This is a genomic window from Sinorhizobium chiapasense (genome assembly GCF_045277575.1).
In the GTDB taxonomy this organism is placed as follows: Bacteria; Pseudomonadota; Alphaproteobacteria; order Rhizobiales; family Rhizobiaceae; genus Ensifer; species Ensifer chiapasense_A.
In genome coordinates this window covers 3803955-3857846 of the sequence record NZ_CP144205.1, presented here as the reverse complement: position 1 = coordinate 3857846, position 53892 = coordinate 3803955, and the positions used below count along the sequence as shown (strand labels likewise).

The following is a 53892-nucleotide window of genomic DNA, read 5'->3' as shown; positions in this document are numbered from 1 at the left end:
CCCGAGGGGCGGGAGCGACCTTGTCGAGCGCTCGGCGCGACGCTCCTTGGCGTCTTGTTAACACCCTGATGCCTATGATGGCGCCGATCCAACAGGAACCAAGCCGCCCGGATGTTCGAACGTTTCAACATCGCCGTTCTCTTGCCGTGCTACAACGAAGCCTCGACCATCGGGCAAGTCGTTCAGGGCTTCCAGACGGCGCTGCCGACGGCCCGCATCTACGTCTACGACAACAACTCGACGGACGGCACGGCGCTGAAGGCCATGGTTGCCGGCGCGACCGTCGTGCGCGAACGCCGGCAGGGCAAGGGGCATGTGGTGCGCCGGATGCTCGCCGATATCGACGCCGACATCTATGTCATGGCCGACGGCGACAGCACCTACTGCCCGACGGATGCGGAAGATCTCGTACGCACCCTGATCACCGAGCGCGCCGACATGGTCGTCGGGACGCGACGCGGCGTCCATGACGACGCCGGCAGACAGGGGCACGCCCTTGGGAACCGCATCTTCAACCTTCTCTACCGATCGATGTTCGGCACGGACTTCAATGACATTTTCTCCGGCTATCGCGTCTTCTCGCGGCGGTTCGCCAAGAGCTTCCCGGCCGTTTCCAACGGCTTCGAGATCGAGACAGAGATGTCGGTCCATGCCTCGCGACTTAAACTGCCGGTCGCTGAACTCGAACTCGATTACGGCCGGCGGCCCGAAGGCTCCCATTCCAAGCTCTCGACCTTCAAGGACGGCGCCAAGATCCTCTGGACCTTCGTGATGCTGATGAAGGAAACGCGGCCGTTCACCTTCTTCGGCCTCATCAGCCTCGCTTTCCTGGCGGCCAGTTCAATTTTCATGACGCCGGTCCTAATCGAATATTTCGCGACAGGACTCGTGCCCCGCATGCCCACCTGGGTCTTTTCGCTGGCCCTGCTCCTGGTCTCGATCATGATGTTCACGGCCGGTCTGATCCTCGATTCCGTCTCGCGCGCCCGCACCGAGCAGCTTCGGCTGCACTATATTGCGACACCCGCACGGGCTGCGCCGGCCGAGAGCTTGAATGCGGGCATCGCTCCCTCCCCGTTCGACGGCCAGGAAACCGGCCCACAGCCAACGCCACGGATTGTTCGGGAACGCCACCGATGAACCGGGAAACTACCAACCGCATACGCTTCATCATCGAAGACGTCATCCCGCCGATCCTCCGGGATTCGCGGCTTTTCAAGGGCATGGCCAGCCTCGCCTGGGGCAAGCATATCGCGCATCTTGCCGAGTTTCGCGCGCGTGCGCCGTTCCTGTCGGCGCGCGAATACGAAGATCTCTACCGCCTGCATCCAAGGGTCCACGAGGGAACGGACAATTCCGAAGCCTGTGTCCGCAAGATCGCGGCAGGCATCGTCGGCGACAGCGTCTGCGACGTTGGCTGCGGGACCGGCGTTCTGTTGAAGCGTATCCGAGAGGCCAATCCAGGCCTTCAGCGACTCACGGGCGTCGACTTTGCCATCGACGATGCAGCCCGGATCGAGGGTGTGGAGTACCATGCGGCGATGATCGAGGAGCTGCCATTTGCCGATGGCGCGTTCGATACCGTCGTCTGCACGCACGTCATCGAGCATATCCTCGACTACCGCAAGGCGATCTCCGAGCTTCGCCGGATCACCCGCCGGCGCCTGATCATTGTCGTGCCGCGGGAGCGCGAGTATCGCTACACATTCAACCCGCACTTCAATTTCTTTCCCTACACCCACTCCTTCCTTCGCGCGATGCATCCGGTTCCAGCCGAACACGAGTGCATCGATATCGGCCGCGACATCTTCTATCGCGAAGACAAAGCTCTGGCAGTGTGAGGCGTGGCGATGAATCTCAATCTGGCGCCCACCGTCTGGTTCGGACTGTTTTTCACACCGGTGCTGATTTCGGCCGGGCAGATCCTCTTCAAGCTGACAAGCGCCAAGACCGGCGACGCCAATGCTCACGGGCTGCTGGCGCTGGCCCTCAGCCCAACATTGCTCACGGCCTTGGCCGTCTATGGCATCGGCACGATCATCTGGATCTTCACGATCAAGTCCGTGCCGCTGACGATCGCCTATTCGTTCATGGCATTGACGTTCTGCCTCGTACCGCTGCTTGCCGCCGTCTTCCTCGGCGAGGCCGTGACGCTTCGCTACGCGCTTGGTGCCGCGCTGATCATCAGCGGCATGATCATCATCAATTCGTAAGGGCGCCCGGGACCATGATCGTCACCGCTTCCTTCCTCCTCGGCATCATCACATGCGGCCTGTGCTCTCCGCGTCTCTGCATTCTGGTTGGTGCGGTCCTGCTGGGTTTGGCTGGCGTCAGCGGCAACTGGATCGAAGCGGCAGCAGCGATCGGCGCCTACAATATGGGTCTCGCCCTTATGCTGTGCGGCGCCATCGCCATCGACCTGCAGCGCGGCCAGCAGTAGCGCTCATCCCTTTCGTTCAAAAAACGCCTTGGTCTCCTCGTCCGCGGGGAAGAAGGATTCGATCAGCACGCCTTCCACCAGGGCATCCTGGGTCGAGCCGAAGGTCTGCAGCGTGGTGATGAAGCTCAAGCGCAGGCCGCCGACATCGAGCTCGATCGGCAGCACGGGCAGCCGGTCGGTGTGGGGGTGGTCTTCGATCGCCCGCTCGACCCCCGGGCTCGACGCGGCCTTCGCCAGGCGTTTGCCGAGGCGGCTGCGTGGCCCCTGCAGCCAGGCCTCGGTGCGCACGCGCTGTACGAGATCAGCCGCCGCGGCCTCCCAGTTGACCACCAGCTTGCGAACGTTTTCGTTGCGGAGGAACGCGTCGAGGAAGTTTTCTCCAGGCTGGAACGGAATGTCGGCAGCCGCGGCCAGGCTCGCCAGCGCCGGATTGACGACGAGCAGCGTGTATTCATGGTCGAGCACCAGGCCGGGATAGGGATCGTGGCGGGCAAGGATCAACCTGATGGCATTGGCGACGGCCGGCGGCATGGCATCCAGCCCTGCGGCCGGGTGCGTCGCCATGCGCGGCCGATAGCCGGCTGCCGAAAACAGCGTTCCCTGGTCGCGGGCCGGAATATCCAGCACCGAGGCCAACCGCAGGATCATGCCCTCCGACGGTCTTGAGCGACCGGTTTCGAGGAACGACAGGTGCCGCGCCGAGATGCCGGCAGCGCCCGCGAGGTCGAGCTGGCTCATGCGGCGATGGCCACGCCATTCCTTCAGATGTTCGCCAAATTGCATATGTCCTGTTTCTCCATTTGCCCGGCAGAGTGACGCGTGTGCCAAGTAAAATCCATTACCTCTGAGGTAATTGGTTCGATGACGTCATCAAAGCAATATCCGGCCATCAACAAACGAATGGAGCCGAAAATGAACCTCTCGAACCGCAGCCTGCTCAACAAGACCTTCCTCGCCGACGGCGCTTTCTCGCTGGTCACCGGCGCCGTCCTGATCCTCGACGCGGCATCCTTGGCCGCGTTGACCAGCCCCGCCGCAACACCCGTCATGATGAAGGTGGTCGGCGTTGGACTGCTGATCTGGGGGATCTTTCACCTCTCGGCGGCGCGCAATGGCGGCCCGGTAACGGCAGCGGCGCGCATCAGCATTGCCGGCGACGTGCTCCGGCAGGTGGCGAGCCTGGCGCTGCTGCTCACGACCTATGGCTATCTTTCGTCGGCGGGCATCGCCCTCGTCTTGATCGGCATGATCGGTGTCGCCGACTTCCTGTTCTTCAAGCTGCGGGGACTGGGGCGGGAGCGCGCCGCCGTCGCCTGATGGGCACAAGAGATCGGGAAGGAGGTCCGCCGGCCATGCCGGCGGGCCTCCTCGCATTCTCCAACCAGCTCAGATGGTCTCCCAGCCGTCCTTGGCGCTGGCGCGGTAGATCGCGTCGATGAATCTCTGGTTGAGGCGCGAATTCTCGAGCGTCACCACTTCCTCGGGCTCGCCCTTGGCGGCGCGCGAGAAGGCTTCCGCCTGGAGCTTGTACTGGCGCGCATCCTGAAAGCGGAAGAGCTGGGACTGGGCGTGGTTCTGATTGGTGAGTTCCACCTCTTCACGGCCGTAGCGGTCGGCGTTGAAGGGCGATTTCACCTCGATGAAGCCCTTGTCGCCGTGGAAGACCATGATCTGGCGGGCGGCGAGCTGGGTGGAGATATAGAAGCTCAGCTCGAAATCGCCGAAGTCTGCCCGCACGCTCGAATAGATGTCCGTGCCGAATTCCGGATCGCGATCGGTGTTTGCCTGAACCCGCACCGGCTCCTGGCCGGTGACGAAGCGGGTGGTGATCGTCGGATAGACGCCGATATCTGGCAGGCCGCCGCCGCCGAGCGCGGGAATGTTGCGCATGTTGTTGGGGTCGCGGTTGAAATAGGTGAATGCACCCTGGACGTGGCGCAGCCGGCCGATCGCACCTTCGGCCAGCAGCGCGCGCACCTTGCGCCAGACGGGGCTGTAGGTGACCATGAAGGCTTCGGCGATCAGCACCCCATTGCGATCACGCGCGGCAATCAAGGCGTCGATCTCGGACGCGCGCAGTGCGATCGGCTTTTCGCAAAGCACGTGCTTGCCGGCATTGGCGGCCTTCACCGACCATTCGACGTGCTGCGCCGTCGGCAGCGGGATATAGACCGCATCGATGACGTCGGAGGTCAGCATGTCCTCATAGGAGCCGAAGGCATGCGGTGCCGAGAAGCGATCGGCCATGGCCCGGGCTTTTGCGAAGTCGCGGCTGGCAATGGCCGAGACGACGCAGTTTTCCGCATCCTGAATGGCGGGCACGACGAGATCGCGGCCGATCTTGGCCGTGGACAGAATTCCGAAACGTAACATGGCGGCGCTCCCTGATTTTGTGACCGAGACTACTGCATGTTTCCTTAAATTTCCTGCAACTTAAGGATAAAAACATGCAGCAACTCAAAGTGCTACAGCGAACTTAGCGCGTCTAAAGACGCGCGGCGCTGTAGCGCCGAGGTACGTACCTATCGAGCGGTTGATGTCGTTCCGACCGAGATTCCCGTTTCGCAGAAAAAAGCCGGCAACCGGGTGACAATGTCAGCTTTTCCGCCCTATCTTTCCTTCGCAATCCTCCCGATCGCGATATGCTTCCATCCCTTCCAATGGAGCGAACCCATGGAAAAACTGAGACTTGGCCGCACTGACCTGGAAATCGCGCCACTCGTCTTCGGCGGCAATGTCTTTGGTTGGACCGCCGACGAAAAGACGTCTTTCGCCCTGCTCGATGCCTTCTTCGACGCCGGCTTCAACGCCATCGATACCGCAGACGTCTATTCCTCCTGGGCGCCCGGCAACCAGGGCGGAGAATCCGAAACGATCATCGGCAAATGGCTGAAACAATCGAAGCGACCGCGCGACAGGGCAGTCATCGTCACCAAAGTCGGTTCCGAACTCGCGCCCGACCGCAAGGGACTTTCGCGCCGCTGGATCCTGCAAGCGGTCGAGGATTCGCTGCGGCGGCTTCAGACCGACCATATCGACCTTTATCTCTCCCACTGGCCGGACCCGGAAACGCCCTATGAGGAGACGCTTGCGGCCTATGACCAATTGCTGTCCGAAGGCAAGGTCCGCAACATCGGTGCCTCCAACCTGAATTCGCTGCAGCTGCGCGAGGCGCTCGACATATCCGCGACCCACGGTCTCCCGCGTTATGCGGTGCTGCAGCCGGAATACAACCTCTACGACCGCGATGCCTTCGAGGGACCGCTGCGTGACCTCTGCATTTCGGAAGAGATCGGCGTGATCACCTATTTCGGACTGGCGCGCGGCTTCCTGTCGGGCAAGTACCGAACACACAAGGACCTCGAAGGCTCGGCGCGCGGCAGCGGCGTCGAGAAATATCTCGACGGACGCGGCATGCGCATCCTCGGCGTGCTCGACGATATTGCCGCCGAAACCGGTGCGACCCAGGCAGAAATTGCGCTCGCCTGGGTGCGGACGCGCAAGGGCGTCACGGCACCGATCGCCAGCGCCACCAGCCTCGCGCAGTTGGAGAGCCTCATTCGTTCTGCTCGGCTGGATTTGTCGGATGAAGCGATCCAGCAACTCAACGATGTCGGCGAATGACGGGCCAATCCAACACGATGGCTTGACGATACGCTGCGGCCGGCGACGACGAGGCGGACTGGCGCCGGCTCTACTGCCACACCGAAGCCGGCCAAGCGGCGGCGCGGCGGCTCTCTGACGCTCCTCGGCGACCGATGCGCATGTGCGCTACAAGGTCAGTTTCGGCACATTCCGCAAATCCGGAAATCCGGCATAGGCCTCGGCATGGCTGCCGCCCTGGTTGGCCATGCCGGCCTTCGTCAGGACGCCGCGCGGCTGCACGAAGCTCATGATCCGGCGCGCGGGCCGCTCGTGCCACTGGATGTTGAACGCCCAGAGCTTCGGGAAGAAACAGAGCGAGGCATAGGGCAGGTGGTCGTGGATCCACCAGGCGATCGACTGCCAGCCGCCGATCTCGCCGCGCCGATCCCAGACCCACGGGATGACGATGCAGGCGGTGGCGCCGATACATCCGTCGGCGTCGCGCATGTCCCATATATGGTCGGCGGCCGAAGCGGCATTGGTCGAACAATTGAGACCATTGGCGTTGCCGAAGCCGTTGACGGCGCGGTTGCGGTAACCGGAGCGAATGACGAGGCGGCCGAAGGTCGCTTCCAGCGGCTCCAGCAAATCTTCGCAGAGGCGCCGCCCCGCCTCGATCGCGAGGTCCGGATCGTCAGGGATGTTCGGAATGCGGTAGAAATCCGCGATCTCCGAATGCAGGAACTCGCGGAAGAAGAAGTTCCGGGAAAGCCGCACGCGACCGAGATCCTCAAGACCTTTCATCGATCCGGGCTTCTTCATCGTTTTCCTTTCTCATCCGAACAAACGGAGTGCGCGAACCAATGGCATTCCAGATCCGGCTGAACCGCGCCACCCGATTCCCGAGCGGTTGCTATCCGCTGTGCCGGAAGAAATCGATGAAGGCGCGCAGTGCCGGCCGCATCTGCCTGCGGCTCGGATAATAAAGAGAGGGGCCGGCATAGGGCGCGCACCAGTCTTCCATGACACGCTCCAGCCGCCCTTCGGCGATCGCGGTCTCGACGCGGGAAAGAAAAAGATAGGCCAGGCCGGCACCGCCCATCGCCGCCTTGATGATCGGCCTGTCCTCGCCGAGGATCAGCGGGCCTTCGACCGATACCGTCAGCTCCTCGCCGTCCTTCTCGAACTCCCAGCGATAGAGCGTGCCATTGGAGAAGCGCCGGCGGATGCAGCGATGCTGAGCGAGATCGCGCGGATGCTGCGGCCGACCGTGGTGCTCGAAGTATTCGGGCGACGCGACGACGGCACTTTCGAGCTCCGGCCCGACCCTTACCGCGATCATATCGGCCTCCAGGCTTTCGCCGAGCCTGATGCCGGCGTCGTAGCCCTCTTCGACGATGTCGGTGAAACCATCCTCGTTGGCGATTTCCAGCACGATCTCGGGATAAAGGTTCAGGAAGGCCCCGAGCCGCGGCGCGAGGATGAGATCGGCGGCAAACCGCGGCGCCGTGATGCGCAGGTTGCCGGCGGGACGCTCGCGGGCATCGGCGGCGGCTTCCAATGCATGGGCGATCTCCTCCAGCGCCGGCGCCAGCCGTTCGAGCAGCCGGCGCCCCTCCTCCGTCGGCGCGACGCTGCGCGTGGTGCGCGCCAGAAGGCGAATGCCGAGGCTCGCCTCGAGGCTGCCGACGGCATGGCTTACCGCTGACGGCGCCACGCCCAGTTCTCGGGCGGCCCCGCGAAAGCTGCCATGGGCGGCAACGGCCGCCAATACCGCGAGTTGGGAGAGCTGCGTTCTGTTCATTGATCGAAATAATAGAACAGCCCGTGAGAATTGACAGTGATTTTCAGCCGCCGCGCATGGGCCTATTCTTCAATCGTCGCCAACGTCGGACGGAGCGAAGAGTTCGTCAGCATTGGCACAGAGGAACCGTCGTTCGCCCACGCGGGGCGTGACGGCGGCGCCCGACCATCAATTCACGCCTCGGACGATAGACGTGCCCTCCCCGCGCGCTGGTTCCGATGCGTGGCAGCCAGACAAGGAAACGACATGAAGACCCGCAAACTCGGGAATGACCTCACCGTCTCCACCATCGGCCTCGGATGCATGGGCATGAGCTTCGCCTATGGCGCCACGGACGAGACGGAATCGATCCGCACACTCCACCGCGCGGTCGATCTCGGCATTACCTTCTTCGACACGGCCGAAGTCTACGGCCCGTTCGAGAACGAGAAACTGCTCGGCAAGGCGCTCGGTCCCCTCCGCGACAAGGTGACGATCGCCACGAAATTCGGCTTCCGCATCGAAGCCGGCGCGCCGGCAGCCCAGGCGATCAAGGGCGTCGACGGACGGCCGGAGCATGCGAAGGCGGTGGCGGAAGCCTCGCTCAAGCGGCTCGGCACCGATGTCATCGATCTCTACTACCAGCACCGCGTCGACCCCGAAGTGCCGATCGAGGACACCATCGGTGCCATGGCCGAACTGGTGCGCGAGGGCAAGGTGCGGGCGATCGGCCTTTCGGAAGCGAGTGCCGCCACCATCCGCCGGGCTCACAAGGTTCATCCGATCGCCGCTGTTCAAAGCGAATACTCGCTGTGGTCGCGTGACCCGGAAGAAGACGTGCTTGCCACCTGCCGCGAACTCGGCATCGGCTTCGTGCCCTATAGCCCGCTCGGGCGTGGCATGCTGACCGGCGCCCTGCGCAAGGCCGAGGATCTCGAAGCCGACGATTTCCGACGCTCGCTGCCGCGTTTCCAGGCGGAGAACTTCGACGCCAATGCGCGGCTGGTCGAAACGCTTGCGGCGCTGGCGCAGGAGAAGGGCATCACCGCCGCTCAACTCGCGCTCGCCTGGGTCATCAACCAGGGCGATTTCATCGTGCCGATCCCCGGCGCCCGCAAGCTCAATCATCTGGAGCAGAATGCTGCGGCCGCAGACATCACCCTCACGGTCGAGGAATCCCGCCGTCTCGCCGACGCTCTCTCTCCGGCATTGGTCGCCGGCAAGCGCTATACGGACGCCTCGCTGGCGCTCACCAACCGTTGAGCTGGAGCGCTTCCCGGTGAAGCGGAGTCGTGGAAACGCTCTATCTCTTTGTTTGCACCGCATTTCCTGACGGAAAACCGCTTCGCACTTTTCCTGGCTATGCTTTGTTTGCACCGCATTTCCTGACGGAAACCCGCTTCGCACTTTTCCTGGAAATGCTCTGTTTCCACCGCATTTCCTGACGGAAGACCGCTTCGCAGTTTTGCTGGAAATGCTCTATTTCTCCCCGCCTTCCGTGAAGGGCGGGGAGCTCCCCATCGAAATTCCAGCCGGACGCACTACCTCTCAACCAACGGCAACAAATCCGGAGGAGCGGGAATGTCCGACGAGCAGGCGATCAGCGCAGTGGTGCACCTCTATGTCGACGGCATGGCCTTTGCCAACGAGGGCGCTCTGCGCAAGGCGTTTCACCCCGATGCGGCGATTATCGGCAACTACAACGGCGCGCTCGAATGGACGACGCGCGAAGGCTTCATCAAGACGATCGTCGAGGCGGGGGCTGCGCCACCTGGAACCCAGCCGGAGATGGACGTGCAGAAGATCGATATCACCGGTGATGCCGCAACCGTGAGAGTGGTCGACAGTTTCGCCGGCGAACGTTATTCCGACCATCTGTCACTGGTGAAGATCGACGGGCGCTGGGTGATCGTCAACAAGGTCTTCCATCAGCACCTATAGGCCCCGGTCCGCAAGCGCCCGCGTAAAGTTGGCGACCGACTACTTGCTGCACTCTGCGGCAGCAAGTGTCCTCAGATGGTTCCTAACTCACACTCCCCTCAATTCTCTTTGGACTCGATTAACCATATCGATTCATCGACTCACCGTGTCTAGACGGCTCATGTGAGCGAAATCGCGGCCGACAAGTGCGAGAATCGTACACGGCCCTCCAATATCACTCGACTTCTCCGAGTCCGTTAACCTTTTGTTAACTTTTTCTCGGTGCGATACGGCTATAAAATTGCAGACTTACTGAAGACTTGACTTAGTCCAGTGTTGCGAGACATAGTTGGAGCATGGCGAATCTTAGAGAATTTATCGAGCAGCGACGGTCGGAGATTTTACGTCAAATCAGCGAACTAAAGGCTGAGTTGGCCGAACTAAAGCTGGCCGAGGCTGCGATTAAGTCTGGTGTAATCCCTGCCGGCGGAACTCGACCTGATACTAGAGACCGCGGGACAATAAAAGAAATGGTCGTGGACGTGCTTTCGGGTCGACCGGACGGAGCCGAGGCCAGCGATATTCTACAACTTATCTTGAATTCATTCGGCGAGGAGATTCCCAGGTCAAGCCTTTCTCCACAGCTAAGCCGACTTAAGGAGGAGGGCACAATAGTTCTTCACGGGAGAACCTGGAAGCTTTCGGAATACGACGAGGGCTCAGATGGTGAGACATCTGAGCCCTCAACTGAAGGGGGTGGTGCAGTACGGGAGCCGGACTCGTCAATCAGGATACCCGAGGGTGCAAATCCCTCCACCTCCACCGAGACAGTACATCCGTCGTTCACGAGAACTTCGGATGAAGACATTCCCTTCTGACAGGGAATACCTTGGTCCAACCAATTGTAGATGACCGGACCACGCGTCTATTTGAACAGCTTCACCATACCTTTGGTGATTCGGCCGCGCAAGCGTCATCTATTTTTACTAGCGGAGTAACGCTATGCAGATGACGGAAGAGATCGCGAGAGCCATTAAACTGCTTGCGCGAGATAGACCAGAGCTAATGCAACACGAAATCGCGGCACTTCTGGCCATCAATCAAGGCCGTGTCAGTGAAGTGCTTACGAACAAGCGCTTTTCCCACGTAACTCTCTAGCAAAAGCTGCTCCCCCCGAAAGCTAAACTCTACACTTCGGGGGGAGGTCAGTTCAAGCGCGCAGCACGCCGCCCGTCGACTTCGTCACGTTGGCGACGATCTTGGCGGTGAGTGCCTCGAAGTCCTCGTCGGTCAGCGTGCGCTCGATCGGCTGGATGGTGACTTCGATGGCGATCGACTTCTTGCCTTCGCCGAGCGAGGCGCCTTCGAAGACGTCGAAGACGCTGACGCCCGTCACCAGCTTGCGGTCGGCACCGGAAGCGGCGCGCAGGATGGCGCCGGCTTCCACCGCCTTGTCGACGACGAAGGCGAAGTCGCGCTTCACCGCCTGGAACGGCGAGAGATCGAGCGCCGGCTTGGTCCGTGTCGCCTTCTTCTTCGGTTCCGGCATGGCGTCGACATAGATCTCGAATCCGCAAAGCGCGCCCGAAACGTCAAGCGCTTCCAGCGTCTTCGGGTGGAACTCGCCGAAGGAGCCGAGAACGATCTTCGGCCCGAGCTTGATCGTGCCGGAACGGCCTGGGTGATACCAGGCGGGGCCGCCCGGCTCGAACTGGACATTGCCCATCGGCACGCCGCAAGCTTCGAGAACGGCAATCGCGTCGGCCTTGGCATCAAAGACGTCGACCGGCTTGCCACCACCCTTGGCCGCATTCGACCAGAGACGGCCGGCGCCGTTCAGCGAGGCCGTGCCGCGGCGGATGCCACCGGCAACGCGGCGCTGGGTTTCAGGCGTATCGCCCTCATAGGTGCCGGAGACTTCGAAGATCGCGACGTCGCCGAAGCCCTTGTCGGCATTGCGCTGGGCGGCCGTCAGGAGACCCGGCAGCAGCGACGGGCGCATATCCGACATGTCGGAGGCGATCGGGTTCGCGAGCTTCAGCGCCGGCGCACCGCCGCCGAAGAGCTTCGCCTGTTCCTCGGAGACGAACGACCAGGTGACCGCTTCCAGCATGCCGCGGCTTGCAAGTGCGCGCTTGGCAAGGCGGGTGCGGATCTGCAGCGTCGTCAGGATCTTGCCGTTGACGGTGCCGTGGCTCGGCAGGGGGGCGGCGACGATGTTGTCGACGCCATGGATGCGCATGACCTCTTCGACGAGGTCGGCCTTGCCGTCGACGTCCGGGCGCCAGGACGGAACCGAGACCTTGAAGCGCTCGCCCGAGCCTTCGACGCCGAAGCCGAGCTTCTTCAGGATCGAGACGCTCTCATCCGACGAGACTTCGAGACCGGTCAGGCGCTTTACCTCGGAAACCGGGAAATCGACGATCTTCGGCGTGTGCCCGGCATAACCGACCACTTCCGCCTTGGCCGCCGTGCCGCCGCAGAGTTCGAGCACCAGCTCGGTCGTGCGCTCGAGGCCAGGCACCATGTATTCCGGATCGACGCCGCGCTCGAAGCGGTAGCGCGCATCGGTGATGATGCCAAGCGTGCGGCCGGTCTTGGCGATGTTCATCGGATCCCAGAGCGCCGACTCGATCAAGACGTCGGTGGTGTTCCCGTCGCAGCCGGAGTGCTCGCCACCCATGACGCCGCCGATCGATTCGATCGCCTTTTCATCGGATATGACGACGTTGTTGGGCCCGAGCTTGTATTCGCGCTGGTCGAGTGCCAGCACGGTCTCACCTTCCTTGGCGCGGCGGACCGTCAGGTTGCCCTTAACCTTAGCGGCGTCGAAGACGTGCATCGGCCGGCCCTGGTCGAAGGTCATGTAGTTGGTGATATCGACCAGCGCGTTGATCGGGCGCAGGCCGATCGCCAGCAGGCGCTGCTGCATCCACTTCGGCGACGGGCCGTTCTTGACGCCACGCACCAGACGCAGCGAAAAGCCAGGGCAGAGATGCTTGTCATCGCCGAGGTCGAGCGTCAGCTTTACCGGCGTGTCGCCTTCGACGGCGAAGGACGGCGCCTTCCGCGCCTTCAGCGTGCCGAGGCCGGAGGCGGCGAGGTCGCGCGCGATGCCGTAGACGCTAGTGCAGTCCGGCCGGTTCGGCGTGAGGTTGATCTCGATCATCGGGTCGTCGAGGCCGGCGTAGGCGGCGTAGCTCGTGCCAACGGGCGCATCGACGGGCAGGTCGATGATGCCGTTATGATCGTCGGAGATCTGCAGCTCCTTTTCCGAGCACATCATGCCGCGGCTCTCGACGCCGCGGATGGTGCCGACGGCGAGCGTCACGTCGATGCCGGGCACATAGGTGCCGGGGGCGGCAAAGGCGCCGACGAGGCCGGCACGCGCATTCGGTGCGCCACACACGACCTGGATCGGGGCGCCCGAGCCGGTGTCGACCATCAGCACCCTGAGCTTGTCGGCATTCGGATGCTGCTCGGCCGAAACGACCTTGGCGATCACGAAGGGCTTGAAGGCGGCCTTGTCGTCGACGTCCTCGACCTCAAGCCCGATCATCGTCAGGCGGGCGCAGATTTCCTCGAGCGTGGCGTCGGTTTCAAGGTGATCCTTGAGCCAGGAAAGCGTGAATTTCATGATTTCACCTGTGTCCTAGGAGCATTTTGCAGTCAGGTGGCATCACCTGACGTCGCACAAATGCGGCAAAACAAAAAGAAGGAGCGGAAGCGCGAACGGTGTGAGCGCATCCGCTCTGATCAGCTGCGCGATCAGGCCGAAAGACCGCCGAACAGCGTCGGCATGTCGAGCGGGCGGAAACCGTAATGGGTCATCCAGCGAACATCGGCGTTGAAGAAGTCGCGCAGGTCCGGCATGCCGTATTTCAGCATGGCGATGCGGTCGAGGCCCATGCCCCAGGCAAAACCCTGATACTCGTCCGGATCGAGCCCGCCCGCGCGCAGCACGTTCGGATGCACCATGCCGCAGCCGAGGATCTCCATCCAGTCGGTGCCTTCGCCGAACTTCACGATCGGACCGGAGCGGTCGCACTGGATGTCGACCTCGAAGGACGGCTCGGTGAAGGGGAAGAAGGACGGACGGAAGCGCATCGTCACCTGATCCACCTCGAAGAAAGCCTTGCAGAACTCTTCCAGCACCCAGCGCATGTTGGCGACATTCGCCGCCTTGTCGATCACCAGGCCTTCGACCTGATGGAACATCGGCGAGTGGGTCGCGTCGGAATCCTGGCGGTAGGTCTTGCCGGGGATGATGATGCGGATCGGCGGCTGCTCAGCTTCCATGGTGCGGATCTGCACCGGCGAGGTATGCGTGCGCAGCACCTTGCGCTCACCCTTCTCATCGGGATTGAAGAAGAAGGTGTCGTGCATCTCGCGGGCCGGATGGCCCTCGGGGAAATTGAGCGCGGTGAAATTGTAGTAGTCGGTCTCGATATCCGGACCTTCGGCGATCGAGAAGCCCATGTCACCGAAGATCGCGGTGATCTCGTCGACAATCTGGCTGATCGGGTGAATGCGGCCGCGTTCGGCCGGCGAAGAGCGGACCGGAAGGCTGATGTCGACGGTCTCGCGTGCCAGGCGCTCGGCGATCGCCTGGTCCTTCAGCGCCGCCTTGCGGGCGGCGATCGCCTCGGCGACCGTGTTCTTCAGCGCGTTGATCTGGGCGCCGCGGGTCTGGCGCTCCTCGGGCGTCATGGTACCGAGCGTCTTAAGAAGCTCGGAGATCGAGCCCTTCTTGCCAAGCGCATTGACACGCACCGCCTCGATCGATCCTTCATCGTCGGCGGCATGGATATCCGCCAGCAGTGTCCGTTCCAGTGTTTCCAGTTCGCTCATTCTGTCCTGCCTCGATGCGGGAATGGGTTCGGTTCTATATCGGCTCAAGTCTTCAGGAATGTGATCGCGCCGCGGTCGCGAAGAATGCCGGTGCAAAGACGCGAGGACGACGAAGCCGGAGGCCCGGCCTAAGCGTCGTCGGATGAGGGAACCGGGGCAGTTCCTTTCGATCGTCTCGCACGTTCATCTCGCGAAATAAGAAAAACCCGCGCCAGCCCTGCCAGCGCGGGTTTCCCAACGAATTTTAAGTACGGTTTTGGGAAAACGCTGGCTTAACGGACAGCGCTTTCAAACTCGTTTGCCGTGCCGGCTTCCTTGAGATAGGCAAGCGCCTTCTTGGAAGCTTCGACGAGGGCGCCGAATGCTGCCGGCTCATGGATCGCCATGTCGGACAGAACCTTGCGGTCGACTTCGATGCCAGCCTTGTTCAGGCCGTCGATGAAGCGGCCGTAGGTCAGGCCGAATTCGCGGACAGCAGCGTTGATGCGCTGGATCCAGAGAGCGCGGAAGTTGCGCTTGTTGACCTTGCGGTCGCGGTAAGCGTACTGCTTCGAACGGTCAACCGCTGCCTTGGCGGCGCGGATGGTGTTCTTGCGGCGGCCGTAGAAACCCTTGGCTGCCTTGAGCGTCTTCTTGTGCTTGGCGTGGGCGGTAACGCCGCGTTTTACACGTGCCATGTCATGATCTCCTTAACGTATCCAATGTGCCTGAAAGTCTTAGAGACCGTTCGGCAGGTAGTTCTTGACGACCTTCTTGCCGTCGGGCTCGGCGAGAACCATGGTTCCACGCGCGTCGCGGATGAACTTGTTGGTACGCTTGATCATGCCGTGGCGCTTACCAGCAGCCGCTGCACGAACCTTGCCGGTCGCGGTGATCTTGAACCGCTTCTTGGCAGACGATTTCGTCTTCATCTTGGGCATTTTGCTACTCCATTGTTCTTTAAAATGCGAAACGAACAGACGAGGCCCGTTTCCAGCGTTAAGAACGGCCACGGCATGCCCTGCCGGACCGTTCGGACGGGGGCTTATAACCGCACATCCGGAAAAGCGCAACTGCGGAATCGAAGATAGGCCGCAAGCCGTGGCTGGATGCGCCCCACCATTGTCCGACGCATCGCGAACACGTTGTCCCTAGGTGGGATCGCGCGGTCGCCGACGGCCACCGCCCGTGTCGAATGTCAACACGGCCTCGAGGCCGCCCAGCGACGACTGCCCGAGCGACAGCACCGCGCCATAGGCGTCGGCGATATCGGCGCTGATCGCAAGTCCGAGGCCGGAGTTGGCGGCGTGATTGCCCTCAGTGTCCTCACCATGGGCGCCGCGGCGCAGGACCTGTTCCCGGTCCCCCTCGGCAACGCCGGGGCCGTCGTCACCAACGGCAATGCGCACACGACCGTCAGCCGCCTCCGCCGAGAGACGGATGCGGGTCCGCGCCCATTTCGCGGCATTGTCGAGCAAATTGCCGAGGCATTCGGCCAGGTCGGCCGGGTCGAGGTCAAGCGAGATCGACGGATCGATCTCGACTTCCCAGACGACATTGCGCTCGGCCGTGATCGGCCGCAGGACGTTGACCAGCTTGCCGCCGAGGCTGGCGATCGACGTAGTTGCCATGCGTTCGACACCCATGCGGGCCGCCTGAAGTTGGCGGTCGGCGCGCTGGCGCACCAGATCGACCTGCTCGAGCGCGATCCGCCGCTCTTCCCGCGGCAGGCTCTCGGCAAGCTGGGCAATCACGGTCAACGGCGTCTTCAGGCCGTGGGCAAGATCGCTGGCACGGGCGCGCGCTTGCGCCAGGGCTGCCTCCCGCTCGGAAAGCAGCAGATTGATCTCGGCGATCAGGGGCTGTACCTCGGTGGGGCCGGCCGAGCCAAAATCCTTCTCCTCGCCGGAACGAACGCGGGCCGCCTGTTCGCGCAAGCGCACCAGCGGCGAAAGCCCGACCGCACCCTGTAGAAACGCAGCACCGGCGAGCACGAAGGCGGTTGCCAACAGCATCAGCCGGATCTGGCTGTGAAAGGCGGCCAGCGCATCATCGAGTTCGCTGCGCGCAAAGCCGGCGGCAACGGAGAACCGTCGCGCATCCGGCCCCTCGCCGAAAGTCAGCGTCTGCTGGTAGACCAGCACAGATGCCCCGTCCGGACCTTCCATCTCCAGGAAACCCAGATGGTGGGGCGCCGACGGCCGATCGCGGTCGATCACCGTGTCCCATAAAGAGCGCGAGCGGATGGGCGCGCCGCCGTCGCGGGTGATCTGCCAGTAGCGTCCGCCGGCGGGCAGGCTCAGCCGCGGATCAGCGGGCTCGCGCGGCAAGACAATTTCGCCGTTGCGCACCGCCACCTGGGCGGCAATCGTATCGACCAGCGTCGCCATTTCCGCGCGATAGCGGCCGACGACGTAATCGGTAAAAATCCTGCTCAGGGAGAGCCAGACCACCAGCAGCACGAGGCCTATGGCGATCGATGCGCCGATAGCAAGCCTCAGCCGCAGCGAACGGATCATGCCGAGCCATCCGGCAGAATGTAACCGAAACCGCGCCGAGTCTCGATCGCGCCGCTTTCCGTCTTCTTGCGCAGGCGTGCGATCATCGCTTCGACGGCGTTCTTGGCCGCATCGTCATCACGTCCCTGAACATGGCTCGCCAGTTCGAGCGGCGTGACGACCTGGCCCTTGCGCTCCACGAAGAGCGCGACCATCCGGTATTCGAGCGGGCTGAGTTCGAGCGGCTCTCCGTCGAAGGTCACACGGCGCGTCGCCTCATCGAGCGTGAAGCGTCCGGCTGCGCGTATCGACGTGACGCGAGGGCCGGCACGCCGCAACAGCGCTCTCAACCGCGCCAGCAGTTCCTCGGCTCGAAAAGGCTTCGGCAGATAGTCGTCCGCACCGGCATCGAAGCCATCGACGCGCTCCATCCAGGAGCCGCGCGCCGTCAGAACCAGCACCGGCGTCTCCAGCCCGGCCTGGCGCCAGCGCTTGAGGATCGACAGCCCGTCCATGCCCGGCAGGCCGAGGTCGAGGATGATCGCGGTATAGTTTCCGCTTTCCCCTCGCTCCCAAATGTCCGGCCCCAGGGCGAGCGTATCGACGCCATAGCCCTCCGCCTCCAGCCTGCCTGTCACGTGGGCTGCGATGTTGGGATCGTCCTCCGCCAGAAGAATGCGCATGCCACCCTCAGAACCCGAAGATATTCATGAATTTTCCGGTGCGCGCGTTGATGCGCAGGTTGCGGATGGTTCCCTGCCGGTCACGCGTACGCAGCCGGTAAACCTCGCTGCTGCCCGAGCCTCTGAGATCGACGCCGATGACCCTGCCATATTTGTCCTCGTCGACGAGCCGGAGAACATCCTTCAACGGCAGGATGTCGCCTTTCTCGACCGCGGCGCGCGCGCGCTCCTGGTCGCTGCGGCGACCGCCGCCGGCCGCAGTACCAGCGCTTGCACCGTCATCGTCGTCATCATCGTTGTTGTCACCGCCCTTGTTGCCGCGATCGTCATCGTGGTCATCGTCGCCGCCCTGGTCACCACCGCCGCTGCCACCGCTGCCGCCACGCGAACCACCGCCATTACCGGAATCGCCATCCTCGGCCAGGGCGCCCAAGCGACCGGGCTGCGGCGCAAGCGAAAGCAGGAGCGAACAGCAGAGGAGCGCAATCAGGTCTCGTCGTGTCATCGCCATGGCGCCATCCGGTCGCGATCGCCTCTTCGATTTGGGTTCAGGGTCATTTTCCCAAGCTTAGCGCATCTGCAGGCCGGCCCGCGAGAGAGCGCCCACGGGGCGTCAGCCTACGCCAGCCGTTGCCACAACGCCAGTTGCGCGCATACCCCCAGCGCCACGTTGGCACGGGGGCATGCGCTGGCCGGGTCGAGCCGCCGGGTGGGCTGGTGGCGGTCGACCTTCGCTCCGGCGCATGGTGCGGGGCTAATGCGCCGGGCAAATTCCAAACAGATCAGGGCGCCGGCCTGATGGAAACACTGGTAATCGGTCCTGGGTTACGGCGGAAATCACCGCGGTGCGGCTCCACTGTCACGACGCGAACACCATGTTCGAATTCCACTTCGACCTCGAGCACGCGGCCAAGATCGTCGACGGCGATCAGCGACCCGTCGCGCAGACCGCGAAGGCTTTCCTCGGAAACGCGCAGTTCGACCTCGGGACGATCGCGGGCATCCCGGAAGTCGTCGTCGTCGAAATCATCGTCGTCGCCGTCGTCATCCCGATCAACGTCATGCCGATCGTTGTCGTCGCGGTCATCGTCATCGCGATCTTCCGACCCGTCGTGACCGCGACCACCGTGACCCTCACCGCCACGATCGTCGCCATCATCGTCATCGGCGAGGGCTGCCGTCGAGAACGGATGCGCAGGACCACTTGCGATTACCGACAGGCCAATGGGCGCTGAAACGAGGCTGCAGAGACCGACCGAGGAAACAAGCAGGGCTTTTCGCAGCGCTGAACTCATCATCTCCAGTCCTCGTCCCGTTGCCGATGCACGAAGAATGGCATCCGTTTACTGACAGATCGCTGAGGATGGTTGTCAGCATTCTGTCAGAAAGCGCCGGCACGGCCTCGGTCATGAAAAAAGCCGCCCGGAAGGCGGCTTTCATCGGATCGGTCTTGCGATTGACGGCAGCGACGGCTCAGCGCGGCGCCAGAACCATCATCATCTGGCGGCCTTCCAGCTTCGGCTCGGCCTCCACCTTGGCGATCGCCTGGGTATCGTCCTTGACCTGAAGCAGGAGCTTCATGCCCAGTTCCTGGTGGGCCATTTCGCGGCCGCGGAACTTCAGCGTGACCTTGACCTTGTCGCCGTCCTCGAAGAACCGGTTCATCGCCTTCATCTTCACGTCGTAGTCGTGCGTGTCGATGTTCGGGCGCATCTTGATTTCTTTGATTTCGACGATCTTCTGCTTCTTGCGCGCTTCGGCCGCCTTCTTCTGGTTGGCGTATTTCAGCTTGCCAAGATCCAGAATCTTGCACACCGGCGGTTCGGAGTTCGGTGCGATTTCTACCAGATCAAGACCGGCCTCGTCCGCCATGCGGAGCGCCTGGTCGATCGGCACGACGCCGATATTCTGGCCTTCGGCATCGATAAGCTGAACCCGGGGAACCCGGATTTCCTTGTTTGAGCGCGGCCCCTCCTTGACTGGGGCGTCCGCTTTGAACGGTCTGCGAATGGTCGTACTCTCCTCGAGCTATTTCCGAAATGTAGTTAATTCGATCATCGGCGCGATCACAAACGAAGCGCCTGAATCTGTCACCGACGGCAATGTGTGAATTGCGGCGCCAGAGTCAATAGCACGGCTTGCAAGGAAAATCACCACCTGTCGATACCAAGGCGAATCTGTTTTAGAAAGAAAATCGCCAGCGAAACCGGCCCTTGGAGAGAAATTGCATGCAGGATACGCCAGCCGAGACGGAAATCAGCTTCATCGACGTCGGTGTGCCTGCGACCGGGCGCAGGATCGCGATGCGCGTGCGCCACCCGGAAAAGCCATCGGGACAGCCGACGCTCGTCTGGCTCGGTGGCTACCGCTCGGACATGACCGGCACCAAGGCGGTCGAGGTCGAACGCTATGCCATCGAACGGGGTGCGGCCTGCGTGCGTTTCGACTATTCCGGCCACGGCTCCTCCGGCGGCGCCTTCACCGACGGCACGATCTCGCGCTGGCTCGAGGAGAGCCTTGCGGTCATCGATCAGGCGGCGCCGGGCCGCGTCGTATTGATCGGCTCGTCGATGGGCTGCTGGATCGCACTGCGCGCCATCCAGGAGCTCAGGCGGCGTGGCGACGGATCGCGTGTCGCCGGCCTCGTGCTGATCGCGCCGGCACCGGATTTCACCGCGGAACTGATCGAACCCAACCTGACGGAAGCGGAGAGGACCTCGCTGGCCGAACGCGGCTATTTCGAGGAACCCTCCGAATATAGCCCGGAGCCGAACATCTTCACCCGCGCCCTCATCGAAGACGGGCGCGCCAACCGGGTGCTCGACGGCACGATCACCACCGGCTGCCCGGTGCACATCCTGCAGGGCATGCGCGACCCCGACGTGCCCTACACCCATGCGCTGCGGCTGATGGAGCACCTGCCCTCCGACGATGTCGTCATGACGCTCATCCGCGACGGCGACCATCGCCTTTCGCGTGAAGAAGACATCGCTAAAATGAAGCAGGCCATCGGCACGATGCTCGCCTGAGCCTCGGGCGGAAAAAACGCCCGCCCCTTCCGCCATGACTTGTCCAAAAGCCTGTCCGGCGCCGCAGATCGCCTGCGGCGTAACGGTTTGCGCGCGCACAGCCCCGCCTTTAACCATAAAGTCCGATGCGCCGATTCCGGCGATTGACTCTGCAGCGCCGACGTTATTAACTCTTTATTAACGATTAGAGCAGCAGCGGGGACAATCCTAAAGAAGCTGCCTTCAACTCAGAATTGCGCGAATACGTCCGGACAGGAAGAGCCCGGCATACCGCGTTGCAGGGGATTTGTATGGCGTCTTGGACTGGGGTTAAGGGAAGTATCGCGGCGTTCTGCGCACTTTTCATTTCAGCAAACACGGCAATTCCTGCACAGGCAGGTTCCTCTCCATGGATGCAGACCGGCTCCGCCACGTCGCAGCCGATCGGTCACTATGAGTTCTGCCAGAAATACAAGAGCGAATGCAACGTGCGCTCCAAGGGAACGGTTGCTCCGCGCGTGACCGAACGCGGCTGGGCCGCCATCCGGCAGGTGAATGCTGCGGTCAATCGGGAGATCACGCCGGTTACCGACCTTGAACTGCACGGCAGGGACGAAGTCTGGTCCTATCCTGACAACGCCGGTGACTGCGAGGACTTCGTGCTCGAAAAGCGCAAGCGCCTGATGAAGAAGGGTTTCTCGGCGAGCGATCTCCTGATCACCGTCGTCCGCAAGCCCGATGGCGAAGGCCATGCGGTGCTGACCGTGCGCACATCGCAGGGCGACTTCGTGCTCGACAATCTCGAGAACGGCGTCAAGCTCTGGACGCAGACACCCTATCGCTATCTGAAGCGCCAGGCTTCAAACCACAGCGGCCGCTGGGTCACCATCGAGAACGGCGCGGAAGTCGTCGTCGGTTCGGTCGGCAACTGATCCGCAGCAAAGTACAGGGTTTCAAAAAGGGCCGGTCAGACCGGCCCTTTTTCACATCTATCGCTCGCCCGTCACGCATTGCCGATCAGAATGCCGGCCGCGAGCACCAGACCCCCGCCGAGCACCACCTGGAATGCAGCACGCAGGAACGGTGTCTCCATGTAGCGGTTCTGGATGAAGGCGATCGCCCATAGTTCGAAGAAGACGATCACGGCCGCGGTAACGGTCGCCGTCCAGAAATGCGGGATCAGATAGGGCAATGCGTGGCCGAGACCGCCCAATGCCGTCATGATGCCGGAAGCGAGGCCGCGCTTGATCGGTGAACCACGGCCGGAGAGCTTGCCATCGTCGTGGGCGGCCTCGGTAAAACCCATGGAAATGCCGGCACCGACGGAGGCCGACAAACCCACCAGGAAGGTCTGCCAGGTATCCTGCGTCGCGAAGGCGGCGGCAAAGATCGGCGCAAGCGTCGAGACCGAGCCGTCCATCAGGCCGGCGAGGCCGGGTTGAACGTAAGTCAGGATGAACTGACGGCGGGAGGTCTGGTCCTCCTCGGCGCGCACATCTTCGGGCGTATGCTCCTCGCCAAGCCGGCGTGCCAGCGATTCATGCGACTTCTCGGCAATGGCGAGATCGCCGAGCAGCTTGCGGGTGGCGGCATCCTGGGTTCTCGCCGCCGCCTCGACATAGAAGCGGTGCGCCGCCTCCTCCATCGCTTCGGCCTCCTCGCGCGCCTTTTCGATCGGCATTTCGGCAATCAGCCAATCGGGCTTGCGCTCCGGGAAGTCGCGCACATGTTCGCGCCGGATGAGCGGAATGCGGCTGCCGAACCGCTGCACGTGCAGATCGATCAACCACTGCCTGTGGTGGCTTTCCTCTTCCGCCATCTCCTCGAACACTTTCGCCGAGTGCGGATATTGCCGCCGGAGCGCGTCGGCATAGGCGAGATAGATGCGCCCGTCGTCCTCTTCGGACGAGATTGCGAGCGCCAGGATTTCCTGCTCGCTCAGGGATAGAAAGGGACGCTTGGACCGGGAGAAGAGACGCGAAAACATTGAGGAAAACCTTCTTTAGAATAATTCTAAAAATAGAAAGCCGATACGGCACCGTCAAGGCCAAAGCCATGCAAACATGCGACAATCTCTCGACAGAGTGTCGCGGCTCAGCCACCATGTGGGGTCACGACGTCAGTCCCTCCTCCTTCCCGGAGCGATCGCCTCGATGAGGACCATCTATCCGCTTTCAGAAAGCAAGGACACGTTGCTGGATCGTCTCGGCGCCAGGCTTGCCGCGCGCCTGCAGGCGCAGACGTCCGGCTACGAGCCCTATACCCCTTCCGATCAGGAAACCTTGGCGCGCACGCTCCGCCCGGGCGACGTTCTCTTGATCGAGGGCAACCAGAAGGTTTCAGCCGCGATCAAATATCTGACGCAATCGACCTGGTCGCACGCCGCCTTCTTTGCCGGCGACCAGATGCCGCTGACGCTCGATCAGGCGACGCTGCCGGTGATCGAGCGGCCGCAACTCATCGAGGTCAATATCGGAGAGGGCTGCGTTGCGGTGCCGCTGAAGAAATACGCCTCGTTCAACACGCGCGTCTGTCGGCCGATCGCCTTGACACCGGATGATCGCACGGCGCTTGTCGGCTTCATGATCTCGCGGCTCGGGATGAAATACGACCTGAAGAACATCCTCGACATGCTGCGCTATTTCATGCCGACGCCACCGGTGCCGGTGCGCTGGCGCCGGCGCCTGCTGGCCTTCGGCTCCGGCGATCCGACGCGGGCGATCTGCTCGACGCTGATTGCGGCCGCCTTCGAGCAGATCCGCTACCCGATCCTGCCCGAAGTTACCCGGGCGCCCGGGCGGGCCGCGGCGACCTCGACCTATTCACGCGAAGAGATCCTGCACATCCGGCACCACTCGCTCTATACGCCGCGCGATTTCGATCTCTCGCCCTTCTTCGCGATCGTGAAGCCGACGCTCGAGTTCGGCTTCGACTACAAGCGGCTGCACTGGCATGCAGACGAAGAGAGCAATTCCAGGAAAAGTGTGTAGCGGTTTTCGGTCCGGAATTGCGTCCATTCTAGAGATTAAGAGCGAGCGCCTGTTCGCGGGCCATGAAATCGCGCTGGCGATCGGTGATGTAGTCGCGCACGATCGGCGCCGCGTCGCGCGAGCGCGAGAGTTGCATGTGGAAGACGAGTTGGCTGCCGGTGCGGAACATCATCTCGGCGCTGATCAGGTAGAACTCCCACATGCGGGCGAAGCGCTCGTCGTAGAGGGCGATCACCTTGTCGCGGTTCGCCTCGAAGCGCGCGCCCCAATGGGCGAGCGTGGTCGCGTAATGCACCCGCAGGAATTCGAGATCCGTAACCCAGAGACTGTTGCGCTCGACGACCTCGAAGACCTCCGAAAGCGCCGGCGAATAGGCGCCGGGGAAGATGTATTTCCGAAGCCAAGGGCTCGCCATGCCGGGCGGGCTCATATGACCGATCGAATGCAGCACCGCGAGGCCGTCGTCCGGCATCAGCGCGTTCAGCTTTTTGAAGAATTCGTCATAGTGATGGACGCCGACATGCTCGAACATGCCGACCGAAACGATACGGTCGAACGGCCCCTGGACATCGCGATAGTCCCTAAGCTCGAAGCGCACCCGGTCCGACAGCCCTGCCGCGCGTGCCCGTTCGGTGGCCAGCGCCTGCTGCTCCTTGGAAAGGGTCACGCCGAGCACGTGCACGTCCGCAAGCTCGGCAAGGTACATCGCGAGATCGCCCCAGCCGCAGCCGATATCGAGCACCTTCATGCCGGGTTCGAGGCAGAGCTTGGCGGCGAGCAGCCTCAGCTTGTTGCGCTGCGCCTTCTCCAGTGTCTCGTTGGGTTCGCGGAAATAGGCGCAGGAGTAGAGCATGTTCTCGTCGAGGAACAGCTTGTAGAATTCGTTGCCGAGATCGTAGTGATGCGCGACGTTCTGCTGCGCCTTACCCTTGGGGTTTGCCTGCTGGCGCTTGCGGAAGCGCATCTTCACCGCGCGCAGGACTTTCTGGATCGGGTAGGAGCCGAGTGAGAGGCGGTTGATCGAGAACAGCGTCAGGAAGTCCCTGAGCGTCGAGCCCTCCTCGAAGCGCATGGTGCCGTCCATATAGGCCTCGCCGGCGGCGAGTTCCGCATTGAAGACAAGGCTGCGATAGAGCTTCTTGTCGGTGAGCCGCATCGTCACTTCGGGCCCGGGTTCACCGGAAAAGATGTGGCGCTTGCCGTCGGCATCGATCACCGTCAGGCGACCCTTGCGAATGAACGACTTCATCATATGCGACAATGGGAACATGCAGGCCCTCTCGTGACAGAAACGTCGTATCAGCGGCCGCATCCTAGCACCCGATTTTCGAAATGCGCTCCTTAAATTTCTGGTTGCTGATCAAGGTCCCGAAACGAAAACAGGGACGGCTGCTTTCGCTGCCGTCCCCGTCCAAAACAACCTGGCTCAGGCCTCAGTCCTTGGCGCGCTCGACATAGGAGCCGTCTTCTGTCGCGATGACGACGCGGGTGCCGGCCTGGATATGCGGCGGAACCGAGGTGCGCACGCCGTTCGACAGAAGGGCCGGCTTGTACGAAGACGACGCCGTCTGGCCCTTGACGACCGGTTCGGTCTCGGTGATTTCGAGGATGACGTGACGCGGCAGGTCGATGGCGATGGCAACACCTTCGTGGATCGACAGCATGACGGCCATGCCTTCCTGCAGGTAGGCCTTCTGATCGCCGATGTCGTCGGAGCTCATGACCAGTTGGTCGTAGCTTTCCGGGTTCATGAAGTGGAAGCCTTCGGCATCTTCATAAAGGAAGGTGTGCTCGCGGTCTTCGACGAAGGCACGCTCGACCTGCTCGGTCGTGCGGTAGCGCTCGGAGACCTTAACACCGTCGGAAATGCGGCGCATGTCGACCTGGGTAACCGGCGTACCCTTGCCCGGATGGAAGTTCTGCGCGGTAAGCACGACATAGAGCTTGCCGTCGACGTCGAGAACGTTGCCCTTACGGACAGATGAAGCGATGACCTTGACCATTAGTCTTCCTTGTAACAGAGGTATGCGCGACACGACGGGCCGGAAACACTGGCCCTGAAGGACGCGGAAAGAAGGATTTCGCGCCGCCACTACCCTAATTTCGTGCAAATAGCCAGCCTGAGCCGGCATCTGCGCGAAGAAAGCCTGGACTGAACCGATCATGTCGCATGCCTCCCCCTGGTGGACACCCGATGTCCATGCCGACCGGCGCCCGTTTCTTCTCGGCCGCAACCGGATCCAATCGGCATTGCGCCGGTTCTTCGAGACACGCGATTTCATCGAGGTCGACACGGCAACGCTGCAGGTCTCGCCCGGCAACGAGGCGCACCTGCACGCCTTCGCGACAGAGGCGCTCAACCACGACGGCTCCGGCCATCCGCTCTACCTGCACACCTCGCCGGAATTTGCCTGCAAGAAGCTGCTTTCCGCCGGCGAACGGCGCATCGCCTGCTTTGCCCATGTCTACCGCAACCGCGAACGCGGGCCGCTGCATCACCCCGAGTTCACCATGCTCGAATGGTACCGCGCCGGCGAAAGCTACGAGGCGCTGATGCGGGATTGCGCCGAGATCCTGGCGCTCGCGGCAGAGACCACCGGCACAAGGCAATTCACCTTCCAGGGACATGCCTGCGACCCCTTCGCCACGCCCGAGCGTCTCAGCGTCGCCGATGCCTTCGAGCGTTTCGCCGGCATCGACCTCTTGGCCTCGATCGCCGCCGACGGCGAAACCGACCGCGATCGCCTCGCCTCGGCCATGGCGACGGCGGGCCTCCGCGTCGCGTCCGATGACACCTGGGCGGATCTCTTCAGCCGCGTGCTGGTGGAAAAGGTCGAGCCGCATCTCGGCTTCGGTCGTGCGACGATCCTCGACGAATATCCAACCGCCGAAGCGGCGCTGGCGCGGCCGGCCGGGCGCGACCGGCGGGTCGCGGAACGTTTCGAACTCTATGCCTGCGGCGTCGAGCTCGCCAATGCCTTTGGCGAGTTGACCGACGCAGCGGAGCAACGCCGGCGCTTCGAGATGGAGATGGCCGAAAAGGCGCGCGTCTATGGCGAGACCTATCCGCTCGACGAGGATTTCCTGGCGGCGCTCGCCATCATGCCGGAAGCGAGCGGCATCGCACTCGGCTTCGACCGGCTGGTGATGCTCGCAACCGGTGCGTCTCGCATAGACCAGGTGCTCTGGGCACCGGTGGCGGAGACGCAGCCGTGAACGTCCACCGCCCGATCAAGACCGCGCGCGAGCTGGTGGAAGCCGGTCTTGTCGACAGCTCCCGGGAGACCGCCATTGCCGCGGTCGCCGAGCGCTACGCGGTCGCGATCAGCCCCGCCATCGCCGACCTCATCGACCCAAGCGATCCGGCGGACCCGATTGCCCGGCAGTTCGTGCCCGATGCCGCCGAACTGACGCTGTTGCCTGAAGAGCGCGACGACCCGATCGGCGACAAGCCGCACAGTCCCGTCACAGGCATCGTCCATCGCTATCCGGACCGGGTGCTTCTGAAAGCCGTACATGTCTGCCCGGTCTATTGCCGCTTCTGCTTCCGTCGCGAGATGGTCGGGCCGCAGGGGCTTGGCACGCTGACGCCGGCCGAACTCGATGCGGCGATCGCCTACATCGCAAGTCACGAGGAAATATGGGAAGTGATCCTCACCGGCGGCGATCCGCTGGTGCTTTCGCCGCGAAGGCTAACCGAACTCATGGAGCGGCTGAGGCCGATCCCGCATGTGAAGATCATCCGCTTCCACACGCGGGTGCCGGTGGTCGAGCCGTCGCGCATAGACCCCGAACTGATCGCGGCACTCAAGGCCAGCGGCAAGACGACCTATGTGGCGCTTCATGCCAACCATCCGCGCGAGTTGACGGCCGAGGCGCGCGCTGCTTCAGCCCGGCTTATCGATGCCGGCATCGTCATGGTCAGCCAGTCGGTGCTGTTGAAGGGTGTCAATGACGATGCGGAGGTATTAGCCGCGCTGATGCGCGCCTTCGTCGAAACCCGGATCAAGCCCTATTATCTGCATCATCCGGACCTGGCGCCGGGCACCAGCCATTTCCGCCTGACGATCGAGGAAGGCCAGGCGCTGGTCGCCGCCTTGCGCGGCCGGGTCTCCGGCCTCTGCCAGCCGACCTATATCCTCGACATTCCCGGCGGCCACGGCAAGGCGGTGATCAGCGCCGCGGCGATCGCAGCCGATGGCGGCGGCTGCTACACGGTCACCGATTTTCGCGGCGGCGAGCACAGCTACCCGCCGAAAGGTTGACACGCGAGAAATCGCGTCTCGCCAACCCATTGAAACTTCATCAAAATATCTGGAAGCTACGTTTTTCTTGGTGCCTCCCGCGGAAAAATCGCGAAGGCGCGTCACAGGTATCCTGCGTCAATCGTCACATGGTCATAAGCAACACGACAACGATGGAGTTGAGACCATGACCGATACGAAAGCCGTCCGCTACGAACAGGAAATCCCCGATGTGCTCGGCGCACTCGCCGATGTGCACAAGGCCATGGACCTGCACGGGCTCGACCGGACGATCCACAATCTCGTGCAGTTGCGCGCCTCGCAGATCAACCGCTGTGGCTTCTGCGTGAAGATGCACACCAAGGAATCCCGTGCCGAGGGCGAGAGCAGCGAGCGGCTCGACCGCATCATCGTCTGGGACCAGGTCAATGATTTCACACCGCGCGAGAAGGCAGCGCTTGCCTGGACCGAGGCGCTGACGGAACTCGGGCCGCGCACCGACTTCGCGCCGCTGCGCGCCGAGCTGCGCCGGCATTTCAGCGAAAAGGAGATCAGCGTCATCACCTCGACCGTGGCGATGATCAACCTTTGGAACCGCATCCAGATTTCGAGGCACTGACATGAACGACAGGCAGCACATGCAGATCTTCGAGCAGGCACGCCCGCGCCTTCTCGGCCTCGCCTATCGCATCCTCGGCTCGCGCGCGGATGCGGAGGATGCGGTGCAGGACACCTTCCTGAAGTGGCGGGAGATCGATCGCGCGGCGATCGAAACCCCTGCAGCCTGGCTCACTACTGCCTGCACGCGCCGCTGCCTGGATCTGCTCAAGGCTGCGCATCGCAAGCGCGTCGACTATGTCGGCGCGTGGCTGCCCGAACCGATTCACACGGCGAGCGAGGACAATGCCGAAGAGAAGCTGGTGCTGAGTTCTTCGCTGACGACGGCGTTCCTGCTGATGCTCGAACGGCTGACGCCGAAGGAGCGCGCCGCCTATCTGCTGCACGAGATTTTTGGCCAGCCCTATGACGAGGTGGCCGAAACCCTGGACATGCAGGAGGCGGCCGCCCGTAAGCTGGTGTCGCGTGCCAAGACGAATATCGGCCTGGAGAAAGCCCGGCACCAGACGCCGCGCGAACGGCAGGACGCGCTGCTGTCGGCCTTCCACCAGGCGATCCACGGCGGCAACGTCGCCGGGCTTTCAGCGCTTCTCTCAGCCGACGTGAAGCTGACCGCCGACGGCGGCGGCAAGGTGGCGACCGTACTTGGCGTGCTCTCCGGCAAGGAGACGGTGCTCGCCTTCATCATCGATCGGCTCACCGAATACTGGGCGCACTACACCTGGGAAATCGGTGACATCAATGGCGGCCGTGGCATCGTGCTTCGGGACGAAGCGAAAAACGAGATCGCCGCGACGGTCGCCTTCGGCTATGACGGTGACGGAAACGTCGACGACATCTTCATCATGCGCAACCCGGACAAGCTCACGCATTTTGGCGAGGCTGCGCTCCACTGACATAGCGGCACCGCCGAAGCGAACGCGATCGCCCGATACCGGATGAGCCGGTGCGCGTCCGCTGCGATGCCCCGCGTGAGGTACTGACATGCTTGAGAAAACACCCGCTCCGCAACAGGAAACTGGCTGGCGCGCGCTGCTGACGGGCGAAAACGCCGTGCACTCGCTCGTGCTCAGCGGCGGCGTCGCGCTGCATGCGCTCAACATCTACGTGGTGACGACGATCATGCCGTCGATCGTGCGCGAGATCGGCGGGCTCGAATACTACGCCTGGAGCACCACCGTCTTCGTTGCCGCCTCCATTCTCGGCGCCGCATTGTCGGCGCGGCTGCTCGGTGCCGTTGGCGCCGGCGGCGCCTATGCGATCGGCGCGCTCGTCTTCGGCTCGGGGACGCTCTTCTGCGCCACGACCCCTTCGATGGCGATGCTGCTTGCCGGCCGTGCGATCCAGGGCTTCGGCGGCGGCCTGCTCTACGCGCTCGCCTACGGCGTGATCCGGCAGGTGTTCCGGCCCGAACTCTGGACCCGCGCCATCGGCCTGATTTCGGCAACCTGGGGAACGGCGACTTTGATCGGACCGGCGATCGGCGGCATGTTTGCCGAGTTCTCCACCTGGCGCATCGCCTTCTGGTCGCTGCTGCCGCTGACGGCGCTGCTTGCCGCGCTTGCCTTCTCGACGCTGCCGCGCAAGGCAGCCGCTGGAGAAGGGCGCACGCCGCTTCCGCTCTTACAACTCCTGCTTCTCGTCGGTATCGTCCTTGCGCTTTCGGTTGCAAGCACCCGCACCACGGCCTTCGAACAAATAGGCTGCGTCGGAGCCGCGATCTTCCTGTTCCTGAGCCTGCTGTTTATCGAACGTCGTGCGGCGGGCAAGCTTTTGCCCTCCGGCAGCTTCACCCTCACCTCCCCGCTCGCCGCCCTTTATGTTACGATCACGCTGCTGATGGTCGGCCTGCAGCCGGAAATCTATGTGCCGTACCTGCTGCAAGAATTGCATGAGCTGTCGCCGCTGGTGGCCGGCTATATTGCAGCGCTGATGTCGATCGGCTGGACGGCAGGATCGATGACGAGTGCCCACTGGCACGGAGAGCGGGCGAAGCAGACGATCTTTGCCGGTCCGGCCTTCGGTTTCATCGGCCTGACCCTGATCGCCCTGTTCATGCCGATTGCAGGCGCAGAGTTTCTTGTCATCGCCGCACCGCTCTGCATCGGCATCATCGCGGTCGGCTTCGGCATGGGCTTTGCCTGGCCGCATATCGTCACGGCCGTTTATGAGTTCGCGCCAGAGGGCGAAGCGGAAAAGGCATCGAGCTCGATCACCACGGTCCAGCTCTTTGCCGCAGCACTCGGCGCGGCGCTTGCCGGACTGACCGCCAACCTCGCCGGCATCGAGTCATCTTCGGAGGGCGGCGTGGCACTGGCGACGGCCTGGCTCTTCGGTCTGTTCGCGCTGCTGCCGGCACTGGCGGTGCTGACGGCGAGGCGCGTATGGCGCGCAAGACGAGCGACAACTTAGGCCTTATCGGGTATTGCGGCCTACCGAACGACAGCGGGCCGCGACGCAAGGACTGCGGCGCCGCTGATGCGTTCGACGGCGCCGTTGGGAGGAGACGATGGAAGCCGAGAGCATCGGCCTTCATGGCGTGCGCGAAACGTTGTTGATCACGCTCCGGGCGAAGGCTGCGGAGAGCGCGTTTCCCGATTCCCTTCTGCGCGATCGTTTCGCCGCCGAGCTGATGCGACGCCTCGACGGCAAGGCGAAAGCACTTGATGTCGGCCACGACATGACGATCGGCATTGCGGTTCGCGCCTATCTGCTCGATCGATGGACCCGAGCCTTCATCCAGGGCCACCCGGATGCGGTGGTGCTCAATCTCGGCTGCGGCCTCGACACACGGATTCTCCGGCTCGATCCGCCTTCCTCCGTCGCCTGGTTCGATGTCGACTTTCCGGATGTGATCGCCTTGCGGCAGCAGCTCTTCCCCGATCGCATCGGCTGCACCGCGATCGCCTCATCCATAACCGAGCGGGATTGGATCGACCGCATCCCCGATGACCGGCCGACGATCGTCGTCGCCGAAGGCGTGCTGCCCTATCTTCGCGACCAGGAGGTGCGCGACCTCATGCGACGGCTTGTCACCTGCCTTGCCGGCGGTGAGATCGTCTTCGACGCCTATAGCCATCTCGGCATCGAGCTTCTGCGCTTCAATCCGTCCTTGCGCGCAACGGGTGCAGAGCTTCGCTGGGGGATCGAGGACGCACGGGCGCTGGAACGGGAGGTGCCCGGGCTGACGCTGCTCGAAGACATCCATGACTACGATGCCGCGCAGATTGCGCGCATGTCGCCGATGGCGCGGATCGCGATCCAGTTCGTAAGCGTGGTCCCCATGCTGCGCCGTATGGGGCGCCTGCTTCGCTACCGTTTCAAACAAATATGAAAAGGGCCGCGCCTCGCGGCGCAGCCCTTCGATGACAAGCAGTCGATGTCTGCCGATCAGGCCTTGATCGGAGCGATCGAGATTTCGACGCGGCGGTTCTGCGCACGGCCGGCTTCCGTTGCGTTGGAAGCGATCGGACGCTCCTTGCCATAGCCCATAGCCGACATGCGGCGCTGGTCGACGCCCTGGCCTGCCAGATAGTTGGCAACCGAGGCGGCGCGGCGTTCGGAAAGACCCTGGTTGTAGGAAGCGCTGCCGGTCGAATCGGTATGGCCGTCGACGTCGATCAACGTCTTGTTGAACTTGCGCAGCACGATCGCCACCGAGTTCAGCGTGTCGTAGAAGGCCGGGATCACCTGGTCGCGGTCGGTCGCAAAGGTGATGTTCGACGGCATGTTGAGGATGATGCGGTCGCCGGCGCGGGTCACGGAGACACCGGTGCCCTGAAGCTGGGCTCGCAGTTCCGCTTCCTGCTGGTCCATGTAGTTGCCGATCAGGCCGCCGCCGAGACCACCGATCGCGGCACCGACGAGGGCTGCGTCGCGCCGGCCTGCGGCACTGCCGCCGACGAGCAGACCGGTCGCGGCACCGAGGCCTGCGCCGATCAGCGCGCCACCGGCCGTGTTCGACATCTTCTGTTCACCCGTATAGGGATCGGTGGTGGTGCATCCCGAAAGATAGATGGCCGCAACAGCCAGAATGGCGCATTTCTTGATCATGGAATCAGTTGTCCCCATTGGTGCTCGAAAGTGCTTCATACTAGCGATTGCGGCAGGAAGATGAAGAGGCGTCCCAATCACGCCATGGTTTAACGGCAAATGCCGTTTCGCCCCATTATGGTGTGCCGGTCGGGCCACACCATAACCGATCCTTCACATGCCCTTGGTAGGACGGGCTCCAGGCGACCAGGATGAAATGGGGCGGCTTTCCGCCACCGCCAATTGATAATGACGAGGCAAGGTTTGATGGCAATCGAGTTCGGCGACACGCAACGCAGTCTCAGCGACACGCTCAACGGCATGATTGCCTCTATCCGCGGAGAGACGATCACGCTGCGCGAACTGATGACCGAGATCGGCGAACAAGGCTTCCTGCTGCTTTGTGCATTGCTAACGCTGCCGTTCCTGCTGCCGGTGTCGATCCCCGGCGTCAGCACCGTTTTCGGTGCAGCGATCATCCTGATCTCCGTGTCGGTCACGCTCAACCGCCTGCCCTGGGTGCCGCAGCGCATTCTCGACCGCAAGATCGAGACCGAGAAGCTGGTGCCTACCCTGCAGAAGGGGGCGAGCATCGTTTCCAAACTCGACCGCTACGTGCGGCCGCGCCTCGGCTTCCTGACGCAGGGCGCGGTGATGAACCGCTTCAACGGCCTGATGATCATGGCCGGCGGCATACTCTTGATGTTCCCGCTCGGGCTCATTCCGCTGTCGAACACGCTGCCGGGGATCGCGATCCTCTTACTCTCGCTCGGCATCATCCAGCGCGACGGGCTGATGGTGGCCGGCGGTTATCTCTTCCTGATCGCGACGACCGTTTATTTCACCGTGCTTGCCTATATGGCCTTCGCCGCCGGGCAGGGACTTTCGTCGTTCTTCGTCTCCTGACGCGCCCGCGCGCCCAAAGGCGTATCCGGCCCGGCATTGCTGCCGGGCGCGGTCGTGCTACGCGGCCAGTCCGCCGAAAGCCCTGTAACTGGCGAAGTCGGTGCGGATGCCGAGCGTTTTCATCAGGGCTTCGCGGTCGAGACCAAGGCTGCGGTCGAACTCACCCAGGGCAGCCGCGACCCTCGGCGCGACATCGGCACTGGCGAACTCGATCATGGTGATGAATCGAACTGGCCGGGACCGGCGTGCTGCTCCAGGAACAGGTCCTTCACATAGCCATCCTGCTTGCGGATGACCGCAAGCGTCTTGTCGACCAGCTCGACGAACTGCTGCCGCGCCTCGACCGGCACCGTGTATTTGTTGATGCGGTACAGCGGCGCTATGACTGTCGTTTCGGTTGCGGTGCTCATTGCTCTTTTCCTCTGATCTCTTTTGAACAGGAGCAGGCGTACGACCTCAAGCATAGTTGAGGTCAATAGAGAGCATCGCTCTTTTCGGCGGCCCTGGCTCTCCCACGGGATCGTTGTCGTCCCAAAGGGCTGTCGGTCTTCCATCCGCCACCGCAGCACCAGACATAACGCAGGTGCGGCAGGCTAAGTTACAAGGGTTAGACCTCGGGTTAACCCGAGGAGAGGGGCAATCGCACCAATGACAATTACCCGAGAAGCGTGATCCGCTTGTAGAAGAAGGTCGTGGCGCAAAGGCCGCCTTCGGGCCACATGGCATAATCCGGAATGACGCCGACGCGCTCCCATCCAAGGCGGGGATAGATCGCTTCCGCCTCGCTGCCGGTCGCCGTATCGAGCACCAGCAGCGTCTTGCCACGGGCCGCAGCTTCGCGCTCGACCGCCTCCATCAGCCGCCGCGCCAGGCCCTTGCCGCGGGCGTCGCGATGCACGAGCAGCTTCTTGAGATCGCCGCGGTGCGGCTGGTTCGGCATCTGCGCGACGCCGACCTGAACGGTGCCGAGAATGCGGCCCGCCTCCTCCGCCACCATCAGCAGCGTTTCGTTCGCCGCGACGGCCTCGACGACGCCCCGCCAATAGGCGAGCGCGCTTTCCGGCGGATAGGGCTGCATGAAGCCGACCGAGGCGCCACCCTTGACGCAATCGGACAGCACTTCGGCAAGCGCCGGCATGGCAGCGCGCGCTTGCGCTTCATCGAGCAAACGGATTTGAATATCGGACATGGTCAAACCTTGGTGCGGCAGAGGATGACGGCATAGTGAGCCGGCTCATCGTGCGGATTGTGGAAGATGTGGCCCGCCCCCAGGGCCATGAACAGGCAGTCGCCTGGCTCGAGCGAATGGGAGCCGGATTCGGTTGTGAGTTCCAGCCGGCCGGAGAAAAGCCAGAGATGCTGGGTGATGCCCCGGTCGGACGGTTGGCGCTCGAACACGACACGGGCGCCCGGCGGAAACTCGACCTCGACGATATCGACCGGCGAGCCGAGACCATCGGGCGAAACCGAGCGGCGCAGATAGCCGGATTCAGGATCGCGCCAGAGCCGCTGGTCCGCACGTTTTGCAAGCGGCGACGCCTCCTTGGTCTCGAAGGCAAAAAGGGCGGAGAGCGTGGTCGAGAGCGCGCTGCAGAGCTTGGCGAGAAGCTGCGCGGTCGGGCTCGCCTCGCCGCGCTCGATGCGCGAGATCATCGCCCGGCTGACGCCGGAACTGCTGGCAAGCTCGTCGAGCGTCAGGTTCTGTTCCATGCGCAGCGTACGGATCCGCTCGCCGATGGCATATTCCAGGGGTTCGGGGACGTTTTCCATTATTTGAGATTGCATTTCTCATATAGTGGAGTCAAGACTGCAAAAGATTAAAATACGGGCATGCGATGCCGCTTTGGCGACAGCACGACAGAGGTCTTTCGGCTATGGTGGCGGTTTCGCGAGCAGAAACGAGAAAAGCTTACATTTCAATACTTTAGATAGTTCTCATCGATCACGCCCGTGCACCTTTCAGGTGCGCCTTCATCGACAGGTTGGACATGACACAGCAGCCCTCCTCGCTGACCTCGATCGCCAGTATCGTCATCTCGATGACGGCGGTGGCGATCGGCAACGGCATGATGCTCGCCTATGTGCCCTTCGCGCTGACGCGCTCGGACGCGCCGGACTGGGTGCCGGGTGCGGCCGTCACCATGATCGCCTTCGGTGGACTAGTCGGCTGCGTCATCGCCGGGCCGATGATCCGCCGGGTCGGCCATGCCCGTGCCTTTTCCTGCTCGATGGCGCTCGTCATCCTCTCGGCGCTGACGATCGCGCTCGGCATGCATCCGCTTCTCTGGGTGCTTGCCCGCGGCCTCTATGGGGCTGCCGGCAACACCAATTTCATCATCAGCCAGAGCTGGCTCAACCATGCGAGCGAGAACCACTGGCGCGGCAAGGCGATGGCGCTGTTCTACATGGCCTATGTCATCGGGCTCGGTACCGGCGCCTGGCTGTTCGGGCAGATCCCGGCCGATGGCAACCTGCCGCCGCTCGTCACCATCTTCTTCACGGCGCTTGCGCTGCTGCCGATCGGGCTGACGCGACTGCCGACGCCGCCGGCGCCCGCCAAGGTCAGCATCGATATCCCGATGGTCTGGCGCAATTCCCCCGTCGCCTTCATCGGCGTGCTGGCCGCCGGCGGCCTGTCGATGGTGGTGCAGGGCTTCACGCCGATCTATGCGGCCGCGAACGACGTCAGCCAGAGCGATGTCGCCAATCTGATGTTCGTGATGCAGTTCGGCCTGATCGCCATCCAATATCCGATGGGAACGCTGTCCGACCGGATCGACCGGCGCCTGGTGCTGATCGGCACCTGCCTGTTGATCCTCGCCGCCGGCTTCTTCGCGCTCTCCGCCTCCTTCAGCAACCTGATCCTGCTGATGCTGGTCTTCGCGCTCTTTGCCGGCGCGGTCGAGACGGTCTATTCGATCGCCAATGCCCATGCCAACGACCGCACGGATCCCTCCGATTTCGTGCCGCTTGCCAGCACCATGCTGGTTGCCTGGTCGATCGCCGCGACCGTCGTGCCGATGCTGGTGACGCTGCTGACACCGGTGTTCGGGCAGCGCACGTTCATCTATGCGGCGATGGGCGTTGCCGCCCTCTACGCCCTCTTCGTGCTCATGCGACTGAGGAAACGCGACGAGGTTCCGGTGGCCGAACGCGAGAGCTTCGAGATCAGGAGCGCGCAGGTGCCGAATGCCGGCGCGCTCGTCGATGCCGAGGCGGGCGCCGAATAGGCCGATTTATAGTGAACGAAGCCTTCATTTCCCGCTTTGCGGCGGTTGAAGGCGCTGCTATATGCGGCCCATGAGCACAACATCTTCGAAGACGCCCCTTTCGCATATCCGCAACTTCTCGATCGTGGCCCACATCGACCACGGCAAGTCGACGCTTGCCGACCGGTTGATCCAGTCCACCGGCGGCCTCGCCGAGCGGGAAATGTCCGAGCAGGTGCTCGACAGCATGGATATCGAGCGCGAGCGCGGCATCACCATCAAGGCCCAGACGGTGCGCCTGCACTACAAGGCCAATGATGGCGAAACCTATGTGCTGAACCTGATCGACACCCCCGGCCACGTCGACTTCGCCTACGAAGTCTCGCGCTCGCTGTCGGCCTGCGAAGGCTCGCTGCTCGTCGTCGACGCGTCCCAGGGCGTCGAGGCCCAGACGCTCGCCAACGTCTACCAGGCGATCGATAACAACCACGAGCTCGTCACCGTGCTCAACAAGATTGACCTGCCGGCGGCCGAACCCGACCGCATCAAGGAGCAGATCGAAGAAGTGATCGGCATCGACGCCTCGGACGCGGTGCTAATCTCGGCCAAGACCGGTCTCGGCATTCCTGATGTGCTCGAAGCGATCGTCACCAAGCTGCCGGCGCCGAAGAGCGAGGGCGGCGATGCGGCTCCCTTGAAGGCGCTGCTGGTCGATAGCTGGTACGACACCTATCTCGGCGTCATGGTTCTCGTGCGCATCATCGACGGCACGCTCAAGAAGGGCATGACCATCCGCATGATGGGCACTGACGCCAAGTACACGATCGAACGCGTCGGCGTGCTGACGCCGAAGATGGTCAACATGGACGCGCTGGGGCCGGGCGAGATCGGCTTCATCACCGCCTCGATCAAGGAAGTGGCCGACACCCGCGTCGGCGATACCATCACCGAGGACAAGCGCCCGACCGACAAGGCCCTGCCGGGCTTCAAGCCGGCGCAGCCGGTGGTTTTCTGCGGCCTCTTCCCGGTCGACGCTGCCGACTTCGAAGACCTGCGATCGGCGATGGGCAAGCTGCGCCTCAACGACGCGTCGTTCTCCTTCGAAATGGAATCGTCGGCAGCGCTCGGTTTCGGCTTCCGCTGCGGCTTCCTCGGCCTGCTGCATCTCGAAATCATCCAGGAACGCCTGGAACGCGAGTTCGATCTCGACCTGATCGCAACGGCGCCTTCGGTCGTCTACAAGCTGTTCATGACCGACGGCACCGAGCGCGAGTTGCACAACCCGGCCGACATGCCCGATGTCGTCAAGATCTCCGAGATCCACGAGCCGTGGATCCGCGCGACGATCCTGACGCCCGACGACTATCTCGGCGGCATCCTCAAGCTCTGCCAGGACCGCCGCGGCATCCAGATCGAGCTGACCTATGTCGGCACCCGCGCGATGCTGACCTATGATCTGCCGCTCAACGAAGTCGTGTTCGATTTCTACGACCGGCTGAAGTCGATCTCCAAGGGCTATGCCTCCTTCGACTACCAGATCACCGAGCACAAGGAAGGCAACCTTGTGAAGATGTCGATCCTCGTCAATGGCGAACCGGTCGACGCGCTGTCGATGATGGTACACCGGATGGCGGCCGAGAAGCGCGGCCGCGAAATGTGCGAGAAGCTGAAGGAGCTGATTCCGAAGCACATGTTCAAGATCCCGATCCAGGCGGCGATCGGCGGCAACGTCATTGCCCGCGAAACCATCTCGGCGCTGCGCAAGGACGTGACGGCCAAGTGCTACGGCGGTGACGCCACCCGCAAGCGCAAGCTCTTGGAAAAGCAGAAGGCCGGCAAGAAGCGCATGCGCCAGTTCGGCAAGGTGGAAATCCCGCAGGAGGCCTTCATCGCCGCGCTCAAGATGGGCGACGAGTAGGCGGCGGCGCCTGCCCCTACGTTTGAAAGGGCGACCCGCGGGTCGTCCTTTTTTAGTTTGGGCTTGAGAGGCGCAGGCCGAGTTGTGGGTGACATTCAAGAGCGCCGTGCCGGCGATATGGGTGCGTGATTGGATCCTCGGGTCAAGTGTTCAGTCCGGGAACATCAAGCCCGAGGATGACGAACCTAGTGACACGCTCGCGACTCAAGAATCGGAGCGAAGCGCTTCACCCCTCAAAGCAAATACCGCTTCGAAATCCGATCCACCAAGCGCCCGTCGTTCAGCGGCACAGCCTTGTCGACCTTGTAGTCGACGAAGCCCATCTTGCCGTAATAGGTGAGGCCGCCCAGGTTGTCGGCACGGATGGTGGCGTTGAGCGCCTTGAGGCCGATCGAGCGGGCGTGGTCACAAGTGGCCGTGAAGAGCGCGGTGCCGGCGCCGGGCACCTTGTTGCCGCGGCGGGAGAAGGTGCCAATGTCGGCCCAGTCCTCGGGTATTCCGTCCCAGCGGTCCAGCGCCTGGAAAGCGCAAGGTTCACCATTCTCGTCCTCGGCGACGAAGCAGCTTACAAAGCCGGGGCCGGCGAGATAGTGCGCCACGAAGCTTTCGGGCGTGAACGGCGTCTGGTGGGCGGTGGTGCCGCCAATCCGGATGATCTCGTTCAGGAAGGCGCAGAGTGCCGGTGCGTCGTCAGGTCGCGCCGGGCGCACATGGATCGTCTTAATCTCATTCGTCATCGAATATTGTCCTCCTGAAATCGTCCGGATCATTTCATCCGTCCGTGGAACGATGAGGATGATCCGGCCCGTGCAATCACGCAGTTCCGGACCGAGCCCGTTCACGCGTCTCCCGATATAGGGGCGCTGGGCAGCGGGCGCGCCGGGTTGCCGACGACGATCGCGCCGGCGGGCACGTCCTTCGTCACCACCGAACCCGCGCCGACGATCGCGCCGTCGCCGATTGTGACCCCACCGAGAATGATCGCGCCGCCGCCGACCCAGACATCGGCGCCGATCGTCACCGGGCGGGCGATTTCGAGACCCTGCCCCCGAAGCACGGTATCCTTGTGGTGTTCAGCGCAATAGATCTGCACGCTCGGTCCGAGCATCGTCCCCTCGCCGATCGTCACCCGACCGCTATCGAGGATGGTGCAGCCGGCGTTGAGATAGGCTCGGGCACCGAGATGGATGTTGATGCCGTAGGAGCAATGGAACGGCGCCTCGATGACGACGTCATCGCCCACCGCACCGAAGAGCGCGCGCAGCGCGGGCGCCATGTTTCCGCGCTTCGCCGGCGGCATGGTGTTGTGCTGGTGGACCGCTTCGCGCGCCGTGAGGCGTAGCGCGTCGAGTTCGTCGTCGAGGCACGAGTACCACTCGCCGGCTGCCATCTTGTCGCGTTCGCTGGCGGTCACGCTTTTGCCTTTGCTTCCGCCGCCTGGCGCCGTGCCAGGCTTTCGGCCGGCCACATGGTCTTCATGTCGTAATAGACCTCGAAGGCCGGGGCGCCGCCTTCGAGCGACAGCCACTTCACCTTGGAACGGGTGAAAATGTGCGCGTCCGGCGGGAACTCCGAGGGCCGGTCGAGGCTGGCAATGCGGAGGAAGGAGAGCCAGCCGCGCCGGCCGTAGTCGCTCCAGAGCGCCGTCTGGCATTCGGCGCAACGATAGACGTCGTGCGGGCGGCCGCTGTCGGTGGGGAGCGTGACAACGACCGGCTCGCCCTCGGTGAGCTCGATGTTTTCGCGCTCGATGACGCCGTTGACGACGAAAGCGCTGCCGACCTGACGTTGGCAATCGCTGCAGTGACAGCAGTTGACGAACATCGGCGCGGCCTTCAGCCGATAGCGGATCTTGCCGCAGAAGCAGCCGCCGTTCAGTGTTTCACTCATCCGTCTACCTCCTCCAGAACCGGGTCCCTATTCACCTCGACGCCCTCCCGGCGACCGATCGTCGCCACCCAGGCGCGCGCCAGCGCCAGACCGGCCGCATCGGCCTCTCGGCCATGGCGGGCAGCGTGCTCGCGATAGCGGGCAAGCCATGTGGGGTCGAGCCGGTTGATCGTATCCGGGAAGGCGCGGTTCCAATCCTCGACCAGGTGCGTGTCCGCCTCGAAATGGAATTGAGTGCCATAGGCGGCGCGGCCGATACGGAAGGCCTGATGGGCGGTGGCGGCGTTTTCGGCGAGATGCACAGCCCCAACAGGCAACGTGAAGGTATCGCCGTGCCATTGGAAGATCGGGAAGCTCTGGCCGACGCTGGACAGCACCGGGTCCTCGGCGCCTTCGCCGCGCAGCTGGACCTGGCACCAGCCGAACTCCCTTGCGGCGCCCAGAAGATTTTCTGCGCCATAGGCCCGCGCGAGAAGCTGGCTTCCGAGGCAGATGCCAAGCACGGAGCGGCCGCTGTCGCCGAAAGCGCGCATCAGCGCGGCAAGGTCAGGCAGATAGGGATAGGCGGCATCATCGAGCGCGCTCTGCTCGCCTCCGAGCACGACGAGCGCATCGTAACCCTCGGGCGTTGCCGGAACGGTATCGCCAAGATAGGCGCGGCGGATCTCGATCTGCGCCTTGACCTCGCGAAGCGCCGTGCCGACCTGGCCAAGCTCGGTCTTCGCCATGTTTTCAACCACCAATACCCGCATCGTCACCTTCCCTTCGCCGTCGCGAACCGAGATTGACCACGAGCGCGGCCGCTGTTCAAGAGGCGCAGTAATCCGCGCCCCGCGCTTTGCCGCGCTCCGGTACGGGTCTTGACTTCGTGGTCAAACTTTCCGACCCTTGCGGCATCATGATGTCGACGACTTCTTCCCATCACTGCTTCCGGGTGTGCCCGATCGCAGGAACCTGACCCCGGCCCGGATGTTTGCGCTCTCCGGGTGAGGGGAGCCCTTTCGCGTCGGCAGAAGAAATTTCAGACGCGGCGAAACGAGCGCCGAATTCCCAGAAAAATCGATTCCGAGCGCGCCCGCAGGCGCCACGGCCGAACACGGCAGGTCACATCATGGCGGCATCCCGCAAGAAACTTCCCCCCATCATCATCAATGCCGAGGACCACAAGCGGCTGACGGCATTGGCCTCATCGGCGCTCGAGCGCGTGCCCGACGTGGCCGAATCGCTGCTCTCCGAGCTCGACCGCGCTCGCATCGGCGCGCCGGGCGCGCTGCCGGCCGACAGCGTGCAGATGGGTTCCACCGTTGCCTTTGAAGCCGACAACGGCTTTGCCAAGCAGGTGACGCTCGTCTATCCCGGCGAGGCCGATATCGAGGCCGGGCGCATCTCGGTGCTGACGCCTATTGGAGCGGCTTTGATCGGCCTTTCCGTCGGCCAGTCGATCGACTGGCAGGACCGCTCCGGCAAGGTGCATCGCATGACCATCCGCAGCGTGACGCCCCAAGCAATTCCAGGAAAAGTGTGAAACGGTTTTCCGTACGGAATTGCGTATTCTCTGAAGGTCGACCGGCGGATGTGCCGCCGGACGAAAAACGGGGAGGCCGGTTTTCGCCGCTTCCCCGTTTTCCCTGTTCATGGTTCGATCGATCAGAACTGCTTGCCGAGCTTGGCGTCGACCGACTGGCCGTTGGCGCCGCGGATGGCGAAGAAGAACAGGATCGCCGCCCAGAGGATCGACTTCTCGGCACCGAACAGGCCCTCGCCCTGCACGATGCCGTGGAAATAGACGGTGACGAGCAGAACGATCATGCCGGCAAAGGCCGCCGGGCGCGTCAGGAGGCCGATCGCGACCAGGATGCCGCCGAAGAATTCGGTGGCGGCGAGAAGCGGCGACCAGAAGACGCCGGGATAGAAACCCAGGCCTTCGACCATGCCGATCGCGCCGAAGGGATCCGTGATCTTGCCGAAGCCGTGGACGGCCAGCAGGGCACCGGCGAGCACGCGCAGCAGCGTCTCGGCGAAGCCATCGAGCGGCAGATAGATCTTTTCCAGCGCCGGCAGGATGGCGCGCGGGCGGGAACTGGAAACGGTGACGTCGGTCATGAAGGGCCTCTCCGGCGGTTTGGGGTGCGACAATTTGTGCAATCCCGGATCTCTCGCCGCGACGACCGCTCAAAGCAAGCTACCCGCCGATAAAAACATGACTATTTAGGTTGACAATTATGTGAGCGCGACGTGAGCAACTACAGCGCCGCGCGTCTAATCAGACCCGCAAAGGTCGCTGTAGCACTTTGATTTGCTGTATATTTCCTTTAATCGGCTACGATTGAAGGAAACATGCAGTAAGCGACGACGCAGTTGTTTCCACCAGGCGCCGCCGGTATGGTCGCCGCCCCGAGACATGTCCGAGACCAAGCCATGGACCAGAAACCGCGCATCACCATCCTCTATTGCACCCAGTGCAACTGGCTCCTGCGCGCCGGCTGGATGGCGCAGGAATTGCTGCAGACGTTCGGACAATCGCTTGGCGAAGTGGCGCTCATTCCCGGTACCGGCGGAAATTTCGAAATCCGGGTCGATGACGCGCTCGTCTGGGAGCGCAAGCGCGATGGCGGCTTTCCCGGCCCCAAGGAACTGAAGCAGCGTATCCGCGACATCATCGAGCCGGAGCGCGATCTCGGCCATACGGACAGGAGCTGATCCTGGATTTCGGAATTCTCGCCGGCGTCTTTTCCGCTGCGTTCCTGTCGGCCACGCTGCTGTTCGGCATGTCCGAGGCTGCGGTCGTTGCCGCGGCCCTGCACGGAGAGACGGGTCGATCCGCGCTCTTCGTCGCGGCGACGCTCGGCAACGTGCTTGGCGCCGTCGTCAATTTCGCGCTGGGGCGTTTTCTCATCCGCTTCGAAGGGCGGCGCTGGTTTCCGGTTTCACCGGCGAGCCGGCAGAAGGCGGAGGCGCTCTTTGCCCGCTACGGCCAGCCGGTGCTGCTGCTCTCCTGGCTTCCCGTCATCGGCGACCCGTTGACGCTGGTTGCCGGCCTGTTGCGTATGCCGCTGCCGCTGTTCCTGCTGTTCGTCTCGATCGGCAAGGCAGCGCGTTATGCCGTCATCCTGTATCTGACGCCCTGACGCCAAGCCGTCACAGCGCGGCGGTCGCCGGCTCAGCTGTGCGCGAAGATATCCGTCTCGTCCCAGCCCAGCAGGTCGAGCTTGGAGCGCGTCGGCAGGAAGGCAAAGCAGGCGTCGGCAAGCTCCAGCCGGCCGTCGCGGATGAGGCGCGCTGTCAGCTTGTCGCGCAGCGCGTGCAGGTGCAGGACATCGGAAGCCGCATATTCGAGCTGCGCCGGCGACAGGATATCCGCCGCCCAATCGGACGACTGCTGCTGCTTGGAGATGTCGACGTCAAGCATCTCCTTGAGATTATCCTTGAGACCGTGGCGATCGGTGTAGGTCCGGGTCAGCCGCGAGGCGATCTTGGTGCAGAACACCGGCGTCGTCGTCACCCCGAAGGTGTGGAACAGCACGGCGATATCGAAGCGGCCGAAATGGAAGATCTTCTGGCGGGCCGGATCGGCAAGCATGGCGACGAGGTTCGGTGCTTGCCTCTGGCCGGCGGCGATACGGATCACGTCGGCGGTGCCGTCGCCGGGCGAAAGCTGCACGACACAGAGACGGTCACGGCGGGGAATGAGACCGAGCGTTTCAGTGTCGATGGCGATCGCGCCCGTATAGCGCGCAGCGTCAGCCGCGGAAATGTCGCCTTCATGGACCCGTATTGCATTCGCCATCGAAAATCCCCAGATCAAACGAAATGGTGTCGCCTATAGCGCAAGTTTGGCGCCGGCGATACCGTTACCGTGTGCCGCCAGCCGGTCGCCCGTTCGAAAGCCCTGACCATGACGTCTCTTCGCTCCGCTCTCACCCTTTCGGCCCTTGCGCTGACTTTGGGGTTCTCCGCCGTCCCGGCACCGGCACAGACCTACCGGGATCTGCCCGGCGTGCGCCAGATGGACCCGCTGAACGGCGGCGGCGACCATACTGTATGCGAACAGACCTTCGTCGACCGCAATTATCCGTTCGAATCGACGGCTCGCGGCCGCCCCGTTTACGACACGATCTACAATTGCCGCCGCGGTGATGGACCGGTCTTCCAGGGCAGCGATCTGCCGCCGTCGCTCTATCGGCAGAAACGCGGCCTCGGCTATTGAGGCGATCCGTCGTCGGCCGCCACCCGTTCGCATGCTCCGCGCCCGACGGCCGCGCCGCTTGGCAAGGCGCGGATTTGTTCCTAGCCTGACGGCACAAAGCGGGGCTGCCTCCGCCGACGGCGCCGCGCATCCTACCAGACGCGCAAAGATCGCTCTAGCACTTTGAATTGCTGCATGTTTTCATCCTTCAATCAGTTACGATCAAAGGAAACATGCAGTGGGAGGAACCATGTCCGATACGAAGCCGCTCGCCATCAGCGCACCCGCTCCGCGCACGCTCGATCTGATCTTCACGCCGGAGGCGTTGGAGGACCTCAATCGGCGCTACCGGATCGTCGAAGCCGATCCGGACGACATCGCCGGGCTCGGCGACGCTGTCTTGTCTGAAGCGCGTTATATTATCGGCCAGCCGCCGCTCGATCACGCCACGCTGCAGCGCATGGGCCAACTCCGGGCGATCCTCAACGTCGAAAGCAACCTGATCAACAACATGCCCTACGAGCTACTGTTCGAACGCGGCATCCACGTGGTGACCACCGGCCAGGTGTTTGCCGAGCCGGTCGCCGAACTCGGCCTCGCCATGGCGCTCAACATCGCCCGCGGCATCGTCGATGCCGACCTTGCCTTCCGCGAGGGCCGCGAACTCTGGGGCGGCGACGGCAACCGCTCGGCGCGGCTTCTCTCCGGCGCCGACATCGGCATCATCGGCTTCGGCGACCTCGGCAAGGCGCTGAACCGCGTGCTCTCCGGCTTTCGCGCCAGGATCCGCGTCTTCGACCCCTGGATGCCGGCCTCGATCCTCCGAGACAACGGCGTCGAGCCGGCGTCGCTCGATACGGTCCTCGGCGACAGCGACTTCGTCTTCGTCGTCGCCGCGGTCACCAGCGAGAACGAAGGCTTCCTCGGCGAGAAGGCCTTTGCCCGTATGCGGCCGGGTGCCGCCTTCATCCTGCTCAGCCGCGCCGGCGTCGTCGACTTCGACGCGCTGATGGCCGCCGTTGCGCGCGGCCATATCGTGGCGGCCAGCGATGTCTTTCCGGAAGAGCCCCTGCCGCTCGACCATCCGGTCCGCCGCCTGCCGGGCTTCCTGCGTTCGGCCCATCGCGCCGGCGCGCTCGACAGCGCCTTCAAGAAGATGGGCGACATGGTGCTCGAGGACATGGACCTGATGGACCGCAACCTGCCGCCGATGCGCTGCAAGCGGGCCGAGCGGGAAACCGTCGCCCGTATGCGCTCGAAGCCTGTGTCGGTGAACTGAACCCCCGATTTTTCGCGACGCCTGTCGGCGGGGCGTGCATCCCGCCGATTAACGTGTTTTATGGGATTGGCATTTAACTTCCCTTGCACACACGACCGCCATTGCAACGTTAAGGTGGCCGCCGGTTGATCGGTACGGAAGCAGAGATTCGCAATGGCAGACACGGCGCCCGGTGCTCGACAAAGCAGAAAGCATGATGGCTGGAACAGCTCGTTGCGATCGCTGTTCAGCCTGGTCATGGTTGCGATGCTGATCGTCGTCTCCGCCACTCTGGTCGGGCTCGATTATCATCGCTCGCGCAACGCCGCTATCGCCGACGCCGAGGCCAACATGCAGGGCTTCATGAACCGCCTCGTCGACCGGCTGGGGGTTCTCTCGGGTGACACGACCGCCCTCGTCAATCTCGTATCCTCGGTCGCCAACTCCTTCCTCGTACCACCGCCGGAACGCATGAACGACAAGGTCGCGGTCCTGCGCGAAGGCATCACCCGTTCGCCGCATATCGACGGGGTCTATGTCGGCTACCCCGACGGCGCCTTCTTCCAGGTTGTCGATCTCAAGCAGATCGCCTGGCGCATGGCGCTCGACGCGCCACGGGGTGCCGTCATTGCCGTGCGCTCGATGGAAAAGGATACAAGCGGCAAACCGCTCCAGCGCGTGCTTTTCCTCGATAAGGACGGCACGCAATTTTCGGAACGGCGTCTGCCGCCCTCCAGCTTCGATCCGCGGACCCGTCCGTGGTACCGCGCCGCGGTCAACGGAACGGCCGCGGTTTCGACTGGCCCCTATGAAAGCGCCACGACCGAAACGCTCGGGATGACGATCTCGCAGGCGCATCGCGGCAATCCGAAGATCGTCATCGGCGCCGACGTCGTACTCGACACGATCACCGATTTCCTCGCCCGCGAGCGGCTGACCGCCGACTCGGTTTCCTTCATCCTCGATTCCGTCGGGCGTCCGATCATCCATTCGGACCGCGTGATGATGCGACGCATCATGGCGGCGAAGGACAAGGACGCGCCGATCGTACAGGCCGAGAGCGATCCGCTGATCCAAAGCATTCGCCTCAATCCGCCGGAGCCAGGCAAGGCCGATTTCGTCGAGGTCGGAGACCGAACCTATCTGGTCATGGTGACGCCGCTCGAATCCGCACTGCTTCTCTCCGGCAACCGCGCCGTGGTGGCGGCGCCACTCGACGAGTTGATGGCCGAGGCCAACCAGACACTCGTGCAAGGTCTCGCGATTTCCGGCTCGGTCGTCGCGCTCGCGGTGCTTGCCTCGCTGGTGCTCGCGCATTTGATCACCAAGGGGCTCAACCAACTGACCGCCAGCGCCAACCGGCTGCAGGATCTCGACTTCACGACGCCCATCGACGTCTCGTCGCATGTCAGCGAGATCTCGACGCTCGGCGGCGCCATGAACCGGGCGCGCGATGCGATCTTCACCTTCGCGCTCTACGTGCCCAAGGAACTGGTGCGCAAGGGCATCGAATCGGGCCAGTTCAGCGGCCGCTCCGCCTGGCGGCAGGAGGTTACGGCACTCTTCACCGACATCTACGATTTCACCACGCTCAGCGAAAAATATCCGCCGGAAGAGGTCGTGGCGATGCTGTCGGAGTATTTCGACATCTTCAGCGAGACGGTGGGAGAGCACGAGGGAACGATCATCCAGTTCCTCGGCGATTCGGTGTTCGCCATGTGGAACGCGCCGGCTCCGGACGAAAAGCACGCCGAACATGCCTGTCGTTGTGCGCTGGCGGTCGAGGAGCGCCTCAGCGCCTTCAACGGAACCCAGCGCAAGAAGGGGCTGCCGGAATTTCGCACCCGTTTCGGCATCCACACCGGCACCGCCGTCGTCGGTAATGTCGGCGCCAAGGAGCGGCTACAATATACGGCGATGGGCGACACGGTGAACGTCGCCTCCCGCCTTGAGGGCATGAACAAGAACTACGGTACGACGATCATGGCGAGCGGCGCCGTCGTCGCCCAGGCCGGCACTGCGATCCGCTTCCGACCGCTGGGTTCGGCGCAGGCGAAGGGGCGCGCCTCCGCGCTGGAGATCTACGAGGTGCTCGGCGCCGAACCGGAAGAAAAGCCGCCTGTGGGTACTCCGCCGATCAGCCCGGAAGAGGCGGAGGGCGGCTCGCGCGAAAGCACGTGACGCCCCTCATGGCCCGACGCTGCGGCGCTGGCGGGTCACCCAGCGGATACCGGCGATGACGGCAAAGGCGAGCAGCGGCCAGACGGCCCAGAACACGCCGCGCCACGTCAGCAGATTGATGGCAAGGACCACCAGCCCGGCAATGGCCAGCACGCCGATGCCGCGATCGGCCCACGGATTTGCCCTGAGCCAGGCGAGGCCCGACAGAATGCCGAACCCGAGCAGTGGCCAAACGGACCAGAGCACGCCGTTCCAGGTAAGGAGGTTCAGCGCGACCAGTCCTGCGGCGATGACAGCGAGTACGGGAAGAGATCCTCGCTTGGCCGCCGCAACCGCGCCCTCGACACGCTTTGCCTCGGCCCCGGATCGGCCGGCATCTCCGCTCGCCTGACCAGCGGAGCGTCCGAAGGCCTGGACGCCGGGCGCCGGGCGTGCATCGGCCGCGCCGATGCGCACCGCATAGCTCGGCACGCCGCCATCGATGTTCTTCACTTCAAGCGGTCCTAGAAAATCAAAGCCGACGGCGACCTTGTTGCGCACCTGGTCGTAGACCGTGCTGGAGATGACGATGCCGCCGGCGGGTGCTGAAGCTTGCAGGCGCGCCGCGACATTGACGCCGTCTCCATAGAGGTCGTCTCCCTCGGCAATCACATCGCCGAGATTGATGCCGATACGAAAGAGCATCTGTTCCTCGGCAGGGCACTTGGCGTTGCACCCCGCCAGCTCGTTCTGTACGTCGATCGCCGTCCGCACGGCTTCCACGACACTCGGGAACTCGGCGATCAGACCGTCGCCCCAGGTGTTGACGACGCGCCCCTCATGCGCCTCGATCAGCCGCCCCATGGCGTCGCGATAGCGCTTCAGCGTGGCGAGCGTGCCCTCCTCGTCGGCACGCATCAGCCGGGTGTAGTCCTGGACATCCGCGGATAGGATTGTCGTCAGCTTGCGACGCGTCTCAGACATCGCCTCGTCCTCGCTCGAGTTCCGCCGCCACGGCGGACAATTGCATGGTACCGCGTTTGCGCGACCCGCACGCCTTTCGTTGCGGATAGAATATCAATGCTGACGGTCAAGGCTTCAAGGCGCGTTGCGCGAAAATAGCGACAGCGTACAACCAATATGAGGGAAAGAGAGTGCCGCTCGGCGGGAAACCAGCGCGACTTTCAACCAAGTGCCAGAAACGAAAAAACCCCGGGTAACCGGGGTTTTTTTAAAACCAAATCAAGGATTTGGCTTAGGGAATTTGGTGCCCAGAAGAGGACTCGAACCTCCACGCCTCGCGGCACAGGTACCTGAAACCTGCGCGTCTACCAATTCCGCCATCTGGGCGACGAGCGGGGGTGTAAAAGGCCAGAGCTGAAGTGTCAACAGGCTTTTTGAAGTTTTCGTGTCGGATTGCAAAAAACTCAGTTCGACACGGTTTCAGCCCATCGGCGGATTGTGGATAGACCTGTTGAGAGCAGCGCTTCGGCAGTCTCCGACGTCTCCGCCTCGACGTAGCACCGCATCTCCGGTGCATTGCCCGAAGGCCGGAAATGGATGATCCGGCCATCATCGAGCGTCACCCTGAGCCCATCGATGTCGCTGACGGCAGAGACGCCACCGATCGGCGACAGGAATTCTGCGAGATTTGCCGCATCTCCGCGCAGATAGGCCATCAGTCGGGCGCTTGTTTCGACCGGAAAGTTTTCGAGCCGATCGCTGAGTGCCACAGGCAACCGGTAGGAAGCGGCGAGCGCGGAAAGCGAAAGCTTGGCCTCGGCCGCAGCGGCAAGTGCGGCAACGATCGGGAGAAAGCTGTCGCGCGTGGGCAGGGCCTCGAGTGTTGCACCGTTGACGACGAAGGGGCTCGCAGTCAACGTGCCGCCATTGGCCTCGAAGCCGGCGACCTTCTGCGCCCCCTCTTTCAGCGCCTGCTGCATGCCGGCGATGACAAAGGGCGAGCCGACGCGGGTGCGCAGAACCGAAAGCCCTTCCCTGCCCTCCAGGCCGGAATTCGAGGTGACCGGAGTGACGGTAAGTCTGGCACCGAGGAAACCGCACGCCATCAGGCCCAGCAGGTCGCCACGCATGGGCAGCCCGTTTTCGTCGGCGACCAGGGGCCGGTCGCCGTCACCATCCGCCGACACGATCGCATCCAGGCGATGTTCGCGAGCCCAATCCCGAAGCCGCTCGATCGTCTCCGCCGAAACTGCCTCGGTATCAACCGGAACGAAATGCTCCGAGCGCCCAAGGGCCACGACATCGGCGCCAAAGTGAGCCAGCAGTTCGGCGATCAGGTCGCGAGCGACGGTGCTATGCTGGTAGACACCGATCTTGAGGCCGGACAGCGCGCCGGCCGGCAGCAATTGCCGGTTCCTTTCCATGAAGAGCGCGGCAGCCCGGGCCGCATGATCCTCGCCGGTCCCGGCATCGGCAACCGGGGCGATCTGGTTCGCGATACCGTCGGCGATGCGGCTGATCGCGACCTCATCCTCCTTGTCGATCTCGCCGTCCGGGCGATAGAACTTGATGCCGTTGCGATCGGCCGGAATATGCGAGCCGGTGATCATCAATCCCGCCGCCTTGTTGGCGAGACCGTAAAGCGCCAGCGCGGGGGTCGGCACCGTGCCGCAATCGAAGACGCGCAGCCCCTCGCGCGAGAGGGCAGCGGCGCAAACGGCCGCGATCTCAGGGCTCGAATCGCGGAAATCGCGAGCAATCAGGATGGGATCGCCGGGTTTGCTGAGCCCCGCCGCCACCAGGTGCCGGGCAAAGGCGGTCGCATAGCGGGCGGAGGGCCCTCCCTTCAGTTCCTCGGATAGGCCGCGCAAACCACTGGTGCCAAACTTCAATTGCATCGCGTACCTCGTTGAATGAAAGAACCGCAGTCACACGGCCGAAGCATCGGCGCCGTGCTGCGGGGGATGAACGGACAGAAATCCAGTGGCTCCAGTAACGACCCGCCACGTCCGCCGCCATGAATAAACCAAGAAAAACAAACGTAATAGAGGCAGGGACACAAGCGGAAGGCATCGCCTTCTGAAAGTGAGGATAAAATGACGGGATTTCGCAATTTCGTTATCGGCTGCAGCTTGGCCGCCACCTCCCTGATCACTCCCATCGGACCTGTTCAGGCAATGCCTATCCAGGCGCCCGATCTCCAGATCAAGGCACAGGGCGACGTTCAGAATGTGCAATACTACCACCGGCGCTACTGGGGCGGCGGTTGGGGCCATGGATGGGGTTCCGGCTGGGGACCCTACTACCGTCACGGTTGGGGCGGACCGTACTATGGCTCGGGGCTGAGCTTCTACTTCGGCTCCGGCGGCTACTATGGTGGTGGTTATTATGGCGGCTACTACCCCCGCTATGGCTACTACCCGCGCTACGGCTACTACCGCGGCTACTACCCGCGTCGCTACTACGGCGGTAACTACTACTATCGCGACCGATATGTGCGCGGCGGTTCGCATGTGACCTGGTGCATGTCGCGCTACCGCTCCTACGATCCGGCAACCAACCGGTTCCTAAGCTACGGTGGGGCCTACAGGGTCTGCTACTCGCCTTACCGATAGGCGAAACCACGGCAACGCAGCGTGAGGGCGATTGCGGCTCACGCGTATCTCCGCGCGCAATCGCGGAGACAACCGGGTTTGTGTGCCAGGCCCGTCCCGATTGTGGGAGACCACGGTTAAGCCGCCATTAACCGCGACGACCTAACTTTCGGAAAGCTCCACGATGCTGTCCGGGGATGAAACATGCTGCTTCCGACTCAGCAATCGACCGCCACCGCAACGACCAGCCTGGTCGGCTCGATCGTCAAGGACATCGAAAAGCGGCAGGCGGAAGAAGAAGAAAAGGCCAGAGGTGCCAAGGACGACAAGATCCTGAAGGCGCAGGTCCAGTCCGATGGCGCCCGCAAGGCGGCGAACGACAAGATCAACGCCCATTTCTTCGATCGCACCCGGAACGACCCCAACAGCAATCGCGCGGCTCTCATTCGTCAGGTCGGCGAGTTCTTCGACCTCGACCGCGAGACATTCAAATCCGACACCGCCTTCGCCAGAGCGCTCGAAAACGAGATCAAGGCCCTGGATCCGAGCGATATCGCCAAGGTCGAGGAACGGCTTGGGCTGGATAAACTCGGCGTCTCCCTCACCGAATTGGCCGAGGCACTCAAAAATCCGGGCGGCCGGGAAAACGAGACGCTGAAGGCGGTGCTTGGAGAGACGAGCGGCAATGGGTCCCAAAGCCAGGCACAGGCTGCCAAGGCGGTGGATCGGCTGAAGAGCGCAGTGGAATCCGGGTCGCTCGAGGAAGCCCAGGTCGACAGCCTGCGCAACGATCCCACCCGCAGCACCGACAAGCAGTCGCTGGTCGAGCAGGACGAGCAGCTACGCGCACTCCGCCTCAAGGATGAACTGAAAAATGTCGCCGAGCGCCGCGAAACCGAGCTGCAACCTTTGGTCCGCCTCGACGAGAACGGCCTCTACAGCCTGGCGGCGCAGAGCTTCTGATCATTTCCTGCGCACGATCCCCAACCGCGCCATGACTTCCTTGGGGATGCCGTAACGGCGAACGGCATCGCGGCTGTCGCGCAGCCCGCAGATCTCGCGCTGAATGAAAAACGCCCAGACGGCATCGGCTGCTTCATCGAGAAGCCGCTCACGCAGATCCGGGGCCACCTCCGCCTTCAGCTCCGACAGTGCGGCAAGGGCCTTTTCCACCTTGAGCCCATGCCGGCCGAGCGCATCGGCGCGCTCGGACATGAGCTCATATTCGAGCACGTTGAAGGCACCGGTGGTCGAGAAGGTCGGGCTCAGGGCTTTTGGGGGACGAACGGTCATCCGGAACTCCTCAGAAGTGCTGAAGATGGCGCTGTTGACGCCCACAGGCAAGGGCGGTCGACCGCCGCAGCCATCGAAACATGGTTAAGATTTCATAAACCTCTTTCACCTAACCTCGAACATCATGCCGATTCCCTATCCGCGACGTTGTCGCGGTCGTCCGGCCATTGGCCTGCTGCATGTTTCTTCAAGAGCATGCAGCAACCCAAAGAGCGACAGCGACCTTTGCGCGTAGGACGCGCGGCGCTGTAGACGCGCATGAGGCGCCAACCCGTAAGTGACGAAGAAACAGTCCGCACACGAGCCGGAAATCGGTCCGTGTCTAGGCGTGCAACCGCGTTTCGTCGGTCAACGGCGATTGGTCAACCCGAGGTCAAGCGAGATGGAGACCAGAATGCTGATACCCATCCAGACGGGCCGAGCGGCGGCCGCCTCTGCAGAAGATGCGAGCACCAGGGCACAGCAGCCGGCAGCGCTATTGCCCGCCGGCCAACGCGGGGAAGCCATACAAAAGATCCTGGACGCGCTGACCCGACATCTCTCGGGCCGCGAAATCCTCTCCAAGGACGCGTTGGTGCGGCTGATGGAGGACCTGGCGCGCATCCTGAGGTTCCCACCCCTGCCGCAGGAAGGCGGGCGGGATTTCGTTCGCCGCCTCGTAGCCTTCCTCGAATCGATGCCTGCATCCGATCGGCTGCTGCTCGAACGTCAGCTCGGCGGGCGCAGCCTCGCCATTCGGGTCGGCTTGCTTATAGAACTGCCGGCGATCCGCAATGGCACGAGCGCGCCGGGCAGCGCCGCCACCCCGATGCCCGCCCAGGCACGCGATGTTATCCTGCGCAACCCTTCTCTCCAGCCGGCCATGCCTCTCAACCCGGTTGCTG

General features: G+C 63.1%; 61 protein-coding genes and 1 tRNA gene (1 of these 62 cut by a window edge). 32 read left to right on the top strand and 30 right to left on the bottom strand.

Features of this window, described 5'->3' with window-relative positions; genetic code table 11:
* Positions 1–111 precede the first annotated feature (111 nt).
* The 4 genes from QM996_RS18550 to QM996_RS18535 are packed head-to-tail and all read left to right on the top strand — an operon-like array spanning position 112 to position 2440.
* Positions 112–1140, top strand: a complete 1029-nt coding sequence (locus QM996_RS18550) for a glycosyltransferase family 2 protein (RefSeq protein ID WP_500268681.1) — start codon at positions 112–114, stop codon at positions 1138–1140.
* A complete protein-coding gene (locus QM996_RS18545) occupies positions 1137–1841 on the top strand; it encodes a class I SAM-dependent methyltransferase (protein WP_500268680.1) in 705 nt (234 codons plus the stop codon). The genes QM996_RS18550 and QM996_RS18545 overlap by 4 nt, the downstream gene beginning before the upstream one ends.
* 9 nt (positions 1842–1850) lie before the next feature.
* Positions 1851–2213 carry a DMT family transporter gene (locus QM996_RS18540; RefSeq protein WP_500268679.1) on the top strand — a complete coding sequence of 121 codons (363 nt, stop codon included), beginning with the start codon at positions 1851–1853 and terminating at the stop codon, positions 2211–2213.
* 14 nt (positions 2214–2227) lie between these two features.
* A complete protein-coding gene (locus QM996_RS18535) occupies positions 2228–2440 on the top strand; it encodes a hypothetical protein (protein WP_500268678.1) in 213 nt (70 codons plus the stop codon).
* A 3-nt stretch (positions 2441–2443) separates the two neighbouring features.
* Here QM996_RS18535 and QM996_RS18530 read toward each other — a convergent pair whose 3' ends face one another.
* Positions 2444–3223, bottom strand: coding sequence for a helix-turn-helix domain-containing protein (locus QM996_RS18530; RefSeq protein ID WP_500268677.1), 780 nt, complete (start codon positions 3221–3223; stop codon positions 2444–2446).
* 129 nt (positions 3224–3352) lie between these two features.
* Here QM996_RS18530 and QM996_RS18525 point away from each other — a divergent pair, with 129 nt between their 5' ends.
* Positions 3353–3757 carry a hypothetical protein gene (locus tag QM996_RS18525; protein WP_500268676.1) on the top strand — a complete coding sequence of 135 codons (405 nt, stop codon included), beginning with the start codon at positions 3353–3355 and terminating at the stop codon, positions 3755–3757.
* Positions 3758–3826: 69 nt separating this feature from the next.
* Here the strand turns inward: QM996_RS18525 and QM996_RS18520 are convergent, their stop codons facing one another.
* Complete coding sequence (locus QM996_RS18520; RefSeq protein WP_500268675.1) at positions 3827–4813, bottom strand: Gfo/Idh/MocA family protein; 987 nt, start codon at positions 4811–4813, stop codon at positions 3827–3829.
* Between the two features lie 300 nt (positions 4814–5113).
* On the opposite strand from QM996_RS18520, the gene QM996_RS18515 reads away from it, so the two are divergent.
* Positions 5114–6064 carry an aldo/keto reductase gene (locus tag QM996_RS18515; RefSeq protein WP_500268674.1) on the top strand — a complete coding sequence of 317 codons (951 nt, stop codon included), beginning with the start codon at positions 5114–5116 and terminating at the stop codon, positions 6062–6064.
* Positions 6065–6211: 147 nt separating this feature from the next.
* Here the strand turns inward: QM996_RS18515 and QM996_RS18510 are convergent, their stop codons facing one another.
* Both QM996_RS18510 and QM996_RS18505 read right to left on the bottom strand, forming a co-directional pair.
* The gene (locus QM996_RS18510) at positions 6212–6847 is read right to left on the bottom strand and encodes a hypothetical protein (protein ID WP_500268673.1); all 636 of its coding nucleotides are present in this window, start codon (positions 6845–6847) and stop codon (positions 6212–6214) included.
* Positions 6848–6938: 91 nt separating this feature from the next.
* Positions 6939–7829, bottom strand: coding sequence for a LysR family transcriptional regulator (locus QM996_RS18505; RefSeq protein WP_500268672.1), 891 nt, complete (start codon positions 7827–7829; stop codon positions 6939–6941).
* Positions 7830–8075: 246 nt separating this feature from the next.
* Between QM996_RS18505 and QM996_RS18500 the strand changes: the two genes are divergently transcribed.
* From QM996_RS18500 to QM996_RS18485, 4 genes are all read left to right on the top strand, one after another.
* Positions 8076–9071 carry an aldo/keto reductase gene (locus QM996_RS18500; RefSeq protein WP_500268671.1) on the top strand — a complete coding sequence of 332 codons (996 nt, stop codon included), beginning with the start codon at positions 8076–8078 and terminating at the stop codon, positions 9069–9071.
* A gap of 29 nt (positions 9072–9100) precedes the next feature.
* Positions 9101–9253, top strand: coding sequence for a hypothetical protein (locus tag QM996_RS18495; protein WP_500268670.1), 153 nt, complete (start codon positions 9101–9103; stop codon positions 9251–9253).
* Positions 9254–9389: 136 nt separating this feature from the next.
* Entirely contained in the window at positions 9390–9749 is a 360-nt protein-coding gene (locus tag QM996_RS18490; protein ID WP_500268669.1) for a nuclear transport factor 2 family protein, read from the top strand.
* Between the two features lie 335 nt (positions 9750–10084).
* Complete coding sequence (locus QM996_RS18485; RefSeq protein WP_500268668.1) at positions 10085–10606, top strand: hypothetical protein; 522 nt, start codon at positions 10085–10087, stop codon at positions 10604–10606.
* Positions 10607–10938: 332 nt separating this feature from the next.
* On the opposite strand, the gene pheT is transcribed toward QM996_RS18485, so the two are convergent.
* From pheT to QM996_RS18450, 7 genes are all read right to left on the bottom strand, one after another.
* Positions 10939–13365, bottom strand: a complete 2427-nt coding sequence (pheT, locus tag QM996_RS18480) for a phenylalanine--tRNA ligase subunit beta (RefSeq protein ID WP_500268667.1) — start codon at positions 13363–13365, stop codon at positions 10939–10941.
* 131 nt (positions 13366–13496) lie between these two features.
* Entirely contained in the window at positions 13497–14579 is a 1083-nt protein-coding gene (gene pheS / locus QM996_RS18475; protein ID WP_429810792.1) for a phenylalanine--tRNA ligase subunit alpha, read from the bottom strand.
* A gap of 272 nt (positions 14580–14851) precedes the next feature.
* On the bottom strand, positions 14852–15256 hold the full coding sequence (rplT, locus tag QM996_RS18470; RefSeq protein ID WP_012710091.1) for a 50S ribosomal protein L20: 405 nt from the start codon (positions 15254–15256) through the stop codon (positions 14852–14854).
* Between the two features lie 39 nt (positions 15257–15295).
* Complete coding sequence (gene rpmI, locus QM996_RS18465) at positions 15296–15499, bottom strand: 50S ribosomal protein L35 (protein WP_077962740.1); 204 nt, start codon at positions 15497–15499, stop codon at positions 15296–15298.
* Between the two features lie 210 nt (positions 15500–15709).
* A complete protein-coding gene (locus tag QM996_RS18460; RefSeq protein ID WP_500268666.1) occupies positions 15710–17077 on the bottom strand; it encodes a sensor histidine kinase in 1368 nt (455 codons plus the stop codon).
* A complete protein-coding gene (locus QM996_RS18455) occupies positions 17074–17739 on the bottom strand; it encodes a response regulator transcription factor (RefSeq protein ID WP_500268665.1) in 666 nt (221 codons plus the stop codon). Before QM996_RS18455 ends, QM996_RS18460 begins: the two co-directional genes overlap by 4 nt.
* A 7-nt stretch (positions 17740–17746) precedes the next feature.
* On the bottom strand, positions 17747–18250 hold the full coding sequence (locus QM996_RS18450; protein ID WP_500268664.1) for a PepSY domain-containing protein: 504 nt from the start codon (positions 18248–18250) through the stop codon (positions 17747–17749).
* Between the two features lie 364 nt (positions 18251–18614).
* On the opposite strand from QM996_RS18450, the gene QM996_RS18445 reads away from it, so the two are divergent.
* Positions 18615–18974, top strand: a complete 360-nt coding sequence (locus QM996_RS18445; protein ID WP_500268663.1) for a hypothetical protein — start codon at positions 18615–18617, stop codon at positions 18972–18974.
* 238 nt (positions 18975–19212) lie between these two features.
* On the opposite strand, the gene infC is transcribed toward QM996_RS18445, so the two are convergent.
* Positions 19213–19749: a translation initiation factor IF-3 gene (infC, locus tag QM996_RS18440; RefSeq protein ID WP_500270354.1), complete on the bottom strand. Its 537-nt coding sequence runs from the start codon at positions 19747–19749 to the stop codon at positions 19213–19215.
* Positions 19750–19967: 218 nt separating this feature from the next.
* Between infC and QM996_RS18435 the strand changes: the two genes are divergently transcribed.
* Both QM996_RS18435 and QM996_RS18430 read left to right on the top strand, forming a co-directional pair.
* Complete coding sequence (locus QM996_RS18435; RefSeq protein ID WP_500268662.1) at positions 19968–20768, top strand: alpha/beta hydrolase; 801 nt, start codon at positions 19968–19970, stop codon at positions 20766–20768.
* A 290-nt stretch (positions 20769–21058) separates the two neighbouring features.
* Positions 21059–21679 (top strand): transglutaminase-like cysteine peptidase, encoded by a 621-nt coding sequence (locus QM996_RS18430; protein ID WP_500268661.1) that lies wholly within the window; start codon positions 21059–21061, stop codon positions 21677–21679.
* A 71-nt stretch (positions 21680–21750) separates the two neighbouring features.
* Here QM996_RS18430 and mbfA read toward each other — a convergent pair whose 3' ends face one another.
* Entirely contained in the window at positions 21751–22734 is a 984-nt protein-coding gene (gene mbfA, locus QM996_RS18425) for a VIT1/CCC1 transporter family protein (RefSeq protein ID WP_500268660.1), read from the bottom strand.
* Positions 22735–22900: 166 nt separating this feature from the next.
* Here mbfA and QM996_RS18420 point away from each other — a divergent pair, with 166 nt between their 5' ends.
* Positions 22901–23737 carry a C40 family peptidase gene (locus QM996_RS18420; RefSeq protein WP_500268659.1) on the top strand — a complete coding sequence of 279 codons (837 nt, stop codon included), beginning with the start codon at positions 22901–22903 and terminating at the stop codon, positions 23735–23737.
* Between the two features lie 28 nt (positions 23738–23765).
* Here the strand turns inward: QM996_RS18420 and QM996_RS18415 are convergent, their stop codons facing one another.
* Together QM996_RS18415 and efp are read right to left on the bottom strand one after the other, a co-directional pair.
* Positions 23766–25007, bottom strand: coding sequence for a class I SAM-dependent methyltransferase (locus tag QM996_RS18415; protein WP_500268658.1), 1242 nt, complete (start codon positions 25005–25007; stop codon positions 23766–23768).
* 163 nt (positions 25008–25170) lie between these two features.
* On the bottom strand, positions 25171–25740 hold the full coding sequence (gene efp / locus QM996_RS18410) for an elongation factor P (RefSeq protein WP_500268657.1): 570 nt from the start codon (positions 25738–25740) through the stop codon (positions 25171–25173).
* Between the two features lie 160 nt (positions 25741–25900).
* On the opposite strand from efp, the gene epmA reads away from it, so the two are divergent.
* The 6 genes from epmA (at position 25901) to QM996_RS18380 (ending at position 31933) form a co-directional block, all read left to right on the top strand.
* Positions 25901–26953, top strand: coding sequence for an EF-P lysine aminoacylase GenX (gene epmA / locus QM996_RS18405; protein WP_500268656.1), 1053 nt, complete (start codon positions 25901–25903; stop codon positions 26951–26953).
* Positions 26950–28002, top strand: coding sequence for a lysine-2,3-aminomutase-like protein (locus tag QM996_RS18400; RefSeq protein ID WP_500268655.1), 1053 nt, complete (start codon positions 26950–26952; stop codon positions 28000–28002). The genes epmA and QM996_RS18400 overlap by 4 nt, the downstream gene beginning before the upstream one ends.
* A 166-nt stretch (positions 28003–28168) precedes the next feature.
* Positions 28169–28600: a carboxymuconolactone decarboxylase family protein gene (locus QM996_RS18395; protein WP_472952011.1), complete on the top strand. Its 432-nt coding sequence runs from the start codon at positions 28169–28171 to the stop codon at positions 28598–28600.
* Between the two features lies 1 nt (position 28601).
* Positions 28602–29495, top strand: a complete 894-nt coding sequence (gene sigJ, locus QM996_RS18390) for a sigma-70 family RNA polymerase sigma factor family protein (RefSeq protein WP_500268654.1) — start codon at positions 28602–28604, stop codon at positions 29493–29495.
* Between the two features lie 88 nt (positions 29496–29583).
* Entirely contained in the window at positions 29584–31011 is a 1428-nt protein-coding gene (locus QM996_RS18385; RefSeq protein WP_500268653.1) for an MFS transporter, read from the top strand.
* A 97-nt stretch (positions 31012–31108) separates the two neighbouring features.
* Positions 31109–31933 (top strand): class I SAM-dependent methyltransferase, encoded by an 825-nt coding sequence (locus QM996_RS18380; RefSeq protein ID WP_500268652.1) that lies wholly within the window; start codon positions 31109–31111, stop codon positions 31931–31933.
* Positions 31934–31989: 56 nt separating this feature from the next.
* On the opposite strand, the gene QM996_RS18375 is transcribed toward QM996_RS18380, so the two are convergent.
* Positions 31990–32652, bottom strand: a complete 663-nt coding sequence (locus tag QM996_RS18375) for a YiaD family glycine zipper/OmpA-like lipoprotein (protein ID WP_429810775.1) — start codon at positions 32650–32652, stop codon at positions 31990–31992.
* A 246-nt stretch (positions 32653–32898) separates the two neighbouring features.
* Between QM996_RS18375 and QM996_RS18370 the strand changes: the two genes are divergently transcribed.
* The gene (locus tag QM996_RS18370; protein WP_483500888.1) at positions 32899–33537 is read left to right on the top strand and encodes an exopolysaccharide biosynthesis protein; all 639 of its coding nucleotides are present in this window, start codon (positions 32899–32901) and stop codon (positions 33535–33537) included.
* Between the two features lie 57 nt (positions 33538–33594).
* On the opposite strand, the gene QM996_RS18365 is transcribed toward QM996_RS18370, so the two are convergent.
* The 4 genes from QM996_RS18365 to QM996_RS18350 form a co-directional block, all read right to left on the bottom strand.
* Positions 33595–33753, bottom strand: a complete 159-nt coding sequence (locus tag QM996_RS18365; protein WP_500268651.1) for a hypothetical protein — start codon at positions 33751–33753, stop codon at positions 33595–33597.
* Positions 33750–33947, bottom strand: coding sequence for a hypothetical protein (locus tag QM996_RS18360; protein WP_500268650.1), 198 nt, complete (start codon positions 33945–33947; stop codon positions 33750–33752). Before QM996_RS18360 ends, QM996_RS18365 begins: the two co-directional genes overlap by 4 nt.
* 245 nt (positions 33948–34192) lie before the next feature.
* Positions 34193–34726 carry a GNAT family N-acetyltransferase gene (locus tag QM996_RS18355; RefSeq protein WP_500268649.1) on the bottom strand — a complete coding sequence of 178 codons (534 nt, stop codon included), beginning with the start codon at positions 34724–34726 and terminating at the stop codon, positions 34193–34195.
* Between the two features lie 2 nt (positions 34727–34728).
* On the bottom strand, positions 34729–35307 hold the full coding sequence (locus QM996_RS18350) for a helix-turn-helix domain-containing protein (RefSeq protein ID WP_500268648.1): 579 nt from the start codon (positions 35305–35307) through the stop codon (positions 34729–34731).
* 218 nt (positions 35308–35525) lie between these two features.
* On the opposite strand from QM996_RS18350, the gene QM996_RS18345 reads away from it, so the two are divergent.
* Together QM996_RS18345 and lepA are read left to right on the top strand one after the other, a co-directional pair.
* Entirely contained in the window at positions 35526–36767 is a 1242-nt protein-coding gene (locus tag QM996_RS18345; protein ID WP_500268647.1) for an MFS transporter, read from the top strand.
* Positions 36768–36837: 70 nt separating this feature from the next.
* Positions 36838–38664: a translation elongation factor 4 gene (gene lepA / locus QM996_RS18340; RefSeq protein WP_500268646.1), complete on the top strand. Its 1827-nt coding sequence runs from the start codon at positions 36838–36840 to the stop codon at positions 38662–38664.
* A gap of 233 nt (positions 38665–38897) precedes the next feature.
* Here lepA and QM996_RS18335 read toward each other — a convergent pair whose 3' ends face one another.
* The 4 genes from QM996_RS18335 to QM996_RS18320 form a co-directional block, all read right to left on the bottom strand.
* Positions 38898–39401: a GNAT family N-acetyltransferase gene (locus QM996_RS18335; protein ID WP_500268645.1), complete on the bottom strand. Its 504-nt coding sequence runs from the start codon at positions 39399–39401 to the stop codon at positions 38898–38900.
* 101 nt (positions 39402–39502) lie between these two features.
* Positions 39503–40078 carry a sugar O-acetyltransferase gene (locus QM996_RS18330; RefSeq protein WP_500268644.1) on the bottom strand — a complete coding sequence of 192 codons (576 nt, stop codon included), beginning with the start codon at positions 40076–40078 and terminating at the stop codon, positions 39503–39505.
* Entirely contained in the window at positions 40075–40554 is a 480-nt protein-coding gene (locus QM996_RS18325; RefSeq protein WP_500268643.1) for a GFA family protein, read from the bottom strand. Before QM996_RS18325 ends, QM996_RS18330 begins: the two co-directional genes overlap by 4 nt.
* Positions 40551–41306: a type 1 glutamine amidotransferase gene (locus tag QM996_RS18320; protein ID WP_500268642.1), complete on the bottom strand. Its 756-nt coding sequence runs from the start codon at positions 41304–41306 to the stop codon at positions 40551–40553. Before QM996_RS18320 ends, QM996_RS18325 begins: the two co-directional genes overlap by 4 nt.
* 359 nt (positions 41307–41665) lie before the next feature.
* On the opposite strand from QM996_RS18320, the gene rnk reads away from it, so the two are divergent.
* Positions 41666–42079 (top strand): nucleoside diphosphate kinase regulator, encoded by a 414-nt coding sequence (rnk, locus tag QM996_RS18315; RefSeq protein WP_500268641.1) that lies wholly within the window; start codon positions 41666–41668, stop codon positions 42077–42079.
* Positions 42080–42201: 122 nt separating this feature from the next.
* On the opposite strand, the gene QM996_RS18310 is transcribed toward rnk, so the two are convergent.
* Positions 42202–42657 (bottom strand): DoxX family protein, encoded by a 456-nt coding sequence (locus QM996_RS18310; RefSeq protein ID WP_500268640.1) that lies wholly within the window; start codon positions 42655–42657, stop codon positions 42202–42204.
* Positions 42658–42972: 315 nt separating this feature from the next.
* Here QM996_RS18310 and QM996_RS18305 point away from each other — a divergent pair, with 315 nt between their 5' ends.
* Both QM996_RS18305 and QM996_RS18300 read left to right on the top strand, forming a co-directional pair.
* On the top strand, positions 42973–43254 hold the full coding sequence (locus tag QM996_RS18305; RefSeq protein ID WP_173515196.1) for an Rdx family protein: 282 nt from the start codon (positions 42973–42975) through the stop codon (positions 43252–43254).
* A 68-nt stretch (positions 43255–43322) separates the two neighbouring features.
* Positions 43323–43682, top strand: a complete 360-nt coding sequence (locus QM996_RS18300; protein WP_500268639.1) for a YqaA family protein — start codon at positions 43323–43325, stop codon at positions 43680–43682.
* 32 nt (positions 43683–43714) lie between these two features.
* Here the strand turns inward: QM996_RS18300 and QM996_RS18295 are convergent, their stop codons facing one another.
* Positions 43715–44341, bottom strand: coding sequence for a ribonuclease D (locus QM996_RS18295; protein WP_500268638.1), 627 nt, complete (start codon positions 44339–44341; stop codon positions 43715–43717).
* Between the two features lie 108 nt (positions 44342–44449).
* Between QM996_RS18295 and QM996_RS18290 the strand changes: the two genes are divergently transcribed.
* From QM996_RS18290 to QM996_RS18280, 3 genes are all read left to right on the top strand, one after another.
* Positions 44450–44761: a hypothetical protein gene (locus QM996_RS18290; RefSeq protein WP_500268637.1), complete on the top strand. Its 312-nt coding sequence runs from the start codon at positions 44450–44452 to the stop codon at positions 44759–44761.
* A gap of 229 nt (positions 44762–44990) precedes the next feature.
* Positions 44991–46019 carry a hydroxyacid dehydrogenase gene (locus tag QM996_RS18285; RefSeq protein ID WP_500268636.1) on the top strand — a complete coding sequence of 343 codons (1029 nt, stop codon included), beginning with the start codon at positions 44991–44993 and terminating at the stop codon, positions 46017–46019.
* A gap of 153 nt (positions 46020–46172) precedes the next feature.
* Positions 46173–48179 (top strand): adenylate/guanylate cyclase domain-containing protein, encoded by a 2007-nt coding sequence (locus tag QM996_RS18280; RefSeq protein ID WP_500268635.1) that lies wholly within the window; start codon positions 46173–46175, stop codon positions 48177–48179.
* A gap of 6 nt (positions 48180–48185) precedes the next feature.
* Here the strand turns inward: QM996_RS18280 and QM996_RS18275 are convergent, their stop codons facing one another.
* From QM996_RS18275 to QM996_RS18265, 3 genes are all read right to left on the bottom strand, one after another.
* Positions 48186–49142, bottom strand: coding sequence for an adenylate/guanylate cyclase domain-containing protein (locus tag QM996_RS18275; protein WP_500268634.1), 957 nt, complete (start codon positions 49140–49142; stop codon positions 48186–48188).
* Between the two features lie 281 nt (positions 49143–49423).
* Positions 49424–49508: transfer RNA gene (locus QM996_RS18270), tRNA-Leu, on the bottom strand.
* Between the two features lie 77 nt (positions 49509–49585).
* Entirely contained in the window at positions 49586–51019 is a 1434-nt protein-coding gene (locus QM996_RS18265; RefSeq protein ID WP_500268633.1) for a phosphomannomutase, read from the bottom strand.
* Between the two features lie 198 nt (positions 51020–51217).
* Here QM996_RS18265 and QM996_RS18260 point away from each other — a divergent pair, with 198 nt between their 5' ends.
* Positions 51218–51736 carry a BA14K family protein gene (locus tag QM996_RS18260; protein WP_500268632.1) on the top strand — a complete coding sequence of 173 codons (519 nt, stop codon included), beginning with the start codon at positions 51218–51220 and terminating at the stop codon, positions 51734–51736.
* Positions 51737–51919: 183 nt separating this feature from the next.
* A complete protein-coding gene (locus tag QM996_RS18255; RefSeq protein WP_500268631.1) occupies positions 51920–52678 on the top strand; it encodes a hypothetical protein in 759 nt (252 codons plus the stop codon).
* Here QM996_RS18255 and QM996_RS18250 read toward each other — a convergent pair whose 3' ends face one another.
* Positions 52679–53008: a DUF6665 family protein gene (locus QM996_RS18250; RefSeq protein WP_500268630.1), complete on the bottom strand. Its 330-nt coding sequence runs from the start codon at positions 53006–53008 to the stop codon at positions 52679–52681. It abuts the gene before it with no gap.
* Between the two features lie 394 nt (positions 53009–53402).
* Here QM996_RS18250 and QM996_RS18245 point away from each other — a divergent pair, with 394 nt between their 5' ends.
* A protein-coding gene (locus QM996_RS18245; RefSeq protein WP_500268629.1) for a hypothetical protein crosses the window boundary here: on the top strand, positions 53403–53892 show its 5' end (the start). The gene runs 1121 nt beyond the window's last position; 490 of the gene's 1611 nt are visible here — the first part of the coding sequence; it begins with the start codon at positions 53403–53405; its stop codon lies off the right edge, out of view.

What these genes read in the sequence shown, in the direction of transcription:
- QM996_RS18380 (WP_500268652.1), top strand. Translation starts at nt 31,109, where the DNA reads ATGGAAGCCGAGAGCATCGGCCTTCATGGCGTGCGCGAAACGTTGTTG.
- QM996_RS18545 (WP_500268680.1), top strand. Translation starts at nt 1,137, where the DNA reads ATGAACCGGGAAACTACCAACCGCATACGCTTCATCATCGAAGACGTC.
- pheT (WP_500268667.1), bottom strand. Translation starts at nt 13,365, where the DNA reads ATGAAATTCACGCTTTCCTGGCTCAAGGATCACCTTGAAACCGACGCC.
- QM996_RS18535 (WP_500268678.1), top strand. Translation starts at nt 2,228, where the DNA reads ATGATCGTCACCGCTTCCTTCCTCCTCGGCATCATCACATGCGGCCTG.
- QM996_RS18460 (WP_500268666.1), bottom strand. Translation starts at nt 17,077, where the DNA reads ATGATCCGTTCGCTGCGGCTGAGGCTTGCTATCGGCGCATCGATCGCC.
- QM996_RS18530 (WP_500268677.1), bottom strand. Translation starts at nt 3,223, where the DNA reads ATGCAATTTGGCGAACATCTGAAGGAATGGCGTGGCCATCGCCGCATG.
- QM996_RS18540 (WP_500268679.1), top strand. Translation starts at nt 1,851, where the DNA reads ATGAATCTCAATCTGGCGCCCACCGTCTGGTTCGGACTGTTTTTCACA.
- QM996_RS18430 (WP_500268661.1), top strand. Translation starts at nt 21,059, where the DNA reads ATGGCGTCTTGGACTGGGGTTAAGGGAAGTATCGCGGCGTTCTGCGCA.
- QM996_RS18485 (WP_500268668.1), top strand. Translation starts at nt 10,085, where the DNA reads ATGGCGAATCTTAGAGAATTTATCGAGCAGCGACGGTCGGAGATTTTA.
- rplT (WP_012710091.1), bottom strand. Translation starts at nt 15,256, where the DNA reads ATGGCACGTGTAAAACGCGGCGTTACCGCCCACGCCAAGCACAAGAAG.
- QM996_RS18510 (WP_500268673.1), bottom strand. Translation starts at nt 6,847, where the DNA reads ATGAAGAAGCCCGGATCGATGAAAGGTCTTGAGGATCTCGGTCGCGTG.
- QM996_RS18520 (WP_500268675.1), bottom strand. Translation starts at nt 4,813, where the DNA reads ATGTTACGTTTCGGAATTCTGTCCACGGCCAAGATCGGCCGCGATCTC.
- mbfA (WP_500268660.1), bottom strand. Translation starts at nt 22,734, where the DNA reads ATGTTTTCGCGTCTCTTCTCCCGGTCCAAGCGTCCCTTTCTATCCCTG.
- QM996_RS18320 (WP_500268642.1), bottom strand. Translation starts at nt 41,306, where the DNA reads ATGCGGGTATTGGTGGTTGAAAACATGGCGAAGACCGAGCTTGGCCAG.
- QM996_RS18385 (WP_500268653.1), top strand. Translation starts at nt 29,584, where the DNA reads ATGCTTGAGAAAACACCCGCTCCGCAACAGGAAACTGGCTGGCGCGCG.
- QM996_RS18420 (WP_500268659.1), top strand. Translation starts at nt 22,901, where the DNA reads ATGAGGACCATCTATCCGCTTTCAGAAAGCAAGGACACGTTGCTGGAT.
- QM996_RS18250 (WP_500268630.1), bottom strand. Translation starts at nt 53,008, where the DNA reads ATGACCGTTCGTCCCCCAAAAGCCCTGAGCCCGACCTTCTCGACCACC.
- QM996_RS18450 (WP_500268664.1), bottom strand. Translation starts at nt 18,250, where the DNA reads ATGGCGATGACACGACGAGACCTGATTGCGCTCCTCTGCTGTTCGCTC.
- QM996_RS18415 (WP_500268658.1), bottom strand. Translation starts at nt 25,007, where the DNA reads ATGTTCCCATTGTCGCATATGATGAAGTCGTTCATTCGCAAGGGTCGC.
- QM996_RS18255 (WP_500268631.1), top strand. Translation starts at nt 51,920, where the DNA reads ATGCTGCTTCCGACTCAGCAATCGACCGCCACCGCAACGACCAGCCTG.
- QM996_RS18445 (WP_500268663.1), top strand. Translation starts at nt 18,615, where the DNA reads ATGTTCGAATTCCACTTCGACCTCGAGCACGCGGCCAAGATCGTCGAC.
- QM996_RS18265 (WP_500268633.1), bottom strand. Translation starts at nt 51,019, where the DNA reads ATGCAATTGAAGTTTGGCACCAGTGGTTTGCGCGGCCTATCCGAGGAA.
- QM996_RS18375 (WP_429810775.1), bottom strand. Translation starts at nt 32,652, where the DNA reads ATGATCAAGAAATGCGCCATTCTGGCTGTTGCGGCCATCTATCTTTCG.
- sigJ (WP_500268654.1), top strand. Translation starts at nt 28,602, where the DNA reads ATGAACGACAGGCAGCACATGCAGATCTTCGAGCAGGCACGCCCGCGC.
- QM996_RS18525 (WP_500268676.1), top strand. Translation starts at nt 3,353, where the DNA reads ATGAACCTCTCGAACCGCAGCCTGCTCAACAAGACCTTCCTCGCCGAC.
- QM996_RS18290 (WP_500268637.1), top strand. Translation starts at nt 44,450, where the DNA reads ATGACGTCTCTTCGCTCCGCTCTCACCCTTTCGGCCCTTGCGCTGACT.
- pheS (WP_429810792.1), bottom strand. Translation starts at nt 14,579, where the DNA reads ATGAGCGAACTGGAAACACTGGAACGGACACTGCTGGCGGATATCCAT.
- QM996_RS18325 (WP_500268643.1), bottom strand. Translation starts at nt 40,554, where the DNA reads ATGAGTGAAACACTGAACGGCGGCTGCTTCTGCGGCAAGATCCGCTAT.
- QM996_RS18300 (WP_500268639.1), top strand. Translation starts at nt 43,323, where the DNA reads ATGTCCGAGGCTGCGGTCGTTGCCGCGGCCCTGCACGGAGAGACGGGT.
- efp (WP_500268657.1), bottom strand. Translation starts at nt 25,740, where the DNA reads ATGGTCAAGGTCATCGCTTCATCTGTCCGTAAGGGCAACGTTCTCGAC.
- QM996_RS18490 (WP_500268669.1), top strand. Translation starts at nt 9,390, where the DNA reads ATGTCCGACGAGCAGGCGATCAGCGCAGTGGTGCACCTCTATGTCGAC.
- QM996_RS18505 (WP_500268672.1), bottom strand. Translation starts at nt 7,829, where the DNA reads ATGAACAGAACGCAGCTCTCCCAACTCGCGGTATTGGCGGCCGTTGCC.
- QM996_RS18295 (WP_500268638.1), bottom strand. Translation starts at nt 44,341, where the DNA reads ATGGCGAATGCAATACGGGTCCATGAAGGCGACATTTCCGCGGCTGAC.
- QM996_RS18355 (WP_500268649.1), bottom strand. Translation starts at nt 34,726, where the DNA reads ATGTCCGATATTCAAATCCGTTTGCTCGATGAAGCGCAAGCGCGCGCT.
- QM996_RS18365 (WP_500268651.1), bottom strand. Translation starts at nt 33,753, where the DNA reads ATGATCGAGTTCGCCAGTGCCGATGTCGCGCCGAGGGTCGCGGCTGCC.
- QM996_RS18280 (WP_500268635.1), top strand. Translation starts at nt 46,173, where the DNA reads ATGGCAGACACGGCGCCCGGTGCTCGACAAAGCAGAAAGCATGATGGC.
- QM996_RS18370 (WP_483500888.1), top strand. Translation starts at nt 32,899, where the DNA reads ATGGCAATCGAGTTCGGCGACACGCAACGCAGTCTCAGCGACACGCTC.
- QM996_RS18500 (WP_500268671.1), top strand. Translation starts at nt 8,076, where the DNA reads ATGAAGACCCGCAAACTCGGGAATGACCTCACCGTCTCCACCATCGGC.
- QM996_RS18305 (WP_173515196.1), top strand. Translation starts at nt 42,973, where the DNA reads ATGGACCAGAAACCGCGCATCACCATCCTCTATTGCACCCAGTGCAAC.
- QM996_RS18335 (WP_500268645.1), bottom strand. Translation starts at nt 39,401, where the DNA reads ATGACGAATGAGATTAAGACGATCCATGTGCGCCCGGCGCGACCTGAC.
- rpmI (WP_077962740.1), bottom strand. Translation starts at nt 15,499, where the DNA reads ATGCCCAAGATGAAGACGAAATCGTCTGCCAAGAAGCGGTTCAAGATC.
- QM996_RS18550 (WP_500268681.1), top strand. Translation starts at nt 112, where the DNA reads ATGTTCGAACGTTTCAACATCGCCGTTCTCTTGCCGTGCTACAACGAA.
- QM996_RS18435 (WP_500268662.1), top strand. Translation starts at nt 19,968, where the DNA reads ATGCAGGATACGCCAGCCGAGACGGAAATCAGCTTCATCGACGTCGGT.
- QM996_RS18345 (WP_500268647.1), top strand. Translation starts at nt 35,526, where the DNA reads ATGACACAGCAGCCCTCCTCGCTGACCTCGATCGCCAGTATCGTCATC.
- QM996_RS18310 (WP_500268640.1), bottom strand. Translation starts at nt 42,657, where the DNA reads ATGACCGACGTCACCGTTTCCAGTTCCCGCCCGCGCGCCATCCTGCCG.
- QM996_RS18360 (WP_500268650.1), bottom strand. Translation starts at nt 33,947, where the DNA reads ATGAGCACCGCAACCGAAACGACAGTCATAGCGCCGCTGTACCGCATC.
- lepA (WP_500268646.1), top strand. Translation starts at nt 36,838, where the DNA reads ATGAGCACAACATCTTCGAAGACGCCCCTTTCGCATATCCGCAACTTC.
- QM996_RS18515 (WP_500268674.1), top strand. Translation starts at nt 5,114, where the DNA reads ATGGAAAAACTGAGACTTGGCCGCACTGACCTGGAAATCGCGCCACTC.
- QM996_RS18260 (WP_500268632.1), top strand. Translation starts at nt 51,218, where the DNA reads ATGACGGGATTTCGCAATTTCGTTATCGGCTGCAGCTTGGCCGCCACC.
- epmA (WP_500268656.1), top strand. Translation starts at nt 25,901, where the DNA reads ATGTCGCATGCCTCCCCCTGGTGGACACCCGATGTCCATGCCGACCGG.
- QM996_RS18455 (WP_500268665.1), bottom strand. Translation starts at nt 17,739, where the DNA reads ATGCGCATTCTTCTGGCGGAGGACGATCCCAACATCGCAGCCCACGTG.
- QM996_RS18395 (WP_472952011.1), top strand. Translation starts at nt 28,169, where the DNA reads ATGACCGATACGAAAGCCGTCCGCTACGAACAGGAAATCCCCGATGTG.
- rnk (WP_500268641.1), top strand. Translation starts at nt 41,666, where the DNA reads ATGGCGGCATCCCGCAAGAAACTTCCCCCCATCATCATCAATGCCGAG.
- QM996_RS18285 (WP_500268636.1), top strand. Translation starts at nt 44,991, where the DNA reads ATGTCCGATACGAAGCCGCTCGCCATCAGCGCACCCGCTCCGCGCACG.
- QM996_RS18350 (WP_500268648.1), bottom strand. Translation starts at nt 35,307, where the DNA reads ATGGAAAACGTCCCCGAACCCCTGGAATATGCCATCGGCGAGCGGATC.
- QM996_RS18275 (WP_500268634.1), bottom strand. Translation starts at nt 49,142, where the DNA reads ATGTCTGAGACGCGTCGCAAGCTGACGACAATCCTATCCGCGGATGTC.